Source organism: Candidatus Poribacteria bacterium (genome assembly GCA_021295755.1).
GTDB lineage: Bacteria > Poribacteria > WGA-4E > WGA-4E > PCPOR2b > PCPOR2b.
Window position 1 is genome coordinate 3072 of sequence record JAGWBT010000033.1, and the last position, 50395, is coordinate 53466.

The window sequence follows — 50395 nt, forward strand, 5'->3', positions numbered from 1 at the left end:
CCGTCCAGACCCGTCCCGGAGACGTTGTGTTGTGGGATAATCGACTGTGGCACTCTGCCTTCAAACGCAAGGACGGTCACCCCCGTCGGACGATGTTCATCGGCTATATGCCGGATCCCCAAGATGACCTGCTCGCAATCAAAGACCTTCGGACGACAGTTGAAACTCAAATAAACGAGCAGCAACCGTTCGTCTATAGCAAGGAGATGATGGAAAAGGGCTGTCCTAGGCGCGAGGAGATGGCAGCACGGCTAGAGGAATTGGGCGTGGAAAAGGTGAGAGAATCATAACTCCCCGTCAGGAAAACCTCACGAGAACACCCAAGGAGAGAGGAAAACGATGATCAACAGATCTCGTTCGCTGCGTGTCGGCGTAGTTGGCTGCGGTGGCTTCGGACGCAGCGCTTATATAGACAATGTCGCTGAAAACCCTGATGCCAGTTTGGTCGGACTCTGCGATATCGAGCTGGCACAGGCGGAAACGGCAGCACGTGAAATCTTTGATGAGCGAGGCAAAGAGCCGCGCCCATCACTTTACACAGACTATAAAGCGATGATCGACCAAGAATCCCTCGATGTGGTGATGGTCGGAACAATGGCAGATGTCCGTCCGCGTGTAGCCATTTATGCGTTGAATGCCGGCGCGCATGTCCTTGCTGCCAAGCCGATGGCACCCTCCTTGGCAGAAGCAGAGGAGATGCTTCAAAAGGCAAAGGAAGTGGACAGGATTCTGATGGTTGGCTATAACTTCCGATTCCGCGACGACGCACAAATCGTGCACCGCTTTATCCGTGATGGGGGCATCGGAACACCCCGTTTCGCCCGTGCTTGGTCGTTTGCCGCTAGCGTACCAATCCGCGGATCCCACTATAAAGCGAGATCGGGTGGAGGTTCACTCGCCAGAACGGGGATTCACCCAACGGACTTGGCAATCTGGTTCCTCGGCAACCCACCTCTCATTTCCGTACACGGACGGGCGCTCTCGCGTTTTGCCGACCTTCCCGCGTTGCCTCCTGAATTAGAACCCCTCCGAGGCGACTACGACGACCCAGATCTGGTCAGCGGCTATGTCCACTTCGCCGATGGGGTCACGTTGTCCGTCGAGAGTATGTGGATGGCACCGCCGCAGATCGGCGATCACGGCGTCGAGGTGTGGGGAACGCAAGGCTACGCTTCGGTGACACCGTTACGATTGCTAACTTGGCAGGACGGCGATTACGCCGATGTGACCGAGCAGGTTGCTCCGGGTATTGCTGATTCCTTCCATGACCATTCGAGTAACCGGCTACGCCGCGAGGTTTTTCACTTCATCGACTGCGTTCTTGGCAAATCGACACCCCTTATAACGCCGGAAGAGATGTGGACGGATCAGGCAATCGTCGATGGAATTTACACTACTCACCTGGCAAAATCTAACAAAATCTAACACTTTTCACAAAAATTCTATAAAATTAGGACTTACGCAGTTGGTTCATAAGTCCCCCTGATTTTCCAAAGTCCCCCTGACAAGGGGGATTTAGGGGGTTGGGGGATTTAGGGGGGTAAAAATAAAAAAATCTCGCGCCGCGTGCTGAATTTGCGTAAGTCCTGAAATATCAGGTCTGCGTCAATCAGGACGGGGTTACGCGCCTTCACAGAAACGCCTTCTCTCTCGCTTCCGCCGAGACATCCCACGCCCGGTCATATTCATAGTCGTCCCGACGCTCTAACAGCGCCCGCAAATCGTGCCGCAGCTCCTCCACGGTGGGTCTCCCAACAAACCACCAACCGTTGTAAATCTTGTAAATCTCGCGGTCTCCGTCAAGGACAAAGGTATAGGGGATGGGAATCGGCGAATGGTTGGGATCCGTGTTGTCTACAATGTCTAATTCATTGATCAACGTCCGATCGAGATCGATCAGGAAGGGCCACGTCGCACCGATACGCTCACGAAGTGCCTTCGTTGTTTCCTGATCATCGACTGAGACAGCGATTAACCTACAGTAGTTGACCTCTAATTCGGGCTGTAAGTCCTTTGCATAATTCTCCAACTGGAGAACATCCTTCGGTCAATACGCCCCACGCCAAAAGACCAAGACTGTGGGCCAGCCACGCATTAAATCCTCNNCGTTCAAAGTTTGGGAATTTGTTACCGGATATCATCAAATCTTCACGAATCTTCATCTTACCCTCCAGTCTCATCAAACCACATGAAACCTCATCGGGATTCAAGGATTAACAGGCAGGACTTACGCACTTCGATTGTAGTTGCCCGATTCATCGGGCGTTGGGAACGGTGTCCTGCGACGATGAATCGCCGAACTACAGGGCTTTAACCGTTTAGCTGCGTAAGTCCTAACAGGATTAGAAAAAAAACGCAAGGACGCTATGACGCAGAGAAAAAAAAGAAAAACCTTTGCGCCTTTGCGTTAAAATATTGTTTTCACGTTTCACGCATCACGTTTCACGAGGCTTGCACCTCTTCCCAACGCTCCGTTTCCCATGAGCGTTCAATCACACCCAACACCTTAGCCACAGCCAACGCCTCACGAAAAGCAGGTTCACCTTGGCGTCCATCTCGGATCGACTTCAAGAATTGATAGGATTCGATCATCTTCAAGTCTTCGTAGCCTAAGCCGACACCGGGACCGGGATTGAAATAGGCATGAAACGGGTGTTCAGGACCACTCACGATACGGGTGTAGCCATTAGGCGCATCATCTCTGTCGGAAAGGAACAGATGGAGCTCATTCATGCGCTCAAAGTCCCAACTTAACGCGCCGCGTGTGCCGTGCACCTCAAACGCCATCTGACACTCCGGACCATTTATGACACGACACCCCTCCAACGTACCGTGCGCCCCATTAGAAAATTGTACCAGCGCACCAACATAATCTTCGTTGGTAACTTCTCCCGTCGGACCATCTGTGCGGACAGAAAAATGTGTGCCTTCGCCGGGCGTAGCAAGTGGTCGTTCTGAGAAGAAAGTCTCGCGGTTGCCCACCAAACGGTTGATTGGACCGGCTATCATCTGTGCCATATCAACGACATGCGACATCAGGTCGCCCAAGGTTCCTAACCCCGCCACCTCGCGCTGGAAACGCCATGAAAGCACGGCGTGTGGGTTGCTGGCATAGCCTGCAAAGAAACGTCCGCGATAGTGTGTAAGCCTGCCGAGACGCCCCTCCTCAATCAACTGCCGGGCGTATTGCACGAGCGGGGTCCATCGGTAATTATAGCCCACGCAGGTCAAAACGCCAGCCCGTCGAGCGGCATTTTCGATCGCGGCGGTCTCCTGTGGATTCCGACCGACAGGCTTCTCGCAGAAGATATGCTTCCCCGCTTCGGCAGCCGCTGTCGCAATTTCGAGGTGCATACTGTTTGGTGCGGTGATGTTGACAAGTTGCACCTCCGGATCAGCGATAACCTGTCTCCAATCCGTAGCGTATCGTTCAAAGCCCAAAAACGTCTGCGCTTCACGGGCACGGGCTTCTACCTCATCGGCGCAGATGACTAGGTGCGGCTGAACCCCACAGTCTTGAAAGCGGGTCGGAATCTGTCGGTAGGAGCGGCTGTGCACAGTCCCCATCCACCCCATACCGATGACACCGATACCTATCGTTCGCGTCATAGCTGACCTCAGAATTCAGGGGTTTCTGTTAAGTGCGTTCCAACGCGATTTTGCATATCGTCTTCTCTGCGTCATCGCCGTACCAGAAATGGGCACCATCCCACGTCAAGCCGTGCGGTTCACCGGGACATTCAAAGGAATCGAGAACGTCCCCGGAATTCGGGTCAATTTGGGAGATGATGTGCGTGTCGGTGTCCGCACTCCACAACGATTTACCGTCCCAAGCAATCCCGTGCGGTCGTGTGCCGGGCGATGGAAATTCTGCCAATATTTCCCCCGTCTCAGGAGAGACCTTATAGTGCCGATCTGACTGCACATCGGCACTCCACAGCGATTCGCCATCCCAAGCGAGCCCATGTGGACTCGGTCCCGGCGGTGGAAATGAGGTGACAACTTTCAAATCCGACACGGTTAATTTGTACAGGATTTTTTCTCCGATGTCAGAATACCAGAAATGGCTTCCATCACATTCGAGTCCGCTGGAACCCGATGTAGGTGGATTTACGGTAAGGATAACCTCACCGGTCTGCGGATTAATTTTGTGTAACGTCCCACCACCCTCGACGCTCCAGATGGCACCATCTTGCCAAGCAAGCCCGTTGGTACCTGGTCCCGGACAATTAAAACTGGTTGCGATTGATGCTTTTAACATTGTCAATCTCCTTCCTATGGTTGGGGAACAAAATTTTATCTTCAGCCCCGATTTATGGTAGATTTTAGAATTACTTAGACACTCCCAATACACAGCCAACCCCCTAAATCCCCCAACTCCCCTTGTCTTTCCCCTCTTATCAGAGGGGTTCAGGGGGACTTTGGAAACTTCACGTAGGTCAGAGTTATTGGTACATATCTACCTGTTTTTAGAATTCACTATAGTTGTCAATTACGGTCGTACTACCGATCCATCTGCTTTTCGATCTTCGGCGGCATAATTGGGCACCTTCGCTCGGTCGGCGTCCAGAATTTGCGTCGCCTCCGCCTCGTCAATGTCAATCCCCAGTCCCGGTTGGTCATTGGCGTAGAGGTATCCGCCCTCAAGAATCGCGTGTCCGGGGAAGATATCAAGTTCTTCTTGACTGAAATGGTTTTCCTCCTGAATACCGAAACTCCAACTTGCCAGATCCAAGTGCATTGCCGCCACCTGATTAACAGGATCATTGTCTCCGCCCTCCTGCCAAGCCGTGTTGACACCGAACCATTCACAGAGGGTAGCAATCTTCCGGCACGGGGTGATGCCGCCGCCCTTCGACACTCGCACCCGGACGAAGTCGATCAGCCGCTCGGTGATGAGGGGCGTCCACTCGTGAGGGTTGATGAAAAGTTCACCCATCGCCTGTGGGGTAGTGCACTGCTGCCGAATCAGACGAAACCAATCAATCTGTTCAGGCGAGAGGACATCCTCAAGGAAAAAGAGACGGTAAGGTTCTAGGAGCTTCGACAACGTCACCGCACACTGCGGGCGAAGGTGCTCGTGCACGTCGTGCGTGAGTTTCGGTCCGAACCCCAATTTCGATCGCAGATATTCAAACATCTTCGGGATGCTCTCAATGTATGCCTCATCATCGAAGGCAGGGGCATTAGACCAAGGGTTCTTCGGTTGACCCGCCTTATCGGCGTCAATAAACCCACCACCGCCGTACCCACCAAGCTGACAGCGAATGACCGAATATCCCTCCTCCATATAGCGCCGAATATCATCCTCAAGTTCGGCGAAATCGCCACCGCCAGCATGGGCATAGCACGGCACGGCAGAACGACAAGGACCGCCGAGAAGTTGGTAGACCGGCATCCCAGCCTCTTTCCCCTTGATGTCCCAGAGTGCCATGTCGATGCCGCCCAATGCGGTGTTCGAAATTGCCCCATTCCGCCAGTAACCACTGGTAAGGGTAGACTGCCAGATGTCTTCAATATGCCCAACCTCCCGACCAATCAGACGAGGGGCAATACACTCCTCCACCGCCGTGACGACTGTTTGTGGGTGGTAGTGGTCGCTGGCAGAACCAATACCGTAGAGTCCCGGCTGATCAGTGGTGATCTTCACAATCACCCAAGTCCCATTTACCCGTGTACGAATACATCGTATCTCTTTGATTTTTGCCATAGAAAGTTACCCTTTTTGGTCGTATCTACCACCTTGTTAAAAATAGATTATGATACCTTATGGTTACATGCTACCTACCGACATACAGAACTATAAATTCAACCGTTACAATTATCTCTAACATACCCCACTTGGAGTACCTTGTCAACAAGAAATTGTGCTTATACTTACAAATCCATCCCACATTTTTTCCTTGATTATTTTCTTAGAATCGCCTATCATTTCCTTGTTTTCACCCCTGTTTTCACGAGGGTAAGTTCGGACAGACCTGAAGATCCAACAATCAAAAGTGAAAGGAGACACAAAAGATGGTCTTGACTTTTTTGGATAAACATCGAGACATCGGTTTATTAATCCTTCGGATCGGATTTGGGTGTCTGTTCCTCTTTCATGGGCTTCCGAAATTGTTCGGCGGTCCTGAGAAATGGGAAAGGCTCGGTGGAGCGATGGCAACTCTTGGCATTACATTTCTACCGGCGTTTTGGGGATTCATGGCTGCAATTTCGGAGGCTTTGGGGGGCATCTGTCTCATCCTCGGCTTATTTATTAGACCCGCCTGTATCCTTTTGACAATAACGATGTTAGTCGCTGCTGTAAGTCATCTGGGTCGCGGGGAGGGTTTGGGTGGCGCTGCGCATGCGCTCAAAGCCGCCATCGTTTTTCTGAGCTTGATTCTGATTGGGCCTGGTAAGTACAGCCTCGATGAAAAACTGAGTTCTGATAGCAGCGATGACGCATAATACTGTTTGATACACAGGGAAAATTAGATGGCAGAAAGAGATTACTATGAAGTCCTTGGGGTGAATCGGAACGCTTCTCCAGAGGAGATTAAGCGTGCCTACCGCAAGGTCGCGCTGCAGCATCATCCCGATAAAAACCCGGGAGATAAAACAGCAGAAGAGAAATTTAAAGAAGCCTCAAATGCTTACGACGTGCTATCGGATCCAGAGAAGCGGAAGATCTACGACATACGTGGGCACGCGGGTGTTCATAACGCTGGATTTCAAGGGTACACGAACTTTGAGGACATTTTCACCAATTTTGGAGACATCTTTGGGCGTGAGGTCTTTGGGAATTTCGGTGATGTCTTCGGAGATGTATTCAGCAGGGAAAACCCCACCGGTTTCGGTCCACAACGCCGCGGTAATCTACGAACAAAATTGACAATCCCGTTTGAGGAATCGATACTGGGTGCGGAAAAGCGGATTCAGGTGAACGACCGAACCCTTACTATTAAGATTCCCGCGGGGATAAAAGATGGTCAATCATTGCGCCTTACCGGTCAAGGAGACCTGACTGCGAGTGGACAGCGCGGCTCACTGATTGTGAAAATCGCCGTTCAACCGCACCCGAATTTTAAGCGCGAGAATCTAGATCTCGTGACCCAAGTTACGGTGCCTTTCACACGTGCAACCTTGGGCGGTAAAGTGCGTGTGCCAACCCTGAAGGGAGATATTGATCTGAAGATTCCTGCGGGGACGCAGCCGGACCAACAGTTGAGGGTCCGCGGGGCTGGTGTTGTCGATTCGTCGAAGCGCAAAGGCGATCTACGCGTCCAGATCAAAATCGAAATCCCACGTTCATTGACAAGAAAACAGAAGGAATTATTAAAAGAACTAGAGAAAAACTTATAATTCAGTAATAGGTGAGTGGCAGGGCGGTGAAATGTTTGACTGCGCCACTCACCTATTACACATTACGACAAATAGGCGGTTAAATGAACCCAGAGAAAACCTTAGTCTTAATTAAACCAGATGGCGTTCAACGCGGACTCATCGGCGAAATCATCGCCCGCTTTGAGCGCAAGGGGCTTAGACTCGTAGGACTTAAATTACTCCAACTCCCAAAAGATCGAGCGGATCAACTCTACGCGCCACATCAGGGAAAGTTTTTTTACGACTACCTCATCCAATTTATGACTTCGACGCCGATCGTGGCGATTGCCCTTGAGGGACGAGATGCTATCGAACTCGTGCGTCTAGTAAACGGGGCAACAAGACCCAACGAATCCCAACCCGGCAGTATCCGTGGCGATTTCTCGATCGATATCACTCACAACGTTGTCCACGCTTCAGATTCCCCTGAGAACGCGGAACGTGAGTTAGACATTCTATTTGATCCAAGCGAACTTGTTGACTATCCACGAATTGATGACGCGATTCTTTATAGCCCGGACCTGTAGTCCACTCAGGTTGCGTCAAGTGTAACGAAGCAGCATCGCAGAGGGAAAATCGTGGCTCAAAATAACAATCTACTTTTCAGTACCGACGATTGGGTTGAAATCTACCGCACGACAGACGAGTGGGAATCAAACCTAATTCAGACAATGCTCGGCAATAAACAGATTCGTTGCCGCCCTGAATACATACGGAACGCTGATAGGCAACGTCAGATTATCCTTTTCGTCGATCCTGAGGACCTAGTTGATGCCTTAGAAATCGTTAGTCAAACCGGTCTAGCAATAACGAATAAGGAATACGAAAATCAGCATACAGATGATGAAAGTGATCCCAATCTAGAACGCGACGCAAGGACCTCGGAAAGCGATCTTCCACAACCAACGCCAACAGCGGGAACAGCAACTATAATTGCGGAGCGCGAGGGGATTGGCAAAATCGCCCATTACATCGGACGGGGATATGAACTGCAAGTTGGACCAACGCCGTATTATATGGTCGAAGAAGACCGATGGGAAGAGTTTACCGATTTTAGTGCCCAACGCCAAGAGTTCTCAATTCTCATTAGGCACGAGTATCCGAATCTGTCCCTATGGCTTAAACGAGAGAAGTTATTTGCAGAATTTACCCATTTAGTGGAAGCCACTTACCGTGATGTGCCGCCAGCCCGTTCGGAAAACCGTCAACAAACTGAATCTGCGTCTGACAGCACTGGTGCGACTGAAGTTCAAATTAACCGTCTTGCCAAGTTCGGGCTATGGGTATCGTTGGTTTCCCTCCTAGGCGTAATTGTTCAACTACCGTGGTACGCCAGTATGATTCTCGCCCTACTTGCTGCAGTCACCTGCTGCATCGCAAAATATCAGATCGATCGCAGCAATGGAACACTTAAAGGAAATCTAATCGCTTTTCTAGCAATTATTATCGCTTGCATTGTGATTGCCATAGCTTGGAGACAACGCCAGCCGAGCCTACCAGAATCATCGGATTTGCAATCCGCCTTCCAACCCCATCAAGCAGACACCCGTTACAACACGCAACTGGGGAGCAAAATATGGCTGCTTGTGTCATAGTTTTCGTGAAAAATCCTGTTCCCGGTCAAGTTAAAACCCGTCTTACACCTTATCTTTCGCCAGAGCAGGCTGCGTCACTATATCGGGCGTTCCTCGTCGATTGGTGCAATGCCCTTTCCACAATCTCTACAGCCCACCATGTAATTGCCTATACGCCACCCGAAGGCTTGAGTGCCTTACAAACCCTAATCGGTGAAGATCCGGTTTATATACCTCAAGTAGACGCATCGCTGGGCGAACGCTTAATTGCCGCTGCGCGTTGGGCGTGTAATCAGGGATATACGAAATTTTTATTCGTGGGATCAGATAGCCCAACGCTACCACCCCAGTATGTCGAACACACACTCGATTTACTAGAATCGCGCGACATCGTCATCGGTCCCAGTGTGGACGGTGGCTACTACCTGATTGGCTTTTCAAAGCATGGGGCGTCTTTGTCGATTCCCACCATCTTTGAGGGAATCGCATGGAGCACCGAGGTCGTCTTTCGTCAAACACTTGGGAAAATTCAGGCGGTTAATGCGCGATTGGGGTTGCTGCCGCCATGGTACGATGTAGATACCCCCACAGGACTGCAGCTATTACGGGATCATCTGTTTGGGATGCACCTTGCAGGGGAAAGCAGCCCCGCACCTCAAACATATAGCAAATTAACAGAGTGGTTCTAAGTTACCAAAACAGGAAAGGTTTGATAGTAACTTTATATCCTAACTATCGTTTTACATACTACGATTAGCGTTTTAGTGGTGTGGATTACAGGGATAAGAATTGGTCGCTTACCAAGGCTTAATTCATGTTACACACATCTTGTCTTGCGAGGTTTATTGCATCATTTTTCGGCTTGACGAAGGTTGAGAGATCGGGTATTATTTCATCCTGTTTGCAATAGATTATATAAAAAAATAAAGGATTTGTTATGGGACTCAAAGAACAGTTAAATGAAGATATGAAGCAGGCGATGAAAGCGAAAGACAAAAATCGTCTGTCTGCAATTCGCATGGTGCGCGGTGCTGTCCGGGATAAGGAAATCAATAGTAAGGTTGAGTTGGATGATGACGGCGTTTTAGAGGTAATTGCTAGCCAGATTAAGAAACGGAAGGATGCACTAGAACAGTTGCGTAAATCCAATCGCGATGACCTCGTTGATGCCGAAATGGAACAGATTAAGGCATTGCAAGAATTCCTCCCTGCCCAACTTTCGATGGAAGAAATCGAAGCCGCCGTCATAGGTGCGATTGAGGAGCTAGGAGCGACATCAATGCGAGATATGGGCAAAGTCATGGGCACACTCGTTCCGCAGTTGAGAGGCAAAGCAGACAACTCGGTTATCAGCCAAATTGTCAAGCAGAAATTGAGCTAGCGCGATGAACGACCAAACCACTATCCTCGTTGTTGATCCGGACCAACGACAGCGCGAAATGATTTGTCTCACGCTTGAGCGCGAAAGGTTGCATGTGCTCGCGACTCGCACAATGTATGAGGCGTTAGACCGCATCGAACGATTAGATATTGATATTCTGATCGCCCCACTCATAGGAGAACGATTTGATGGACTCAAACTCTTTGAAGCCGCCTACGAGCGGAATCCCGATGTCGGCGCGATCTTCATCACAGCGTCAAACGTCCTAGAAACCGAAGTTGGCATTAAAGCCACGGTTCACATGGGGGCAAGCTATCTTCTACCTAAACCCTTCAACCCCGCCCAACTGATAGCCCTCCTCCACAGGATACTTGAAAATCAGCGACTCACCCTAGAAAATCGACAATTACAATCCCAGATTGATGAGCGGGTCGGGCTCATCCAATTAACAGGGCATTCACCGAGGATCCAAGAGATTCGAGATCTTATTGCACAGGTCGCCCCAACAAAAGCAACCGTCATGATCCGCGGGGAACGCGGCACTGGGAAAGAACTGGTCGCCCGCGCTATACACCACCGAAGTTTACGGCGGGGTCCCCTCGTTATATTTAACTGTGCAGCCCTGAACGAAGGCCTTGCGGAATCCGAACTCTTTGGACATGAACGAGGCGCGTTTACAGGCGCGTACCAGACACGGCAAGGACGATTTGAAGCAGCGCACGGAGGAACGTTATTTCTCGATGAAGTGGGACAATTAAGTTTATCAAACCAAGCAAGACTCTTACGAGTGCTTGCCGAGAAGGAGTTTCAGCGCGTCGGTGGGAATGAATTAATAGAGATCGATGTTCGCGTTATTTGTGCAACGAATCGCAATCTGGAAAAGGCGGTAGAACAGGAAAAGTTTCTACCGGATCTTTACGATCGCCTGAACGTAATCCGAATCTCTCTACCACCTCTCCGTGAACGAAGCGAGGATATTCCACTCCTAGTCAAAACCTTTACAGAAGAATTTTGCCGGGAAAACCGGATGATGACGAAGGGCATGACTTCCCGCGCAATGCACGTGTTGATGAAATATGACTGGCAGGGAAATGTGCGAGAGTTGAGAAACTGTATAGAGGGTATGGTCATTATGTCGAACCAACTAGAACTCGATATTGATGATATTCCGGAGCACATTCTCAAATCCGCCGGCGTCAGTTCACCTGTTATCCTCTCCGCTCCCACCGTTATAGATACTGGCGTGGCAGCGCTGCCTTCATCAGGATTGCAGGTTGAAGTGGGAATGTCAATGGCAGAAATTGAGAAGGAAGTTATTCGATCGACACTCCAATATGCTGGCAATAACAGAGCAAAAGCTGCAAAAAGATCAAGGAACATAATTTGTGCGACGAATAGTTAATTCAACCTCTGTTTCAATTTGTGTCCAATTTGCTCTGGGCAATGCTCACCTCTTTGCAGCGAGTGACGATTTCAACAGCGATAGTGGAACTCCGGGTATCTTTGGCGCAATTCTTGGTGTTGTGGTCCCGGCGCTGATCGTCATTGCCATCGGAGGCGGTATCTATGTCTGGTTGCGTCGGAAAAAAACCTCGTTGACTGACCTATTTCCACGGCGACGGACACATACAAATTGGGATATATCATCATCAACACACACATCTCCCCCGTTATCTTCGATGCCACCCCGTGGCACCGGGCGCATCGACAGATTCGACCCATTGACCGAACCAGATAACCCATTAGATCAGGAGGAATTTACCCTTGAGTCTATTGCATTCGCAGAACTAGAACGTGCACTAGTCTTGCGCGAGTCGAACCGTATCCAAGAATACTACGAAGCAATTGCGATAATTATCAAACAGTATGTGGGGGAAAAATATCAAACCAAGAGCCTAGATGCTACTACAGGACAAATCCTATCCGCGCTCCCCAACGGCTTGACCGATAGCGTTACGGATCACGTCGGTGAGATTCTCCTATCTTGCGATATGGTTCAATTTTCTAGGCATCGCCCCTCCCGTTCAGAATTGGACCGCATCTATCAGACAGCGCGGGAGTTTCTTGAAAGCCAAATTGTTGGGACCTCCATTGAAGCAGATGAAGTTGAAGTGGAGGAAGAAGTGGATGAAGATAACGAGATGTATAGGCATTACAGGAGACGGCTTCAAGACTGAATCTCGGTGTTCGCCTGAATCAAGGAGCAAGGATGAGAGAATCTGATCTGACCGCGTTGAACGAAAGGATTCAGGAGACGAGTGCCTTCGTTGAAGAGATCTTTGAAGAAATTCGGAAGGCTATCATCGGACAGAAATATATGATCGAGCGGATGATTATCGGATTGCTCTGCAACGGTCATATCCTGTTAGAGGGTGTTCCCGGCCTCGCCAAGACAACCGCTGTCCAAGCGCTTTCCAGCACGATTGCCGTCTCTTTCAAACGCCTTCAATTTACCCCTGACCTTCTGCCCGCCGATCTGATCGGCACCCAAATCTATAACCAACGTTCAGGCGATTTTTATGTCAAAAAGGGTCCCATTTTCGCTAACCTTGTTCTCGCCGACGAGATTAACCGTGCACCCGCCAAAGTGCAAAGCGCACTCCTCGAAGCGATGCAAGAACGTCAGGTCACAATCGGTGATGAAACCTACCCGCTCGACCCACCATTCCTCGTTCTAGCAACCCAAAACCCAATCGAGCAAGAGGGAACGTATCCTCTACCAGAAGCGCAGGTAGACCGGTTCATGCTTAAATTGCAGGTGACCTATCCCTCACGGACGGAAGAACTTTCCATCCTACGGCAACTCACACGCGAAGACCCCCAACCGATTCAACAAGTCATATCGCCCCAAGAAATTCTCCAACTTCGTACAACAGTCCGTGAAATCTACATGGACGAGAAGATCGAAAACTATATTGTCGACCTCGTCTGCGCTACCCGCGAGCCGGCAAGGTATCAACTGGATCAACTGACAGATCTCATCGAATACGGCGCATCGCCACGGGCGACGATCTTCCTCGCAACGGCTGCCAAAGCCCACGCCTTCCTCTGTCATCGCGGGTATGTAACGCCAGAAGATGTCTACGCAGTGGGCATGGATGTCCTTAGACACCGCGTTATCGTCAGCTACGAAGCGGAGGCGGAAGAAATCTCCTCCGAACAGATTATCAAACAGGTTTTTGAAGGGGTCGAAGTGCCTTAACAGAAAGTCGTATGATTTTAGTCGCCTTTATAGTGAATTCAAAAAATAAATAGACATTTTCGCCCCCGGTAGGTGCGGTTGGAAACCGCACCGGTTTGGAGTGTCTCATTAATCCTTAAGGTCCACTATAATTCCTTTGCGTAAGTCCCAATTCTGGAAACATTCTCTCCCAAAAGGAGAGGTCCCCCATGAAAAAAGACGCGTTGACAGCCATTTTTTTCTGTGCTTTGGTTTTGTTTTTAGTTGCCCCTTCTGCCGCACTAGTTTTGGATTTTGAAAATCCAGAACAGTTAAACCAATTGGAAGTCCTACGCGAAACTGATGGTCGCTGGAAATCTATGAATAATGTCGATGATCCGTTCCAATTAGAGATTGTAGATGGTGCGCTGCGATTCACATCAGGTGGAATGTGGAACCTTATTGCGATAAAAGATCTCCAATTTACCCATGGAACGATATACTATAAAATGAAATGGCTAGAAGGAGGGTGGTGTCAGATTGGAGCGTTTTATCGGCTACAAGAGACACCGCATCTTCCACATTATCAAGTAACCCTGTCCGCTGAACTTCAACCAGACAGGAAACCTGAAGGGCTGAAGTGGCTGGATTGTGAAGTAGTTATGTGGAATGGCCTGTCTAGTAGACAAAGTACCACGAAGCCGATACAGGGATGGGACAGGGAACCCGTGAACCAGTGGTTCGAGGTTAAAATCGAAGTCAAAAGCGGTGAACACATTGTATTTGCGGGACCCGAAGACCAACTAGAGAAAGTTGTCGAGATAAAGGTAGAAACGCAAGGCAAAGGAAGGGTTGGTTTGTTAACCTACAGCCCGACACGCGAGGTTGTGCTGATTGATGATTTTGAAATAATACAGTCGGCGTTTGCTGTAGAAATGCACAAGACTTTAGCAAACACGTGGGGACAGATAAAAGCATCTCAATAGTTGGCACGCTGACATTTTGCTGTCGTCAATTCGGAAAACGCTGTAATCGTTGGGCTACCCGTCAAAAACCGAGGTGGGTAATATGAAATTAATCCAAGATGCAAGCAAAAACCTAATTTCTGTTCTCCTCATCCAAAAGTTCCTCCAACTCCTCTAGGAAATCCACCGCGTCATCCTCATCTCCGTCGCTCTCTCCTTGTCCTTCTAGTCCCTCTTCCACCGATTCCAGATCTGACCGAAACTCAATCAGGTTACTCAAATAACGTTCACGGGTGACGTTTTCTGCGTCCCCATAATTCTCACGCAAACACTCACCACAGAATTTTCCGATCTGTTGAATTCCTAAATTGACCTGATCCAATGCACCTGGGCGGTCCTCCTCCATTAGACGCAGTTCAGCGTTCGCCATGCTATTCATCATGAGCATATAGCCCTTATACTGGTAACTTTCCCACGCAATCTCAGAAGGGGCAAATTCCTTTGCCATATTCGTAACGGCAAGGTTTGTGTTGGTGTCGCGTTTGACATCTGCCCACCGTTTAATCCCCGCGAACAACAGATAACGGGTATACCTATCGTACGATTCTCGGAATAAGACACGCCAATCCTCCGGTGTTAAACCAAATCCCTCATCGCTACCGTGCTGCTGTTTATAATCCTCAAGTTGTTCGCAGAAGTATTCATAGTAGGACTCCCGCCCATGGGGTCTCTTGCCATCGGGGCGACCGGAGGTGTAGATACGCGAAATTGTGAACGCATTTGATTGCACTACAACAACCTCTTTCCCTTCCGCCAACTTTAAGACCTTTATTGGGTGAGCGACATCAAACGCTAAACTATCCAAAATCTCATCAAGTGCACGCACCAGACGTGTGTTTCTTTCAACCTGATTCGTTGCCATTTTTATCTCCTTCCTATCAATATGTAGTATGCCATGTTATATTGCTAGAGCTAAGGACATGCTGTAAAATTTCCCAAGAATTATCTTCTTCTATTTCTTCATGCTTTATGCTTTACCCTTCACGTTCAATAATAATCTTGCAGCGGAGTCACAGTAATCTCGCCACGACGGAGCGCCTCAATACCATTGATTGCCGCTGACGCACCTGCGATTGTAGAAAATAGGGTAATCCCGTAATCAATTGCCATTTGCCGAATTAATTCCTCGTTCGGACGATGTGCATAGCCGGTAGGCGTGTTGATAATGAGATCGACAGCGTTGTTTTTAACATAATCGTGGATGGTCGGGCGCCCTTTGCCGATACTATGAACCAGTGTCACTTCCATGCCGTTGCGACGAAGTACCTTCGCTGTGCCGTGCGTAGCAATCAGTTGAAATCCCAGATCAACTAGCTTTTTAGCGATGAAGATGATGGCACGCTTATCCTTATTTTTCACGCTGATGAACGCATGACCGTCGAGAGGTAATCCATAGCCGACCGCCTGTTGCGCTTTGGCAAAAGCAATGCTCAGGTCTGCATCAATCCCCATCACCTCGCCTGTCGATTTCATCTCAGGACCGAGTTGGGAATTTGCCCCCGGAAAACGGTTGAACGGAAACACAGGTGCCTTTACTGAAAAATAATCCGGCTCGATCTCGTTCGTAAATCCAAGTTCTTCAAGAGTCCTTCCCGCCATGATGCGGGCGGCGAGTTTTGCTAACGGCACCCCAATGGTCTTGCTTACAAACGGCACGGTCCGCGACGCACGGGGGTTGACCTCTAACACATAAATCTCATCGTTTTTTATCGCATACTGTATATTCATCAACCCGCGCACGTTGAGTGCCTTTGCAAGCGCGTCAGTATACTCTTTGAGCGTATTGATCTGCTCTTCAACAAGGGTGTAAGGCGGTAACACACAGTCGCTATCTCCAGAGTGGATCCCTGCTTCTTCGATATGTTCCATGATACCGCCGACAACGGTGAGGTTCCCGTCGGAAATCGCATCAACATCAACTTCGATTGCATCTTCCAAATACTTGTCAATTAGCACAGGATGTTCGGGTGAGGCTGCGACCGCCGAATCCATATATGCTTCCAGTGCATCTTGATCATAGACAATCTGCATCGCCCGTCCCCCCAAAACATACGAAGGACGCACCATCACCGGATATCCAAGCGCTGCGGCGATTGGCGTGGCTTCTTTGACTGAAGTTGCCGTACCATTTGGGGGCTGCTTCAAGCCAAGTCCATCAAGCAACTCTGTGAACTGCTTCCGATCTTCAGATCGCGCAATATCCTCTGGGCTTGTCCCGATAATCGGAACACCCGCTTTCTGGAGCCCGAGCGCAAGATTCAAGGGTGTTTGCCCGCCAAGCTGCACGATAACCCCATCCGGCTTTTCCCGATCAACGATGTTTAACACATTTTCGTGCGTGAGCGGTTCAAAGTAGAGTCGATCCGAGGTGTCGTAATCCGTGCTCACGGTTTCGGGATTGCTGTTGACCATAATGGTCTCATAGTTATCCTCTTTAAGTGCGAGCGCCGCGTGAACGCAACAATAATCGAACTCAATCCCTTGACCTATTCGGTTCGGACCACTTCCCAAAATTAAGATCTTCTTTTTCTGGCTGGGTCTGACCTCATCCTCCATGCCATAGGTAGAATAGTAGTAAGGCGTCTCCGCTTCAAACTCCGCAGCACAGGTATCCACCGTCTTAAACGTGGCTTCAATCCCGTGCTCTTTCCGCAGCCCTCGGATGCTTGCTTCAGAGGCGTTCCAAAGTTCCCCTATCTGCCGGTCCGAGAATCCATACTGCTTTGCTTTGCGAAGCAGGAAAACGGACGAATCAGGCAGAGCGTCCAGATTGCTCTCGCTTCCGGCTCTCCGAATTTCTTCCTCGAAATCGATAATCTCCTTTATATTATACAGGAAAAATGGATCGATGTGTGTATATCCGTGAATCTGATCGATACTCATTCCGCCTTGGAAAGCCTGTTTGATATAAAGGATGCGCTCCATATTGGGGATGGTCAACTTCTGTGGAAGTTCTGAGACCGGCAATTTCTGCAGGGGTTGGCTGTCAAGTCCCGCCCAACCGTTTTCCAACGATCTCAACCCTTTCTGCAATGATTCCTTGAACGTCCGTCCGATTGCCATCGCTTCACCCACGGACTTCATCATCGTCGTCAATGTCTCATCGGTGCCAGCGAATTTCTCAAACGCCCAACGCGGAATCTTTGTCACGACGTAATCAATGGTCGGCTCAAACGACGCAGGGGTTTTGCGCGTAATATCGTTGGGTAACTCGTCAAGCGTATAACCGACAGCTAACTTGGCTGCGATCTTCGCTATCGGAAATCCAGTTGCTTTCGAGGCGAGCGCAGAACTCCGAGAAACCCGCGGGTTCATTTCAATCACAACCTGTTTCCCTGTATCTGGATCGACCGCAAACTGGATATTTGAGCCACCGGTGTCCACCCCAATTTCACGAATGATCTTAATCGCCGCATTCCGCATCTGTTGATACTCTTTGTCCGTTAAGGTTTGGGCAGGTGCAACCGTAATGCTATCGCCTGTGTGAACTCCCATCGCATCGAAATTCTCAATAGAACAGATAATCACGACGTTATCCGTTCCATCCCGCATGACCTCAAGTTCGAATTCTTTCCAACCGATTACCGACTCTTCGATTAACACCTCGTTGACTGGACTCAACCCCAATCCGTACTCGACCATATCCCGAAACTCTTCGATATTGTAAGCAATACCGCCGCCTGTACCGCCGAGCGTAAACGCAGGTCGAATAATTGCTGGGTAACCGATCTCCTCAACGACGGTAATCGCCTCGTCATACGTATGAGCTATGCCACTTTTTGGCACCGCCAAGCCGATGTGCTGCATTGCCCTTTTGAATAGATCACGATCCTCCGCTTTCTGGATGGCGGGAAGTTTCGCACCAATCAACTCGACCCCGTACTTATCCAACACACCCGATTCAGCAAGTTCAACAGAGACATTCAGTCCTGTCTGTCCACCCAAAGTTGGGAGTAAGGCTTGGGGGCGCTCTTGAGCAATAATTCGTTCGGCGATATCTGCGCTAATCGGTTCAACATAGGTTCGGTCTGCAAGCTCCGTGTCCGTCATAATCGTTGCCGGATTACTGTTGACAAGGACAACCTCATACCCTTCCTCCTTCAAGGATTTACACGCCTGAGTGCCCGAATAGTCAAACTCACAGGCTTGACCGATAATAATCGGGCCGGAGCCGATAATTAGGATCTTTTTGATGTCAGTTCGCTTTGGCATGGTGATCTACCTCATCGTATCCTTACTTTTTATGTTCCTGCATCAGATCTGTAAACCTCTTAAAAAGATAATTTGCGTCATGGGGACCGGGAGACGCTTCCGGATGGTACTGCACAGAGAAGATTGGATATTCACTGTGTTCCATCCCTTCAAGGGTTTGATCGTTCAGATTAATATGCGTCACCTTTACATTGTTTGGTAGTGAGTCAATGTCCACACAAAAACCGTGATTTTGTGAAGTAATTTCGACCTGATCTGTGTCAAATCGTTTTACTGGTTGATTTGCACCGCGATGTCCGAATTTGAGTTTGAAGCTCTTTCCGCCGAATGCAAGTCCCAGCAATTGATGCCCCAAACAGATACCAAAGGTCGGCTTCGTTCCAATCAATTGTTGAATTGTCTTGATACCGTATTCAATCGGCTCCGGATCGCCGGGACCGTTGGATAAGAAGATACCATCTGGATCTGCGTCGAGAATCTCTTCTGCGGAAGTGTGTGCCGGAACTACTTGCACCTGACAACCGTGTTGAGTAAGTTGGCGTAAGATATTATATTTGACCCCGAAGTCCACCGCAATGACGCGGAATTGGGGGGTTGACGGTGCCTCAATCTCTGTTGTGTCAAAGTCAATTGTGAGTTGGGAATTTTTATCATTGGCAGTAGAAGTCAAATCAGGGAGGGTGCTTGATTCGGGATCGTGCGTCTCCCATAAGTACGGATTGGGACATGTCACGTACTGAACCATATCCATCCCGACGAGTCCGTGCCACGCCTGTGCTTTGGCAACTAAACTTTGAAGATTAAGGTCTTCCGTCGAGAGTACGCCATCCATGACACCATGTACTCTGAGTCGCTTGGTCAATGCGCGTGTATCGATACCGTGGATGCCGATAATCTCATTTTCTTCAAGGTAGCTACCGAGGTTGGACTGTGAACGCCAATTGCTTTCGTATGCACTATATTCACGCACAACAAATCCTTCGGCTTGCGGTCGAATTGATTCGACATCAATTTCGTTGCAGCCATAATTGCCGATCAACGGGTAGGTCATCGTGACGATCTGCCCCTTGTAGGATGGATCGGTGAGAATCTCTTGGTAGCCGGTCATGCTGGTGTTAAAAACCACCTCACCGGAAGTTTCCCCGGTTGCGCCGAAATGTTCGCCTTCAAAAGTTGTTCCATCCGCCAATGCGAGAATTGCTTTCATTGGTTAGCCGTCCTTACTCTCAACAGGTTTGAAAATTATTCGTCTCTCACTCTGCCTAAACTCAATATGAAAAGCATCAAACACATCTTGTCTGCCTACAATCATGTCCTCAATGTCCTCGTCTTGACACCAAGCAACCATCGCACTGACAGGATGCCCGTCAATCACTATATCAATTCTCCGTAGCAAATAGCTAACTCCCCCACCTATACCTTGCGCAAACGATAATATTTCCTCATCACTACGAGATAGACCAAGCGATCTACCTGTATGGAACGGAATTAGACTGATGTCTGCTCCAGAGTCAATCAACATTTCACAGTTTTGAATCTCTCCGTGATTCGTTTGCAAATTCACAAGATATACAGGTTCCCACAGATCTTCTCTTAAACTTCGTAGGCGCAACGTGCGAATCCGCACCTGCTTGACCCCCCGAGGAACGAGAAAAAGCGTCATCTTTCCGTCATGGATTGGTGGAGAGGAAGCAGCTAACTGTTCTCGTTTGCGCTTTGCCTCTGTAAAGTCTTCGGCTACGCCTACAATCTGGGTGTCGTTCAGAATGATAACTACCTTGCCTTCATATCGCTTTGGGTGCCTATAGATCTCTTGGAGCCATTGCTGTGTTCGTCGTTTTTCCATGAGTCCCATCACCCCTTCAGAGAATAAACGGTGTTGCTATCTAGGATATACCTCTCATCTGCCATGAGTGCTTAAATTTCCTCCCTCAAAATCGAGTACAATTTCATATCGTGAAACTGCCCTCTAACGCAGACATATTTGCGCATGATACCCTCAAGGGTCATGCCAACCTTCTCCATCACGCGAGCGGAGGCACAGTTCTCAACCATGCAAGTCCCCTCAATCCGATTGAGCTGCCAACGTTCAAAACCGAATTGGATGATCGCCTGAGCGGTCTCAGTTGCATAACCCTTCCCCCAATACTGCCGACCAATATTGAAGGCGATTTCTGCCCTTTTGTGCTCAAAGTTCACGTTGTGCAAAAAGCAGTTTCCGATGACCTTACCATTTTCGGGCAGGACAACTCCCCAACACGCAAAATCATCGGTTGTTACCCATGCAATAAAGTCTCTACTGTCTTCTATCGATTGGTGCGCCCGCCAGAAGAGGTACGTTGTCACCTGCGGATCTGAAACCCATTCAAATATATCTTCGGCATCCTCCATTTTCAACGTTCTTAAAAGCAATCTTTCGGTCTCTATCGCAGGTAAATCCTTGAAGCGCTCATCCTGAGCCATACCCCACCCCGTTTAGAAATGACTTAATCAGGACTTACGCAAATTCAGCACGCGGCGCGAGATTTTTTTTAACCCCCTAAATCCCCCTTATCAGGGGGACCTATGAACCAACTGCGTAGGTCCTATTAATTTTGTTTTTCTTACGCATTACGTTTCACGTTTCACGCTTCAGGTTACAACACCGTCCCGGATCGTCATCACAGCCCATCCTTTCAATTCCCAACCGTCAAAGGGTGTATTGCGGCTTTTGGAGGGAGACTGTGTTACATCTACTGTTGCAACCTTCTCCGGATCTATTAACGTCACGTCAGCCGCTGCACCGATGGAGAGTGTCCCACGATCAATCTGCAGAATCTTCGCCGGAACACAGGTCATCTTCGCTATTGCGTCCGATAGCGTGAGTTGCCCAGTGTGGATAAGCCGGTCAAACACAAGCGGCACGCAGGTCTCTGATCCGATGATACCCGGCGGGGCTTCAAGCATACCCTGCGCCTTTTCAAACGGGGTATGTGGCGCGTGGTCTGTCGCAATCGCATCGAGCGTCCCATCCTTGATCCCTTCAATGACAGCATCAACGTCAGTCTGCGTGCGCAAGGGTGGGTGCATCTTGGCATCCGTACCATGTTCTTCCACTGCTGCGTCAGTAAGCGTAAAGTGATGCGGCATCGCTTCGGCAGTGACATTGACCCCTCTGCGTTTACCCCAACGGACAAGGTCAACGGATCCTGCTGTGCTGACATGGAGGACATGGAGGTGCCCGCCGGTCAGTTCAGCAAGCATGATGTCGCGGGCAACGATTATATCTTCCGCAGCGTTGGGGCTTCCGATTAGGTTCAACCGACGCGACGTTTCACCGAGATTCATAACCGCCCCTACGTCGAGGTTATGCTCTTGACAGTGAACCATCACGGGGAAGTTGTGTTTTGCACTTAACGCCAACACATCGCCCATCAACCCAGCGTCCATGACTGTTTTGCCATCGTCCGATAGCCCAATGGCACCGGCTCCTAACAGTGCCGATGCATCGGTTAACACCTTGCCATCAAGATTTTTTGTGATACTACCGATTGGAAAAACATTCGTCGCACCAACCTTCTTCGCTTGCGACCGTATCAATTCGATAACGTCAGGCGAGTCCGCCACTGGATCGGTATTCGCCATACACGCAACGGAAGTAAATCCACCAGCCGCCGCCGCGCGGGTGCCTGATGCGATTGTCTCCTTATGCTCAAAGCCGGGTTCCCGGAGGTGAACGTGCATATCAATCAAGCCCGGCGCAACAATTAGTCCCGTTGCATCAACAGTTTGAGAAGCTTCAACTTCAATACGGTCAGCGATTCGATCGATTTTCCCATCACGAATCAGGAGATCGCCAGTGGTGTCAATCCGGTTGGCAGGGTCAATAATTCGACCGTTACGGATGAGTATCCGACTCATGAGTCGTCCTCCTCGTAGATTACCGCCCGGTCAACCCCATCCTCTTCGACCAACTGAACCCGAACAATCTCTTTACGTGAAGTCGGGATATTCTTGCCGATGTAGTCCGCTGCAATCGGGAGTTCACGATGACCCCGGTCAATGAGGACCGCCAACTGAATTGCTGCGGGTCGTCCAAAATCCATAACTGCGTCCATGGCAGCGCGGACGGTGCGTCCGGTGTAAAGCACCTCATCAACCAAGATAACACGCTTCCCTGTCGGATCAAACGGGATCTCTGTGCGATTCACTTTAATCGTTTCATCATATAGGTTCACATCATCTCGATAAAGCCGCACATCAACGACACCAACCGGAACCTGAACCCCCTCGGTTCGCTCCAGATGTTCAGCGATTCGACGTGCCAAGTGATCCCCTCGACTTTTAACGCCAATGACCGCTAGATCCGCAATTTCTTGGTGACTCCGCTCCAAAATCTCATGCGATATTCGGACTACCGCTCGCCGAATGTCCTCCGCCGTCATCACTTGTGTCTTTTCACGCATTTGCATAATCTTCCCTCACACCAACCCTTCTCAAGTCAGATCTTCCCGCCGCTGATACAAGAGGTCAATAATCTCCCGTATCAAGGGAGAATCGTCAAAACTCCGAAAATTCCAAGGATTTGTCCAAAATTTGTCCAGCGATCGATAGCCAACCTTTTCGTATTCCAAAACCTGAATCATCAACTCAAGTTTATCCGCAGCTCGCACCAACTTCCCTTCAATAGATGTTCCGTTTTCAAACTCATCCCAAAGTTGTATATATTTTTTTTGAAGGGGACCAAAGTGTTCAAACATTGATTCAACGGCGGTCCGTTCGCCTGCTTTCTTGACTTCTTCGGGAATATATTTAAGTGCCGGAAACGGCAAATCCCCAATTCGCGCTTCAGCGACCTCGTGCAATAACGCAAGACGCATCACCTTTTCCACGTCCAACGGAACCTTCTGCTCAGTCAACACATCCGCTAGAATCATCGACAAAAGCGACACCCGATAGCAGTGATCCGCGATACTCTCAGCATCTTTGATACCGCGAAAACGCCAGCCGGTGCGTGGCAGGTTCTTGAGAACGCCAATCTCCTCAATAAAGTCTAATACAGCTTGTGCATTCATCAGCAACCAAATCCGGGCATAAAAAAAGCCTCCCCTACACGAAGAGGGAGGCACTTAACAATTCAATAGTTTTTGAGATATGAGGATAGCCGTCAATCATGTTGATGCCCTTTCCTAACCTCACGGGATCAGATTAAAAGGGAAAATTTTTCATGCACGCCAATGTCGTTAAACTTATTTAAGTGTAGCACAATTAATCTGCTTTTGCAAGGGAAATGTTGAGCCTTTACTTCTCTCATTGACATCGCACGAAAATTCTGCTAAACTTACCTCATCAATAAAATTTTTGGTCAGCCAAAAAGTATCATTCCGAATTTAGATTAACGGGAGAACATCTATGTCCATTGATACACCAACCCTTTTAGATGCTTTAGATTCTGTGACTGCCATTCCAATCATCCCCTTCAAAGATGGCGAAATTGATTACGCAGGACACGCAAAAAATATCAGCTACCTGATGCAGAACAACTACCTAGAAGGCGATCGGAAGCGCGTGATTGCAATCGCTGGAACGAGCCTCATCCATCACGTCAGCTTGGAGGACCAAACACGTATAATGGATGCCACAGGCCGCGAGATGGCGGGTGATGGGGTTCTGATGTCAGGTATTGTGCCGAACCCAATCGGGGACGCAGGGAAACTCATCGAAGCGCAGTCTAACCTGCAGCGTCCACCCGATGTATACCTGATAATGCCTTTAACAGGAATCTCAAATCCCAAAGGTGTATATGAACAGTACATGAAGTTTGGTGAACAGTACGGCGAATCCTGCGATGCACGATTCCTCTACTACTTCCGCCAGAAAAAAGAACTTGATGCAATGATCCGTCTAGTCAATGATTCACCACATTTTATCGGTGTGAAGATTGGCACAGGTGTAGAAGACGTAGAATCAATCATTGATGGTGTGGGAGACAGTGGACTTGTAGTTTGGGGTATCGGCGATCGATGCACACGCCCGGCGGAACTCGGCACGAAAGGACATACATCCGGAATCGCTGTCCTATGCGCACGTGCCTCCGATGAGATCAACAATGCCCAACGTCGCGGTGATTACGAAACCTCCCATCAAATTGAGGCGGACGTCTTTGGTCTTGAAGAGATCCGTTTTATGAATGAGCGCCTCTATAACTATTCTGCTGTGATAGAAGCGATGAATCTCAGCGGCTTTAGTGATATTGTAGGCGGCACCGGCGGCCCATTTAACCCGCGTGTTCCATCGGAAATTTCAGCACAGGTACAGGAAGCGATTCAACCGCTCAAGAAGTACCATTGATACAGTGGACAATCAAGGAGAATAAAGACTATGAAGGGAAGATTTGAAGGCATTCTGACACCAACGATAACGCCTTTGGACGAAAAAGAGCGGATTGATGAGTTGGGATTTGTAAGACATCTCAACCGTTTAATCGATAACGGTGTGCACGGCATCTATCTGCTTGGCACTTCAGGAGAATTCACAACGCTGACAAACGCGGAACGTCAACGCGCAATCGAAATCGCTGCCAATACGGTCGGTGGGCGCGTCCCGATTATCTGCGGTGTGATGGATTCAAGCACCCAGCGGGTCGTCCAAAATATTGAAATCGCACAGGAATTTAAGATTGATGCTGTTGCGGCGACGCCACCCTACTACTACCCATCAATCAGCAACGCTGACATCGTCGATTTCTACAAGACCATCGCTCAAAGCACGGATCTGCCGGTGGTTATCTACAATATCCCGGTGATGGTGAAGACAGCAATCCCGCCGGAAGTTGTCCGTGATTTAGCGGAGAGTGTGGAAAACATCGTCGGAATTAAGGATAGCTCAGGGGATTGGACTAACTTCCTCAAAATGCTTGCCTACCTTGAAGACAATGAGGATTTCTCAATCATGCTCGGTTCTTATACCTTAGCGGGTGGAGCAATCTTGTTCGGGGCAGCAGGAGCCGTTATTTCAATCTCCAATGTCAATCCGAAAACTTCTGTTCAGCTGTATGATGCCGCGAAGGCACAGCAGATTGATGAAGTGCATCGCCTGCAGAAACAGATCCTTGAACTGAGCAAACTCTACGGCTACGGCGCAGCAATCAGTTGTCTGAAAGCCTGCATGGAACTGCTCGGCGTTTGCAGCCACTATACCACCAGTCCCCTCCTGCCGGTGGCTGACGCAGCGAGAGGTGAGCTACGGGATCTGCTGACTAAACATGGACTAATTTAACGCAAGCCCTATTGTAGGTCGATTTTCCAAAATCGAAAATACCTAGCACATAGCGTGATAGTCTAGTGTTTTGTTGAGATATGAATCTCGACCTACGGGCTACCTAGCAACTTAGATTTATTTAATCCCAAAATAGAGAAAATCCCTCGATGATCGAGATCCAACCCCTCCAGAAACCAATCAACACAACAGTCACAGTGCCCGGTTCAAAGAGCTACACGAATCGGGCATTGCTTGTCGCTGCGCTCGCTGAAGGACGTTCCCGACTGACAGGTGCTCTTTTCAGCGATGACACCCACTATATGTGTCAGGCGTTGCGGCGACTCGGCGTTCAGATTGAGGCAAACGAGAAGGGATGTACATTTGAAGTAGTTGGAAACGGCGGAAAGATCCCCGTCGATCACGCCGAACTTTATATCGGCAATGCAGGCACGGCAGCACGCTCGCTTGTCAGCTACCTTGCGCTCGGTAAGGGCGAATTTACCATCGACGGCGATGCGCCGATGCGTCGGAGTCGTCCCATTTCAGATCTGCTTGATGCGCTCAAGCAACTCGACGTTGATGTTCGTTCAAAATTCGATAACGACTTTCTACCGTTGATTGTTCGTGCAAACGGACTCAAGGGTGGGAAAACTTGCCTTGATGCCAGCAAGAGCAGTCAGTTCTTGACTTCGCTGATGCTCGTTGCCCCCTACGGCGAAAAAGGGATGGGGATTGAGGTCGTGGGAGAGATGAAAACACCCTACATCGATATTACCACCTCAGTAATGAAGGGGTTCGGCGTGGACGTGGCTCACGATAATTACAAATTCTTTTATATTGAAGGCGGGCAGCGCTATCAACCCCGTGAATACGCCATCGAGCCAGATGCTTCCAACGCCTCCTATTTCTTCGCTGCGGCTGCGATCACCGGTGGTCGCGTCCGAGTGACCAACCTTAGTATGGACTCCGCACAAGGCGATGTCCAGTTTGTCAATGTCCTAGAACAGATGGGCTGCCAAGTGAAACGTTTCGGTGCTGATATAGAAGTTATTGGACCAGATCGGCTCAAAGGAATCGATCTGGATATGAAAGCGATCTCCGATACATCGTTGACTCTCGCCGCGATTGCTCCCTTTGCGGAGAGCCCGGTGACCATTCGGAATATCGAACATACACGCCATCAAGAAACAGATCGCATACATGCCATGGTCACGGAACTCCGAAAACTTGGTGTCCCTGTCGTTGAGCGTCAAGATGGCGTTGAGATATCACCCGCCCAAATTACGCCCGCGGAGATTGAAACATATAAAGACCACCGGGTTGCAATGAGTTTTTCGTTGATTGGCTTGAAAGTGCCGGGGATTTGGATTAAAGATCCGGCGTGCGTAAACAAGACTTTCCCGACCTTTTTTGACGTGTTGACAAGGTTGAAGTAGAGGGCGATGAACACCCTAAGCGAAGAAGGTGAGCTATAAATGAAAGGTGTCATTTTTTTAGGAGATCGACGAGCGACCGTCAAGGATTTTCCCGATCCTGAGCCGGGTTTTGGGGAAGTCCTTGTTCGTATGATGGCAACCGGCATCTGTGGGAGCGACTTGCACATCTACCGCCTTAGTCCCGATCTGCTCCAAGGACGTGAAAATCGCATTCCCGGTCATGAACCGAGCGGTATTGTTGAGGCAGTTGGTGAAGGCGTAAATCGTATCAAAGTTGGCGATAGTGTTTGTATCAACCACTACCGCAGTTGTGGGCATTGTAAACAGTGTGCGGCGGGGTATTTTCAGTGGTGCTCCGAGAGCAGAGGGTACGGCGGTCCCATTGACGGTTCACACGCCGATTTTGTCCTCACCGATGAACGCAACTGTGTGGTCATGCCTCAATCCGTCAGTTTCACCGATGGCGCATTTATCGCCTGTGCCGGTGGAACTGCCTATTCTGCCATGTGTAAACTCGATGTGTCGGGAAATACGACGCTTGCAGTTTTTGGGCTGGGTCCCGTCGGATTGAGCGGTGTCCTGCTCGCGAAAGCGATGGGCGGCTATGTAATTGGCGTGGATGTCATCGATGAACGTATCAGATTGGCAGAACGGATTGGCGCAGACATCGCGATTAATGCCCAAAAGGAAGAGCCACTTGATGTGATTCGTGAAATTGCTGGAGCGGATGGATGCGACCTTGCGTTTGAAGCATCGGGCAGTCCATCGGGGCGCATGAACGCAGTGAAGTGTCTGCGGCGCGGTGGGAAAGCCGCTTTTGTCGGCATCGGCAACAACGAACGTGTGATTAATCCAACAGAGATTATCAATCGAGAATTGACGTTGATGGGATCTTATGTCTTACCGCTTCAGCAGTCCTATGACCTGATTAGCTTCCTAGATCGGCGGAACCTTTCATTTGCACCAATCGTGACGCATCAGTTTACGATCGCGGATGGTGTAGAAGCCTATCAAATTGCTGACCACTCTCGAAGTGGCAAAGTCGTGTTCACATGGACAGCGGACTGATGGTCTAAGGCATAAATATGTGGATAGTTGACTCGCGGGCAAAACGTGAAAGCGAATATGTGTAGTTGGCAAATCCACCGATCTACTTTAGAGGAGGGGCACAATGTCACGCATTCGTAATTATCAGCGCAATAAGTGCGAAGGAGAAACAGATGGAAACATTCAAAGATCTGAAAGTTGGTATGGCAGCACCGGATTTCACACTCAATGACGGAAACGGAGCCGTCCATAACCTACGCGATTATCTAGGGAAAAAGAATGTCGTCTTGGCATTTTATCCCAAGGACTTCACCGGCGGCTGAACGACAGAACTCCGCTCGCTCCGGGACGAGTTGAGCCAAATTCAGGGGACGGATACGGTCCTTTTAGGGGTTAGCGTCGATGATGAAGCCTCTCATAAAAAATTCCAAGAAGAGGAGAAGTTTGGGTTTCCTCTGCTCGCCGATACGAAATTCGAGGTCAGCAAGGTCTATAGCGGCATTATGGAAAGGTTTCAGGCTTCTAATCGATCGACCTTCGTTATTGACAAAGCAGGATATATTCGTGCAATAGATCGAAACGTGAACACGCAAACGCATGGAGAAGATCTCGTCAAACTAATCAATGAAAGCATTCCGGGGCCAATTCAGGTCGGGCAGCCTGCACCAGACCTTATCGCTTCTGATCAGGACGGCAATACCCATCAACTCAGCAGCTTCGAGGGGAAAAAGAACGTTGTGTTAGCGTTCTATCCCAAAGACTTCACCGGCGGCTGAACGGCAGAGGTATGCTCGCTCCGGGATGAGTCGAGTACATTTGCCGAACACGATACCCAAGTCTTCGCAATTAGCGTACAAGATGCAGCGTCTCACAAGAAGTTTGCTGAAGAAAACAATCTTAACTTTCCATTGCTGGTGGACACAGGACGCCATATCAGTTTGCTCTTTGGTGCGACAGACAAATCGGACGGTTTGAGCAGTCGCATAACGGTTGTCATCGACAAAGAGGGCAAGATTATCAAACTCGATAAACAGGTCAACGCGAGGACACACGGCAAAGACCTAGCGGATTTCTTCGAGTCGATGTAATACGCCCGAAAAATGGCTCCTCTAAAGCTAAATTGCCAATCTAAGTAACGTCCATTTAGCTTGCCATACCGGGCAAAGAATTGCTTTACAATTGTCCGCAACAGGTGTATACTAATACCCTTACGGGGTGGGGGAAATTTGTGAGAAATATTGTCTTGGTTGGTTTCATGGGAACAGGCAAGACCTCAGTGGGGAAAAGACTCGCCGATCGGCTAGAGATGCCGATGATTGATACAGACGATATAATCACAGAAGACAGCGGAATGGACATCCCTGACATCTTCGCCCGGTATGGCGAAGCACACTTTAGGGATTTAGAGAGCGCAGCGGTTTGTAAGGCAGCGAATTTAGAGGGCCATGTGATCTCAACAGGCGGTGGGATTGTCCTGCGAGAATCAAATTTGGATATGCTCAAGCGTACAGGTGTTGTCTTCTGTTTGACAGCAACCTCAAAGGAGATTTGGCGACGTGTTGGGAGTGAAACGCACCGACCGTTGCTGCAAGACCCCAATCCATTGAGCAAGATTGAGCAAATGCTTATAGAACGTCGCCCTTTTTACGCCCGTGCCGATCACCAGATCTCAACCACAGGGTTATCAATTAAAGCGGTCACAGATAAAATCGTAGAGATATTTCAGCAGAGTCTTCATTCGGGGCGAGCGGTTGTAAAAAAGAATTAATGATATGAACATCTTACTGATTCACGGACCCAATCTCCAACTCTTGGGAAGACGACAGCCCGAAATTTATGGCAGTCAGACGCTGGACGACATCAATTCGCATCTGTGCGAAATTGCTTCAAAACGGAGCGTTGATCTCAAGGTCTTTCAGGCTAATTCCGAAGGTGCAATCGTCTCCTTCATTGGGGACAATATCGACTGGGCGGATGGCGTTATCATCAATCCTGCGGCTTATACGCATACGAGTGTTGCGATCCGGGATGCTTTGTCCGCTATTAATCTCCCAGTAATTGAGATCCATCTCTCCAACGTGCACACCCGTGAGTCTTTTCGCCAGCATTCCTACATTTCCCCCATTGCTGTCGGGGTGATTTGTGGATTTGGGGCGCATGGCTATGATTTGGCGTTGGACGCGATGATTCAGGTTTTGCAGCAGGCAGATTGATAGGATCGAGGAAAAGCAGATGAGAGAAACTTTAGAAACTCATTCTTTTGAAAGACCGAAAAGGAGAATTTTATGGCAGCACTCAATGACTTACGAAATGGTTTAGTTATCCGACTCGATAACATTATGTATACTATCGCCGATTGTCAACACGTTAAGCCCGGCAAAGGGGGTGCGTTTGCTCGCACAAAACTCAAGCGGGTCACCGACGGAGCAGTTATCGATCGGACATTCCGCTCAAAAGACACAATCGAAACCGTTCGCCTTGAAGAACGTGATATGCAATATATGTATAATGATGGCACACTGTTGTACTTCATGGATAACGAAACCTTTGAACAACACCAACTACCGGAAAACCTTCTGAACGATGGAATGAAGTTTCTCAAAGAAGGAGAGACGATCCGGGTCAAAGTCGATCAAGATATCCCAGTAGCAATCGAATTACCAACATTTGTGGAACTTAAAATTGTTGATACAGATCCCGGCTTACGCGGCGATACCGCCAGTGGCGGGTCAAAGCCAGCAACGCTCGAAACAGGTGGGGTAGTCCAAGTGCCCCTATTTGTTGAAAATGGTACGACAATCAAGGTTGATACCCGTACAGGAACATATGTAGAGAGGGTTTAATCTATGCCGAGAGAAAAATCACCATCCGCTACAGAACTCCTGCAACAAGTCTGCGACATCATGGAAGAGCGAGATTTGACAGAGGTCCTTCTGCGCGAGGATGGTATTACTTTGAAGGTCCGGCGAGGCAGTGAACCTGTACCTGTCGCGTTTTCGCAGCCGAACGACACGTTGCCCTTACCAAGCGCGGAACAAGTCGAGTCTCCTGCGGCACAACTGTCACCAGAAGTGGGAGAACTCGTACGGTCACCGATGGTGGGACTGTTTTATGCCTCTCAATCGCCGGAAGCTGCGCCTTATGTGGAAGTTGGAAGCGTTGTATCAGAAGACGATACTTTGTGCTTGATTGAAGCGATGAAAATTTTCAACGATGTCAAGCCAGATTTTCCCTGCGAGATTCTTGAAATCCTCGTTGAAGATACAACGACTGTTGAGTTTGATCAGCCCCTATTTCGCGTGAGGCGGATGTGAAGGGAATTTGGCGCGTCGGTTAGGTTGAACGGGAATCGATAAAAAAATGGGTTGAAATGCCTCCCTCAACCTCCCCCTGAGATCCAACACCTCATAACTGACCCACGCAAACCTGCAGAGGTCATTGAAAACTATGGCAATGTCCGTTTACGCAGGCACAACTTTAACCGAAGCGCAAAAAATTGTCGAAGGTGACTACTCGGCTTTTGATTGGCGGGAGCGCATCATCTATCCCAAGGTTTATCTTGATATGAATCCAGCGATTCGGGATGCGGAGAATGCCCTTGACAACGATAAGGACAAACCGGTCGTTGTCACATTGCTGCTCAAATCAGAGAAAATGCTTGTCAAAAATCGTGTCAGACGTCTCAGTGCCATCAAAGCTGCGCGAATTATATCGGACGAAGAACTTCTAAAACGGACAGGCTACCTCTTCGACAACGAAAAATTGGTCGGACTTCCCGAAGGTGTCGTGATGCGTGCAAGCAATGGTGTTTACATTGTGCAGTGCGATGTGAATCGATATCAATGTTCACTGCGGGGAAAACGAGATGCGTTTAGTAAAAATCAGCAGGTCTATGTGGGCGACCGAGTCAAAGTTCAGATGATTGATGAAAAGCATGGCGTCATTGCAGCCATCATGCGTCGCAACAGTCAATACAAACGAAGGGGAACGCAGTCTAAAGGGGTTGTTCTCATTCCAAATCTTGATAGGCTCGTCATCGTTTCTTCCGTAAAAGAGCCACCAATCTGGCAGCAAATGCTGGACAGGTTCCTCGTTATCGCCGAAGCATCAGGGGTTGAGCCACTTATCTGTTTCAATAAAATTGACACGCTCGAAGACCGCTCAGAAGTGGATTCGATGACCGCGCTTTACGAGAAAATTGGTTATCGGACAATCATCACGAGTGCAACGACTGGCGAGGGAATCGAGGATTTGAAAGTGCGGTTGAAAGGTAAGATCTCGGCACTCTCTGGATTGTCGGGCGTCGGGAAATCCTCGCTCCTGAATGCCATTCAACCCGGCTTGAAATTGAAAACAAACGAAGTGAACCCGCGACGGGGCGGCAGACATACGACCGTTGCAACCCAACTTTATAGCTTGGACCTGGGCGGTTTTATCGCCGATACGCCGGGGCTTCGCGAGCTGCACTTTTGGGACATTGAGTCTCGCTTGATGGACCGCTATTTTCCAGAGATGAATTCGCTCCGAGAGCAGTGTACGAAAGATTCTTGTACACATATTCGTGAGGAAGGTTGTGCGGTGCAAGCGGACCTAAAAACAGGGGGCATCTCGAAGTTTCGGTATCAGAGCTATTGTGAATTTCAAAAATCGAGCAATTAGTTGTGATGTAGACAAAATCGTGGGAATTTTGTTGAGCATAATTGATTAGAACAGCAAAGAATGGGAGACGCAGGAAGCATGCAAAACGAACTTAAACGTCAAAGCTATGTGATTACTGATGGTCCAGATCGAGCAGCAGCACGCGCCATGTTGATGTTCGGCGACGATGGACTAAAGCCTGAAGATCTGGATAAGCCGATCGTGGGGGTCGCCAATACATGGATTGAGATTGGACCTTGCAACTACCACCTCCGCCGCCTTGCTGCAAAAGTGAAGGAAGGTATCCGGGCAGCAGGTGGTACACCTCTCGAATTTAATACAGTCAGCATTTCAGATGGAATTAGCATGGGCACCGAGGGAATGAAGGCATCGCTCATCAGCCGAGAGGTGATCGCGGATTCCATCGAACTGGTTTGTCGCGGCAATATGTTTGACGCGGTTATTACGCTTTGCGGATGCGACAAAACTGTGCCCGGCACAGTGATGGCACTGGCCCGTCTAGACATACCCTCTCTGACGCTTTACGGCGGATCAATTATGCCCGGTCGTTTTCAGGACGAAGATGTGACAATTATGGAGGTTTTTGAAGCGGTGGGGGTGCACGCTGCAGGTAAAATCACTATCGAAGAACTTGATGACCTTATCAGCAAAGGCTGCCCCGGTCCAGGCGCTTGTGGTGGTCAATACACCGCCAACACAATGGCAACCGCTGTCGAGATTCTTGGGATGGCACCAATGGGTAGTGGCAGCGTCCCTGCAGTGGATAAAAATAAAGATGATGTTGCATTCCAAGCAGGTCAGTTGGTTATGGAAATGCTAGCTGCTGACCGACGCCCTAGCCAAATCATCACCCGACGTTCGCTCGAAAACGCAATATCCTCGGTGGCGACAACCGCCGGTTCAACGAATGGCGTCCTTCATCTGCTCGCAATTGCACACGAAGCCAATATTCCATTGACAATCGACGACTTTGAAGAAATCCGATCAAAGACACCAATCTATGTAAACCTCAGGCCCGGCGGACGTTTTGTCGCCGCAGATCTGCATGACGCTGGCGGCATTCAGCTTGTTGCCAAACGTCTGATGGAAGCTGGACGCCTCCACGCCGACGAACTCACCGTAACGGGACAGACTATCGGTGAAGCAGCTGCCAGTGCTGTCGAAACAGAGGGGCAGGAAGTTGTCTTCCCTGTGTCGAAACCGATTAAACCAACCGGTGGGTTCGCAATACTCAAAGGCAATCTCGCTCCCGATGGCTGTGTCATTAAATTAGCCGGCCATGATAGAACCGTCCATAGAGGTCCAGCGCGTGTCTTTGAACGCGAGGAAGACACCTTTGCAGCGATTAAGGACGGCACTATCCAGCCGGGCGATGTGGTTGTTATCCGCTACGAAGGTCCCGCTGGGGGTCCCGGTATGCGAGAAATGCTCGGTGTTACTGCCGCAATCGTCGGGGCCGGACTGGGTGAAGATGTCGCCCTCATGACAGATGGCAGGTTCTCCGGTGCCACGCACGGCTTCATGATTTGTCATATTGCGCCGGAAGCGGCACACGGCGGACCGATTGCGATACTACGTGACGGCGACATTGTCGTGATAGACGCCGAAGCACTTCGGATTGACGTTGAGCTTTCGGACGAGGAAATCCAAGCGCGACTCGACGAATGGACACCTCCAGCACCGCGTTACACCCGTGGGGTGATGGCGAAATATGCTCGTCTCGTGTCATCAGCGTCCGAAGGCGCTGTGACCGGATAACAATAGGACGTAGGAGAACAGTGTGCAAGATAAAATTGTCGGTCGAAATTCAGTGCTGGAACTCCTACGCCGCGGCAACCGTGAAATTGAACGGATTCTTATCGCACAAGGAAACAACCACCCGCGCCTCCGGCAAATTCGTGTCATCGCTGAGAAAAGCGGCATCCGCTGCGATTTTACACCACGTCGGGAATTAGATCCGATGGAAACCGATGTTCCACATCAAGGGGTTATCGCCCTTGTCAGTCCTGCCAGTTATATCGATCTTCCAAGTCTCATCACAAACGCACAAGGCTCGAATCATCCACCGCTATTCATTATGCTCGATCAAGTGCAGGATCCCCGGAATCTCGGCGCAATTATTCGCACAGCGGATGCCGTCAATGCTGACGGACTCATCCTTCCGAAGGATCGAGCCGCCGGCATTACAACTGCTGCACACAAAGCCTCGGCGGGCAGCTCTGAGTATGTGTCAATCGCTCAAGTGACCAACCTTGCCCGAACGATTGAGATCCTCAAGGACGCTGGCATCTGGGTGATTGGCGCGGATCAGACAGCCCCCACGTCTTACACGCAGGCAGATTTGACAGCGCCGACTTGCCTTGTCCTCGGTAATGAGGCAGAGGGACTTCGTCGTCTCGTTAAGGAGAAATGCGACCTACTGATCCACCTCCCCATGTTTGGGCATGTCCCATCGCTCAACGTTTCGGTCGCCGCGGGCGTTCTGCTGTACGAAGTCATCCGTCAGAGAGGGAATACCGATTCAGTATCAGAACGTGTGAAAACGGGTTAAGATTTTCATCGGACTTCTCACACGCTCTTATAGGACACAAAATCACTATGCAGATCAACGACTCAATCACCGTCGAACAACTCAAACCGAAACTTGAGCATCTGTTTGAACTTTCGGGAAAGAAGATTCTGGCAATCGAAGATACATGGCCCCCTGAAAAAGGAACGCCGGTGTTCACTGTTGCCGGTCAGTATACCACGCGAGGGTGGACGGAGTGGACGCAGGGATTCCAATTCGGTTCCGCACTTTTGCAATTCGATGCAACAGATGACGAGCAGTTCCTCGAAATCGGGCGGAAGAATACGGTCGAAAAGATGGCACCCCATCTGACGCATATCGGCGTACACGACCACGGGTTCAACAACGTCTCGACCTATGGTAATTTAAGGCGTATGATCCTTGAGGGACGTATCCCGCATAACGATTGGGAACTCCATTTCTACGAGCTTGCGTTGAAAGCGTCGGCAGCGGTGCAGGCGAGTCGCTGGTCAAAGACAAAGGATGGGAAAGGCTATATCCCCTCTTTCAATGGTCCCCATTCACTTTTTGCGGACACTATCCGCTCGTTGCGAGCGTTGGCGTTGGGACATAGCTTAGGGCATGTACTGATGGGCGAGAACGACCAACCAATCCCTTTGCTAGAACGACTGTTGCACCACTCCGAGACAACCGCAACCTATAACGTCTACTACGGCGACGGCCGCGATGCGTTTGACATACGTGGGCGTGTCGCGCACGAATCGATCTTTAACATGAACGACGGCAATTACCGCTGTGCAAGTAGCCAGCAGGGATATTCACCATTTACAACATGGACGCGAGGACTCGCTTGGATTATCACCGGCTATGCCGAGCAACTGGAGTTCTTTGAGACGCTGGCAGACGATGATCTTACCCCCTATGGTGGGAAGGCAAGGGCAATCGATCATATACTGAAAGCCGCCAGAGCAACCTCCGATTTTTATATTGAGAACACAGCCTTAGACGGCATCCCATATTGGGACACCGGGGCACCACGGCTAGCTCAACTTGGATTCTATCTCGAACAACCTGCAGACCCGTTCAACGATGTTGAACCTGTGGATAGCTCCGCAGCCGCCATCACCGCGCAGGGGTTGATTCGACTAGGAAATTACCTCAAGAAACAGGGAGAACAGGCAGCAGGAAAACGCTACTATCAGGCGGGATTAACGGTTGCTGCTACGCTCTTTGCCGAACCGTATCTTTCGGAATCTGACGAGCATCAGGGCTTAATCCTGCATTCAATCTACCATCGTCCAAACGGTTGGGATCATATTCCTGAAGGTAGCGCGATTCCCTGTGGCGAATCGTCGATGTGGGGCGACTATCACGCACGAGAACTTGGATTGCTTCTGCTACGGGAATTGGAGAATCAACCTTATCCGACTTTTTGGGGGAAATAGTAGGGGACACAGATCTTCATACCACTTGGGATGAGCAGATATAAACCGAAGACTTTCGTAGGGTTCAACGATCGTTGAACCGCGCAAGAATAACAATCTTCAGGAAATCTTGATCTTGCGTCAGAACAAACATCACAAAAAAATAGGGGAATCTATCAATGCAATTAACAGACAAACAGGTGCAGCAATTTCATGAAGAAGGCTATTTGATTTTTGAAAGTTTAATCCACGGTGAAAAACTCAAGGCTTATCAGGATCTCTTCGATGATCTAGTTGAGCGCAGCCTCGCCCTCCCAGTTGACGGTCCACACTGGACCTTTGAATTCGGCGAAGATCACAAGCCGATTCCAGGATTCTTACACAAAATTCAGGGTGTATGCGTCGTTGAGCCGAAGGTCCTAGATCTCGCCCAAGAAACGGCAATCCTTGACCGAGTCCAAACACTCGTCGGTCCCGACATCGACGTATTCGGCACCAAATTCTTTCCCAAACTGCCGAATGGCGGCACCTCGGTGCACTGGCATCAGGATAACTACTACTTCGGCACAAACACAGACCGAATTGTTAGTTGCGGTATTTACCTTCAGGACGCTGACCGTGAGAATGGTTGTTTGAGAGTGGTTCCGAAAAGCCACCTGTCCCAAGAGATTGTGGAGCATCACCGAAGGCAGGGGGCACACGGAAGTTGGACCGAAGTAGATGAATCGAAAGCCCTCGATGTAGAGGTGCCCGGTGGCACGGTGGTCTTCTTCTCATCGAATCTTCTCCACGGAACCTACGAGAATCGCAGTAACCGCCCTCGCTACAGCACCGCTTGGCACTATATCCCCGCTGATCTGCCTCTAGACCGGTTCCCACGCGGCGGTTACGAAGATCGGCACATTGTTCGCGGAAATTAACATACTATGGTGAATTAGAAAAATAAGTAGACATTAAAAGTAGATAGTTTTTTGTAACACGATCTGTTAGATTGTGATCCCAAGCCGCAAACGCTACCTATGGCAAATTGCCCTTTACATCGGAGGCGTGCAGCGTATACCGTAACCCTGCCAACAGGTTTCTGACGTGCTCATTCACAGTGTCTAAGTGATTCTAAAATCTACCATAAAAGAGGGGGATATGCTCAGTCACTCTGAAATAGAATCATTCCTTCAAGACGGCTATGTTATCCGCAGAGACGTATTATCTCAAACGGATATCGAAACATATCGCGCCGCTGTCGATTCCATCCTGCACAAATGCCGCGTCGAAAAGGCACATCAATACTTGCGCTACGTCAACGGCGAACAAGATGACATCTGGGGCGTAAACCACATCTTTCATCCAAGCATCAGAGAAGCAGCCCTCGTCGAATCGCTTGCACATCCCCAGATTTTGGACGTAATCGAAAGCCTAATTGGGACGCGGTTGCGCTATCATCTGTGCACACTGTTGGTCAGTCCGGAACGCAAGCCATATCATATCAACTGGCATCGGGATTCAACAAGAGATGGCGAGGTGCCTCGCGAACAACTGATAGCAAAACTCAAGGGCGGCGTCCAACTGAATGGCGCGTTATACGATGATGAAACCCTCACCATCGTCCCGGGCAGCCACCGACGGGAATTCACCGACACCGAACGACATATCCTACGGAATTCGCCCAAAACTGACATGCCCAACCAAATGGCTGTCCAACTAAAGGCGGGTGATATTGTTTTCTACAACTCCAGCCTGATCCACAAAGGATATAACCGGTCAGGGGCAATCCGCCAGACACTACATTACGCACTTGTGGCTGCACCGCCCGAAGGCGAACCGCCCAACCCGGATAGCCCTACGAGTCAGGAGTGGTTAAACGATCCAGCGTTCCTTGAAAGTCTCAACCCGCGAATCAAACCGCTTTTTGATAACTGGTTAAAATACGGATAACAGAGGAGGGGTTTATGGCAACACATAATTTTGAACCAACTGTTTACCACGTTGCAATCGGGGCACACGAACCGGTGCTCCATATCGACAGCGGCGATACTGTCATCACAACAACCGTTGACGCCGGTGGCGTTGATGCCGCCGGAGAGACGGTCACTGAAGGTGGTAATCCGCAGACGGGACCGTTTTATATTAATGGTGCAGCACCGGGGGATACGCTTGCTGTCCACTTTGATCGCTTAGTTCCCAATCGGAAGATGGGTAGAACCTCAACGGTAATTGCCCCGCACGTTCTAGACGCACAGTATGTAGCGTCCGATCTGCCGGAGAATGGTCGCGGAGACTGGGAGATCGATCTGGACAAATGGACAGCGACCCTCGTCTCACCGGAAACAAGCCTCGGTAGGCTTACGTTGCCGTTAGAGCCGATGGCGGGATGTTTTGGTGTTGCCCCACCGCGCAAACAGGCAATCTCCACAGCGACCTCTTCAACACACGGTGGGAACATGGACTACCGCGGTTTTTGTGAAGGTGTTACCGTCTATCTTCCTGTCTTTGTGGATGGTGCGCTGTTTCACATCGGGGATGGACATGCTGTACAAGGTGACGGTGAGATTGTCGGAACCGGGATTGAGATCTCGTTTGACGTGCAGTTTACAGTCAACGTAATTAAAGGCAAAGAGATCGGTTGGCCCCGCGCGGAAAACGACGACTACATCCTAACGGCTGGAAATGCACGCCCCTTGGATCAGTGTGTGCAGCACGCCACGACGGAAATGGTTCGTTGGCTTAACGAACTCGGCTTGGAGGGCAACGCACCCCATATCCTACTCGGTCAGTGTGTGGAGTACGATATGGGCAACGTCTATGACCCAGCGTATACGATGGTCTGCAAGGTGAAAAAGAGCATCTTGCGGGATATTGGTTTAACCCTGAACCCGCTGATCTGAAGATAGAAGCTGTGAAACGGAGTTGCAATTGCTTTCACGGTACGGGAATACCCAGTTGCCGACAGATTCGTCTTGCTGTGTAATCAGGAATCTCCCTATGACGAGGCACCGAGGTCCGACGATTCATAGTCGGGTTTTCCCCAAATCGAATGGTCACCACCCTCACGCACAAACTGGCATCCATGCCAACGCAGATGTTTGAGAAGGTCTCTTCGTTTCATGGAACAGCGTCCTGCGGAACCAAGGTCACACGAGATGTAGACTGAAGCAAGAGGTAAATTGGTTCTTCTAAATCCGCCTCCGGATCTGTACAAGTTGGATCAGGTTGTGGAAGGGACTCGCCATGTAATAAGTTTGTCTCTGCCATATCAACCAAGGCACTTGCTAACAGTCGTCGTGCTTCTTCTATATCTTTACCACAAGTGATGACACCCGGAAAATCAAGCACTTCCGCATGAACACCTTCATCTAGTAACTTGTACATCGCTTTGTAAGTCAACATAATCTATCTCTATTCATTAAATGGGATTGTTGAATTATTAGTCGAATCTAGAATAGCGTCAGCTTGGGGGACTCAGGGGCTTCTGATAGTTTACGCTTCGCCTCAGCAATATCATCAATCAGAACTTGTCGGGCACGCGTATACGTTTCACCTTCTTGCCTCAATACGAATGCAGGATTATAGGTCGCCAATACAAATGGGGCATAAAGTGTATCTGTGAACCATTGACCTCGTTCCTCGGTCATGCGAAAACCTTTGTGGATGAGGGTATTGGCGGCAGGGCTTCCCATACATAAAATAACCGACGGGCTAATCAACGTCAGTTCCCCGTCGAGCCATTTTGAGCACGCCTTAATCTCCCCGGCTTTCGGCGGACGGTTTCTTGTGGTGCCTCCCTCTCGGACAGCAGCGCGACATCTGAGGACATTCGTTATCCAGATTTCATCACGGTCTAAGTCGTTCGCATGAAGCACCTCGTCGAGCAGAACTCCTGACGGGCCCGAAAATGGAACTAGCGTGTGTTCATCCGTCGCCGATGGACCTTCAGCGACAATAACAAGTTTGGAGGTAGGATCGCCGTTACCGAAGACAACGTTCAACCGGGTTTCCGCCAATCCGCAATCGGTGCAGACGACCGCTTGTGCTTTCAGCGCTTCCATTTTTTCAAAAACTTCGGTCATTTCCATCCCTCCTCAAACAGATGTAGGACGCATGATAACACAGGGAATCAAAAGTTGTCAATTTCTATACCCGGAGGCACTTGTGTAAGGAGGTTGCCAGTCTGGCTGCCCCTGTGGGAAAATAACTCAAACCACCAATCCGGCGAAACTTCCTATTGACAAAAACACTCCAGATGTGTATCCTATAAAGGACGCTACAACTGTTTAAGGAGAAAACTGTGGAGACGTGGGATACAAAACCGAGTTTTATTCGGTCAGATCTTCCATTGATTGACTGTGACATTCATAATCGTGTACCATCGTTGGGAACCCTTTACCCATACCTACCGGACTTTTGGGTTGAGTACTGCAGCACCTCCGGATTTGGAGGACCTGAAATGGGGGACTACCCAGGGGGCGCACCGACATCAGCACTTCCAGATACGAAGCCTGAAGATGGACCGCCGGGATCAGACTTAGAGTTGCTGCGAGAGCAGACGCTCGACTTCTGGGAAGCGGACTACGGCATCCTGAACTGCGCGTATTGGGTGCAAACCGTTCATAATGAATATCTGGCAGCGGCACTCGCTACCGCGGCCAACGACTGGCAGGTCGAACATTGGCTTGACCCGGAGCCGCGTTTGCGCGCCTCGTTGGTTGTTTCGAGTCAGAATCCACTAACAGCAGTGCAAGAGATTGAACGCATGGGCGATCATCCCGGATTTGTGCAGGTACTGTTGCCGGTGCGCTCACTGATGCCTTATGGTAAGCGACACTATGATCCAATTTTCGAGGCTGCTGTCCGCCATAACCTTGTCGTTGGTATCCATTACGGTGGGGCGGCGGGCATCCCTCCAAGTCCGAGTGGTTGGTTTTCGACCTACTTGGAGGAATACGCTGGCGCGGGCCAGATTTTCCAAGCCCAAGTCATCAGTTTGGTCACGGAAGGCACGTTCGATCGATTTCCAGATCTGCGAGTGACCTTAATCGAAGGCGGCTTTACGTGGCTACCGTCGGTCATGTGGCGGATTGATAAGGAATGGAGAGGACTGCGCCACATTACACCGTGGATTAAACGACTGCCGTCGGACTATATGCGAGAACACCTCCGTTTTACGCTTCAACCAATGGACGCACCGCCGGATCCCAAGCAGTTTCTTCGGATGATTGGTCAGCTTGATTCGGACGATATGCTCATGTTTTCAACCGACTACCCACACTGGCAATTTGATTCCCCGGAGGAGGCTTTGCCGATGGGATTGCCGGAATCACTGATGAAGAAGATTCTAGCGGAAAATGCACGAGAGTTTTATCAACTGTAAAATGTATCAGGATTACCTTGTAAATCCTGTTCCAGCCCATTTGGGGTGAGCGCATCTAAACTTGTTTAGCTAGCGAACCCCCAACTTGATCCTGAAAATCCAGAAATTCACGTTCAATAAGGAGGAAACGTAGATGAAAAGCACACGGGAAAAAGTTCCTGTCATTGACACCGATATTCACAACAACCTCGCATCGCCGGAATCGCTGCATCCATACCTCTCTGAACGCTGGCGCAAGCATCAGGGGATGATAGGTGGACGCGGTCACGCAGGGTCCAACTATCCGCGCGGGATGCCCCATGCAGCTCGGCACGACGCTTGGCCCCCATCCGGGCTTTCACCGGGCGCAGATCTTGCTTTTATGCAGGAGCAATTGCTCGACGCCTGGGACTTTGAATACGGGGTTCTGAATCCATTGATGGGCGGCAGCGGACTCAATCTGGAGTACGTCGCAGCGATCGCACGGGCGATTAACGATTGGCAGGTCGAAGAGTGGACTACACCCGAACCACGCCTGAAGGCATCAATTGTCGTTCCCTATGAAGATGGAGAATTGGCAGCGGAGGAAATCCATCGGCGCGGTGAAGATCCGAACTTTGTCCAAGTGCTATTGATTGCGCGCACGGACGAACCGTTGGGACGGCGGAAGTATTGGAAGATATATGAAGCCGCAACGCAGTATGATCTCCCGATCGGCATCCACTTCGGTGGTGTCGGCGCGGGTCCAATCACCGGCGCAGGTGCGCCCTCCTACTACATTGAGGACCACGGCGGTATGCCACAGGCGTTCCAGACACAGGTGATTAGCCTTGTTTGTGAAGGTGTTTTTGAACGGTTTCCCACACTCAAGTTTGTCTTGATTGAAGGGGGCTTTGCTTGGTTCCCGCCGTTGATGTGGCGGCTCGATCAGAATTGGAAGAAACTGAAAGAGGAAGTTCCCGATCTGAAAAAGTTGCCGTCAGAGTATATGAAGGAGCATTTCTGGCTCAGTTCGCAGCCGGTGGAAGAACCTCCCAAACGGGAGTATTTCGACCTGTTGCTTGAGCAGCTCAACGCACGCGAAAAATTGATGTTCGCAACCGATTATCCGCATTGGGACTTCGATGCGCCCGATCGTGCCTTCCCGACGAGTCTTGCGCCGGACGTAAGGCGGCGGATCATGGCGGATAATGCACGCGAGTTGTATAAATTGTAGAAGTCTACAAATCAACAAATCGTTCAGGGGTTCGGTTCATGGGGGTTTCATTCATGATGCCTGAACCCCTGATCTTTATTACTACATTTCATACAATACAATAGAATCCTATGGCAAAACATGTAGTTGCAACCGTAGACGAAATTCCGCCGGGTGAACGCAAAATCGTCGAACTTGAAGGACGATCACTCGGCGTTTTTAATATTAATGGCGAGTTTTATGCCGTGCGGAATATCTGTCCCCATCAGGGCGCACCCCTATGCGAGGGACGTCTGACAGGGCTTCTTCAGTCCGATGTACCCGGTGAATACACATACACCCGCAAAGGCGAAATTTTGCGATGCGTCTGGCACGGTTGGGAGTTTGATATCAAAACGGGACAGTCGTGGTGGAACCCAGCGCAGAAGCGTGTCAGAAAGTACCCGGTGGAGGTAGAGGACGGGGCGACGGTGGCGTCAGGGCTGCAAAAGGGACCGTACACCGCCGAGACCTATTCCGTAACCGTCGATCAGCAGTATGTGGTCATTGACATACCCGAATAACGGACGTGAATCCAACCTTTCCCGCTGTAAAATATCAGTGACTCCCCGAAGCAAATCTGTTATACACCCTTTAGAACACGATGGCTATTTTTCGGTTGAACATAGAAAATGACAATCTACACAGCGCTGAACCCATCGTCGCGAAAGAAACTAACATCGAGCTTGAAAAGCATATCGAGAGTTGGCTAGAAAACAGCCCGTGGGCACTTGTCGAAGGAGAATCCATCCTCTGGATTGGTAGACAAACGAGCGTCAATGTCGAAGAAAGTACTATCTTCCTTGACCTACTTGGTATTGATTTTGAAAGAAACCTTGTTATTGTCAAACTGAAAAGGGGCAAGGCTCCAAGGAACGTTGTCGCACAATTGCTTGAATACGCGGAATGGGCAGAAAAACTTTCAGATGAGCAGATCTGTGAGATAGCAGAAACTTACTTCCAGACCGCGAAAAAAGAGACAACCCTTCAAAAAGTTTTCAGTGAAGTATTTGAAAACGAAATGCTAGCCTTGAATAGGAGGCTACGTTTATTCATTGTAGCAGAAGAGATACCAGCCTCGGTATCGCGCGTTTGTAGATTCCTCCGAACCTCCCATGGCATGGACATCAACTGTCTAGTTGTTTCAACATTCCAAACGGAATCGGGAGAAGTGCTTGTCAACACGGAAGCAAAGATTGGACAGGAAGACGTCGTCGTACCCAAATCTGCAAGGCAGCTTGCGCGATGGTCGGGCGACAAGCCGGTTAAGGAAGTAGTGTTGGACGCAGTGCGGGAAATAACGAAAGGAAATACAGACACTAATTTTTCACCCAAACAAGTTTCCACACACCTCTTGGAAAAGTATCCCAACTTCAAGGTAAGTAATGTCGGAGTTGAACTTGCTGCGGGATGCCCCAATCTTCTGTCACATCATCATCATTTTGTCAAGCATAAATACTATTGGCGGGTAAGACCTGGAATTTATCGTCTATATGACCCTGAAAGAGATAAGGTAGAAACGTGATAAGTAGGCTAACTAATCGTCTCAGTTGACAGCGAGAACTGTGGTTTTGATAATGGCGGCTGCTGAACTAAAGCATTAGATGAAAACCCAATCAAAAAGAGATAAACCTGCATGGCAAAGGTTGATAAACTAAAGGAAGAAATTGGCTGGTTAAAAATTATATTCGCCATTCTGATTGCCACGGACATTTCACTGGTCGCTTGGGGAATTCAGAACTACGGAAAAACTAGGGTACTTCTGCTTATAATTGGTGCAGTAGGGGTATTTCTGTTTACATCTGTAATCATTTGGATCAATAGAGTTGCATATCGAAAGATTAATGAATTGGAGGAATTGTGATGGAATGGCTTGCAGTTGTTATGTTTATAGTGTTTATCCTCGGTATGTGTATAGTAGCACGAGATGCCATAAAAAACGCCAACAAACGTTAACACAGGGCCTACGGAGTTGATATAAAATATCGTCTCCGTTCCGGGAATCGAGGACCTGTAAGGGCGAAACCAGGAAACTCAGGAGGCTAAAAATGGGGGTAATTAAATCACATATTGAAATCACACCGGGTGTTTGCGGTGGCAAACCTCGCATTGCTGGACACCGCATTCGGGTGCAAGACATCGTGATAATGCACGATAGAATGGGCAAGGACCCATACGAGATTGCTAATCACTACCCTTTAATTACATTAGCCGATGTTTATGCCGCACTGGTCTATTATATGGACAACATGGAAGAAATTCGCAGGGACATTACGGAGGCAGAGAAATTAGAGGATGAGATGCGTACCAAGACCCCTTCTCTACTGATGCAGAAGCTCAAGGAACGCACTCAAAAAGATGCCTCAAGCGATTAAATTCCACCTTGATGAGAATGTGAATCCGGCCATTGCAAAGGGGCTCCGGATTCGCGGCGTCAATGTAACAACCACACAAGAGGTTGGACTCATAGAGGCAGACGATTAGGAACAAATCGAATTTGCGAAAGCTGAGGGACGGGTCGTTTTTACGCACGACGATGATTTTCTTCGTATTCAGATTGATCACACCGGGATTGTCTATTGTGGACAAGGCAGACGCACTATTGGAGAGATTATCCAGTGGCTCATCTTGATATGGGAAACTCTTGACCCGGAAGACATGGAAAATCAGATGGAATTTATCTAAACCGCACACATCAAACTTAAAGATTTACTGTAGTTGCCTGATTCATCGGGCGTTGGGAGTTGTGTTGTGAGGCAATGAATCGCCGAACTACAAGGCTTTGAGCGTTCAAGTCCAAAGGAACCCAGGTATGTCAAAACTAAATATCGCGCTGGTCGGTGCAGGCAGACGCGGTGGGGGTGCACACCTCCCTGTCATTGCCAAACTGAAAGATGTCTACAACCTCGTCGCAATTTGTGATATAGACCAAGCGGTCGCTCAACAATACGCCGAGCAATATGGTGCGAACCCCTATACCAGCGTCCGAGATCTGGTGGCACATGAAAAACTAGATGCAGTGGATATCACCGTGCCCGGAATCGCACATCACGCCATCGCCTGTTTTATGGCAGATGCCGGCGTGAACATCATCGTCGAGACACCAATCGCCGTGACATTGCCGATGACAGATCTCATGATCGAAACGGCGCAGAGAAACAACGTCAAACTAGAAGTGGCAGAAAACTACTACCGTGCACCACGAGAACGTTTTCTATCCGCTGTGATTGATTCGGGCGTGATAGGCGAGGTGGGGCGAATCTACCGAATCTTCTACGAAGGCGGCTACCACGGCATGAGTATGCTTCGGCTGCGTGCGAACGGAGAGCCGAAGTCTATCCTCGGTATCGCCCAATCCACGCCAGTCATCCCAATCATCGATCGCATGAAACGTCACCACACAAGTGATAACTGGACATTCGGCTTCCTAGAGTTTGACAATAACGCAACTGCTCTGATGGTCTATTCCAACGTCATTCATGCCCGTTCACTGGGACGTGGGCAGGGCGGTATTTCGCAGATTGACGGTAGCAAAGGAACTATTGTCGGCGAGGAGATCCACGTTGTACCGCCCGAAGATTTGGAGAACGGCGCGAAAAGTATCGGTTATCAGCCGAAGCGTACGACAATTGATGTAGATGGAACTGAGGTGATAGAGAAGATTGAACTAGAACTTCCAGACCAACTGATTACATGGGAAAACCCACTAAGGGACTACCCACTCACCGAAGGACAGGTCCCGGTCGCCGATGAATTGTTGAGCCTCGCGAATGCAATTATCCATGACACCGAGCCGGAGTACGGCGCACAACTCGGACGGCAAGATCAGGAGATGAATATCGCCATGAGTGAATCCGCCAAACAGAGTCGAGCTACTTTGACCTTCCCGTTGACCGATCTCACCGAAACCGAGCGCGACATACACGACAACTATGAAGGACAGCATGGTCATCCGATCGATGATGTCGAAGCTGGCATTGACCTCTTCTTCCCGCGTCAATGATACTCCGCTGCTACTAAAGAGTTGAAACGCGCTTCATCCCACTCAGCCCCCCACCCCGGCACATCTGGCGGAGATATGCGCCCATCCGAGACCAACGGCGCATTCAGCAGCCCCCACTCCTGCCCCTGCTGACGATTGCCATCGGAAGCAGCAGAAAAGGACTCGTAGAAATCCGTGTTATCGATACAGCAGCCTAAGTGTGCATGGAGGAGTCCAAACAACCCACCCTGACCGTTGAGTTCTACATTCGTCCCATACAGTTCCGCAAAGTGAGCTAACTTCAGAACCTGAGTTGTACCGTGCCGGGCATTGACACGGAGTCGATCTGTTGCGCCGTGGATAAGCCACTGCGAGGACAATCCGATGTCGTGCATCAACATCTCCGTCGCCATCACCGGAATCGTTAGCTCTCGACACAGTTCTTGGTAGAGATTCATCTTCTGCTCGTGGAACGGCTCCTCCAACCAGACAAAGTCCAATTCCTCCATGACATGCCCCACCTCAATCGCTTCGCGCAAGGTATAAGAACAGACTGGATCGTGAAGCAGCACATAGTCAGGTCCGACAGCCTCCCGCACCTCACGTAAAATTGGGATATCCGCTTTGCCGCCCTTGTAGGAATGGAATTTGTAGGCGTTAATCCCTATTTCCCGTCCTGTCTCAATGGCTTGCAGATAGTCCGCCACCGTGCCATCCCCACCCGTCAGGTAGACAGGAAATTGCTCCCGCACCCGACCTACCAAGGCATAGACCGGGAGATCTGCGACCTTGCCAGCAATGTCCCAGAGGCAGTTGTCAAAGTCCCCAAACCAACCGGGAGGCTGGTAAACCCAGCGCGTTCCCTTGTGCAGCATCTGGTATAGTTTTTCCCGATCTAGTGGGTCCTCCCCTAACACCTGCGCCCGCAAAATCGCTGCCTGTGCAGGAGACATCGTGGTGGTACACCTGCCTGTGATACCGGCATCGGTTTCCACCTGAATAAAGGTCTGTTGTGCCGGCTGATCGCTCGGTAGCCCTTTGTGGGTGTACTGAATGCGGCGCAAATTCGGAACTTGCACCAATTTATGTCCACTGCCCTTGCGTTCCGGATGCTCAAGGATGTAGAGTTTTACAGCTGTGATTTTCATAGCATTTCTCCGTCAAATCATCTCATGGAGGCTTCATTACAAAGAATGGTGTAAAACAGAGTAAGACGTCCGGATAGTGTAGCCGATTGCCCAATTCGGATCAAGATCAAAAACCGAGACTTGAGCACAAATAGGCTATTTTCCACTTGACGTGCTCATCAATTTCTGCGAAGATAGAATAATATTCAAAATCCCTGTTGATAAAATATAACGAGACTTGCCTGAAAGGATTAGAGATACGCCTATTTGGGGCGAAATTCCGTCTACTGTATCATCACCATTTAGGAGGAGTAGTTATGAAAACTGAATTTCACGGTATATTTCCTGCGATCATTACGCCGATGACGCCGGAGGGAAAGTTAAATGAAGTGGCTTTTCGCAAAGTCATCGAATTCAACATCCAAGCGGGCGTCCACGGCTTCTGGGTAGCCGGAGGTACTGGAGAAAGCGTTCTGTTAGACGATGAAGAGAACAATCGGATCGCGGAGGTTATTGCAGACCAATCCAACGGCAGAATAAAGAACATCATGCACGTCGGCGCGCCAACAACCGCACGGGCTGCCAAGATGGCAGAACATGCCGCCAAGGCTGGTGTTGAATCAATCTGCTGTGTGCCACCCTTCTTCTATGGGCGCGACGATGCGGAGATTGTCGAGCACTACCGCATTGTCGCAGCTGCGGCTGATCTACCCCTGTTTGTTTATAACTTACCCGGTGCCACCGGCGTTGAAATCACCCCTGCCTTGATGCGGAAAATTCAGGAAGGAGTACCACAGTTGGCTGGACTGAAGCATTCTGCGGTGACATTCGGTAATGTCCGCGCTTTCGCCAAGATGGGACTCTTCTGCTTAATCGGAAACAGCCGATTAATGCTACCTGCCCTGACGATTGGTGCCACAGGCTGCGTAGATGGTCCACCAAACATGGCGCCCGAACTTTGGGTAGAGATTTGGAACGCCTACCAAGCTGGAGATTTGGATCGAGCGGAAGCTGCCCAAGACAGGGCTTGTGATGCGGCAGACAGAGTCATGGCGTGCGGTGGTGGGTTTCATGCTCTCCTCAAGGCAACCCTCAGTGAACGGCTTGGGATCGATTGTGGTCATCCCAGACCTCCCGGATCTCCCCTGACCGTCGAACAACAGACAGCATTGAGGAAATGTGTCGCCGAACTTGGGTTGACCAACGTCACCGTTTCTTAACGAGATTTGTCCCTGCATATGGAATAGTAGAACCCGCGGCCACTTGGTTCTTTGTTCTGCGATTCCCGACAGTATCAAGGACAGGTTGCCGCGGACGAAGTATTGAGATTTGGCAGCACGGCTCTATCCTCCCCATTAAGACCTACTTAACAGGAGAGAAACGATGAAGGTCAATCCACAACAATTGCAAGATGATGGTTATATCATCCTGCGGGAGGTTATGACGATGTACGCGCCAGTTTTGAAGTGCTTGTTGAACGTCAAAAGGAGATATGGGCACAGGAAGGCAATCCAAGTGGGTGGGAAACCGGTGCGCAACCGCGACTGGTACACTTCGAGAACCTCATCGACGAAGAAACCGCCAACACTGTTGAGAGTTGGATGCACGAAAACACCCTAGGCGTGGGCAGCCAACTGTTGAGCGTCCCCGAACAAA

General features: G+C 49.7%; 53 protein-coding genes and 3 pseudogenes. 40 read left to right on the plus strand and 16 right to left on the minus strand.

What is annotated here, in order from left to right; translation table 11 throughout:
- Both J4G02_06400 and J4G02_06405 read left to right on the plus strand, forming a co-directional pair.
- Nucleotides 1-290 (plus strand): hypothetical protein (locus tag J4G02_06400; GenBank protein MCE2394209.1); only part of this gene is annotated, 290 nt, incomplete at its 5' end.
- A 49-nt stretch (nucleotides 291-339) separates the two neighbouring features.
- Complete coding sequence (locus J4G02_06405) at nucleotides 340-1425, plus strand: Gfo/Idh/MocA family oxidoreductase (GenBank protein ID MCE2394210.1); 1086 nt, start codon at nucleotides 340-342, stop codon at nucleotides 1423-1425.
- Between the two features lie 205 nt (nucleotides 1426-1630).
- Here J4G02_06405 and J4G02_06410 read toward each other — a convergent pair whose 3' ends face one another.
- The 4 genes from J4G02_06410 to J4G02_06425 form a co-directional block, all read right to left on the minus strand.
- Nucleotides 1631-2029 (minus strand): redoxin domain-containing protein, encoded by a 399-nt coding sequence (locus J4G02_06410; GenBank protein MCE2394211.1) that lies wholly within the window; start codon nucleotides 2027-2029, stop codon nucleotides 1631-1633.
- Between the two features lie 413 nt (nucleotides 2030-2442).
- Nucleotides 2443-3609, minus strand: coding sequence for a Gfo/Idh/MocA family oxidoreductase (locus J4G02_06415; protein ID MCE2394212.1), 1167 nt, complete (start codon nucleotides 3607-3609; stop codon nucleotides 2443-2445).
- A 28-nt stretch (nucleotides 3610-3637) separates the two neighbouring features.
- On the minus strand, nucleotides 3638-4261 hold the full coding sequence (locus tag J4G02_06420; GenBank protein ID MCE2394213.1) for a hypothetical protein: 624 nt from the start codon (nucleotides 4259-4261) through the stop codon (nucleotides 3638-3640).
- Between the two features lie 231 nt (nucleotides 4262-4492).
- Nucleotides 4493-5710: a mandelate racemase gene (locus J4G02_06425; protein ID MCE2394214.1), complete on the minus strand. Its 1218-nt coding sequence runs from the start codon at nucleotides 5708-5710 to the stop codon at nucleotides 4493-4495.
- A gap of 308 nt (nucleotides 5711-6018) precedes the next feature.
- On the opposite strand from J4G02_06425, the gene J4G02_06430 reads away from it, so the two are divergent.
- The 10 genes from J4G02_06430 (at nucleotide 6019) to J4G02_06475 (ending at nucleotide 14466) form a co-directional block, all read left to right on the plus strand.
- The gene (locus tag J4G02_06430) at nucleotides 6019-6450 is read left to right on the plus strand and encodes a DoxX family protein (GenBank protein MCE2394215.1); all 432 of its coding nucleotides are present in this window, start codon (nucleotides 6019-6021) and stop codon (nucleotides 6448-6450) included.
- A gap of 27 nt (nucleotides 6451-6477) precedes the next feature.
- Complete coding sequence (locus J4G02_06435; protein ID MCE2394216.1) at nucleotides 6478-7344, plus strand: DnaJ domain-containing protein; 867 nt, start codon at nucleotides 6478-6480, stop codon at nucleotides 7342-7344.
- Nucleotides 7345-7427: 83 nt separating this feature from the next.
- The gene (ndk, locus tag J4G02_06440; protein MCE2394217.1) at nucleotides 7428-7892 is read left to right on the plus strand and encodes a nucleoside-diphosphate kinase; all 465 of its coding nucleotides are present in this window, start codon (nucleotides 7428-7430) and stop codon (nucleotides 7890-7892) included.
- A 51-nt stretch (nucleotides 7893-7943) separates the two neighbouring features.
- The gene (locus J4G02_06445; GenBank protein ID MCE2394218.1) at nucleotides 7944-8960 is read left to right on the plus strand and encodes a hypothetical protein; all 1017 of its coding nucleotides are present in this window, start codon (nucleotides 7944-7946) and stop codon (nucleotides 8958-8960) included.
- Nucleotides 8942-9628, plus strand: a complete 687-nt coding sequence (locus tag J4G02_06450) for a TIGR04282 family arsenosugar biosynthesis glycosyltransferase (protein ID MCE2394219.1) — start codon at nucleotides 8942-8944, stop codon at nucleotides 9626-9628. The genes J4G02_06445 and J4G02_06450 overlap by 19 nt, the downstream gene beginning before the upstream one ends.
- 248 nt (nucleotides 9629-9876) lie before the next feature.
- Nucleotides 9877-10320, plus strand: a complete 444-nt coding sequence (locus J4G02_06455; protein MCE2394220.1) for a GatB/YqeY domain-containing protein — start codon at nucleotides 9877-9879, stop codon at nucleotides 10318-10320.
- 4 nt (nucleotides 10321-10324) lie between these two features.
- Complete coding sequence (locus J4G02_06460; protein MCE2394221.1) at nucleotides 10325-11722, plus strand: sigma-54-dependent Fis family transcriptional regulator; 1398 nt, start codon at nucleotides 10325-10327, stop codon at nucleotides 11720-11722.
- Entirely contained in the window at nucleotides 11706-12497 is a 792-nt protein-coding gene (locus J4G02_06465; protein ID MCE2394222.1) for a hypothetical protein, read from the plus strand. Before J4G02_06460 ends, J4G02_06465 begins: the two co-directional genes overlap by 17 nt.
- A 32-nt stretch (nucleotides 12498-12529) precedes the next feature.
- Nucleotides 12530-13522 carry an AAA family ATPase gene (locus J4G02_06470; protein MCE2394223.1) on the plus strand — a complete coding sequence of 331 codons (993 nt, stop codon included), beginning with the start codon at nucleotides 12530-12532 and terminating at the stop codon, nucleotides 13520-13522.
- A gap of 188 nt (nucleotides 13523-13710) precedes the next feature.
- Nucleotides 13711-14466: a hypothetical protein gene (locus J4G02_06475; protein ID MCE2394224.1), complete on the plus strand. Its 756-nt coding sequence runs from the start codon at nucleotides 13711-13713 to the stop codon at nucleotides 14464-14466.
- A gap of 112 nt (nucleotides 14467-14578) precedes the next feature.
- On the opposite strand, the gene J4G02_06480 is transcribed toward J4G02_06475, so the two are convergent.
- The 8 genes from J4G02_06480 to J4G02_06515 all read right to left on the minus strand — a co-directional run bounded on the left by J4G02_06480 (nucleotide 14579) and on the right by J4G02_06515 (nucleotide 23771).
- Nucleotides 14579-15367: a DNA helicase UvrBC gene (locus tag J4G02_06480; protein ID MCE2394225.1), complete on the minus strand. Its 789-nt coding sequence runs from the start codon at nucleotides 15365-15367 to the stop codon at nucleotides 14579-14581.
- A 125-nt stretch (nucleotides 15368-15492) separates the two neighbouring features.
- On the minus strand, nucleotides 15493-18717 hold the full coding sequence (gene carB, locus J4G02_06485) for a carbamoyl-phosphate synthase large subunit (protein ID MCE2394226.1): 3225 nt from the start codon (nucleotides 18715-18717) through the stop codon (nucleotides 15493-15495).
- Between the two features lie 22 nt (nucleotides 18718-18739).
- Entirely contained in the window at nucleotides 18740-19924 is a 1185-nt protein-coding gene (gene carA, locus J4G02_06490; protein MCE2394227.1) for a glutamine-hydrolyzing carbamoyl-phosphate synthase small subunit, read from the minus strand.
- A 3-nt stretch (nucleotides 19925-19927) separates the two neighbouring features.
- The gene (locus tag J4G02_06495) at nucleotides 19928-20563 is read right to left on the minus strand and encodes a retropepsin-like domain-containing protein (GenBank protein ID MCE2394228.1); all 636 of its coding nucleotides are present in this window, start codon (nucleotides 20561-20563) and stop codon (nucleotides 19928-19930) included.
- Between the two features lie 71 nt (nucleotides 20564-20634).
- Complete coding sequence (locus J4G02_06500; protein ID MCE2394229.1) at nucleotides 20635-21180, minus strand: GNAT family N-acetyltransferase; 546 nt, start codon at nucleotides 21178-21180, stop codon at nucleotides 20635-20637.
- A 168-nt stretch (nucleotides 21181-21348) separates the two neighbouring features.
- Complete coding sequence (locus tag J4G02_06505; GenBank protein ID MCE2394230.1) at nucleotides 21349-22617, minus strand: dihydroorotase; 1269 nt, start codon at nucleotides 22615-22617, stop codon at nucleotides 21349-21351.
- Entirely contained in the window at nucleotides 22614-23162 is a 549-nt protein-coding gene (gene pyrR, locus J4G02_06510; protein ID MCE2394231.1) for a bifunctional pyr operon transcriptional regulator/uracil phosphoribosyltransferase PyrR, read from the minus strand. The genes J4G02_06505 and pyrR overlap by 4 nt, the downstream gene beginning before the upstream one ends.
- A gap of 30 nt (nucleotides 23163-23192) precedes the next feature.
- Complete coding sequence (locus J4G02_06515; protein MCE2394232.1) at nucleotides 23193-23771, minus strand: HD family hydrolase; 579 nt, start codon at nucleotides 23769-23771, stop codon at nucleotides 23193-23195.
- Nucleotides 23772-24108: 337 nt separating this feature from the next.
- Here J4G02_06515 and J4G02_06520 point away from each other — a divergent pair, with 337 nt between their 5' ends.
- The 18 genes and pseudogenes from J4G02_06520 (at nucleotide 24109) to J4G02_06605 (ending at nucleotide 39934) form a co-directional block, all read left to right on the plus strand.
- Complete coding sequence (locus J4G02_06520; protein MCE2394233.1) at nucleotides 24109-25047, plus strand: dihydrodipicolinate synthase family protein; 939 nt, start codon at nucleotides 24109-24111, stop codon at nucleotides 25045-25047.
- Nucleotides 25048-25077: 30 nt separating this feature from the next.
- On the plus strand, nucleotides 25078-25974 hold the full coding sequence (locus J4G02_06525; GenBank protein MCE2394234.1) for a dihydrodipicolinate synthase family protein: 897 nt from the start codon (nucleotides 25078-25080) through the stop codon (nucleotides 25972-25974).
- A 149-nt stretch (nucleotides 25975-26123) separates the two neighbouring features.
- On the plus strand, nucleotides 26124-27392 hold the full coding sequence (gene aroA, locus J4G02_06530; GenBank protein MCE2394235.1) for a 3-phosphoshikimate 1-carboxyvinyltransferase: 1269 nt from the start codon (nucleotides 26124-26126) through the stop codon (nucleotides 27390-27392).
- A gap of 39 nt (nucleotides 27393-27431) precedes the next feature.
- A complete protein-coding gene (locus J4G02_06535) occupies nucleotides 27432-28460 on the plus strand; it encodes an alcohol dehydrogenase catalytic domain-containing protein (protein MCE2394236.1) in 1029 nt (342 codons plus the stop codon).
- A 152-nt stretch (nucleotides 28461-28612) separates the two neighbouring features.
- Nucleotides 28613-28762, plus strand: coding sequence for a redoxin domain-containing protein (locus tag J4G02_06540; protein ID MCE2394237.1), 150 nt, complete (start codon nucleotides 28613-28615; stop codon nucleotides 28760-28762).
- 30 nt (nucleotides 28763-28792) lie between these two features.
- Nucleotides 28793-29215 carry a redoxin domain-containing protein gene (locus tag J4G02_06545; protein ID MCE2394238.1) on the plus strand — a complete coding sequence of 141 codons (423 nt, stop codon included), beginning with the start codon at nucleotides 28793-28795 and terminating at the stop codon, nucleotides 29213-29215.
- Nucleotides 29216-29221: 6 nt separating this feature from the next.
- Nucleotides 29222-29527, plus strand: a pseudogene (locus tag J4G02_06550) (redoxin domain-containing protein).
- Between the two features lie 140 nt (nucleotides 29528-29667).
- Entirely contained in the window at nucleotides 29668-30207 is a 540-nt protein-coding gene (locus tag J4G02_06555; protein MCE2394239.1) for a shikimate kinase, read from the plus strand.
- A 4-nt stretch (nucleotides 30208-30211) separates the two neighbouring features.
- The gene (aroQ, locus tag J4G02_06560; protein ID MCE2394240.1) at nucleotides 30212-30652 is read left to right on the plus strand and encodes a type II 3-dehydroquinate dehydratase; all 441 of its coding nucleotides are present in this window, start codon (nucleotides 30212-30214) and stop codon (nucleotides 30650-30652) included.
- Between the two features lie 72 nt (nucleotides 30653-30724).
- The gene (efp, locus tag J4G02_06565; protein MCE2394241.1) at nucleotides 30725-31282 is read left to right on the plus strand and encodes an elongation factor P; all 558 of its coding nucleotides are present in this window, start codon (nucleotides 30725-30727) and stop codon (nucleotides 31280-31282) included.
- A 3-nt stretch (nucleotides 31283-31285) separates the two neighbouring features.
- Nucleotides 31286-31753, plus strand: coding sequence for an acetyl-CoA carboxylase biotin carboxyl carrier protein (accB, locus tag J4G02_06570; protein MCE2394242.1), 468 nt, complete (start codon nucleotides 31286-31288; stop codon nucleotides 31751-31753).
- Between the two features lie 133 nt (nucleotides 31754-31886).
- Complete coding sequence (gene rsgA / locus J4G02_06575) at nucleotides 31887-33098, plus strand: ribosome small subunit-dependent GTPase A (GenBank protein ID MCE2394243.1); 1212 nt, start codon at nucleotides 31887-31889, stop codon at nucleotides 33096-33098.
- Nucleotides 33099-33176: 78 nt separating this feature from the next.
- A complete protein-coding gene (gene ilvD / locus J4G02_06580) occupies nucleotides 33177-34856 on the plus strand; it encodes a dihydroxy-acid dehydratase (GenBank protein MCE2394244.1) in 1680 nt (559 codons plus the stop codon).
- Nucleotides 34857-34878: 22 nt separating this feature from the next.
- Nucleotides 34879-35649, plus strand: a complete 771-nt coding sequence (gene rlmB, locus J4G02_06585; protein ID MCE2394245.1) for a 23S rRNA (guanosine(2251)-2'-O)-methyltransferase RlmB — start codon at nucleotides 34879-34881, stop codon at nucleotides 35647-35649.
- A gap of 47 nt (nucleotides 35650-35696) precedes the next feature.
- Nucleotides 35697-37073, plus strand: coding sequence for a glycosyl hydrolase (locus J4G02_06590; GenBank protein ID MCE2394246.1), 1377 nt, complete (start codon nucleotides 35697-35699; stop codon nucleotides 37071-37073).
- 158 nt (nucleotides 37074-37231) lie between these two features.
- Nucleotides 37232-37972, plus strand: a complete 741-nt coding sequence (locus J4G02_06595) for a phytanoyl-CoA dioxygenase family protein (GenBank protein ID MCE2394247.1) — start codon at nucleotides 37232-37234, stop codon at nucleotides 37970-37972.
- A gap of 220 nt (nucleotides 37973-38192) precedes the next feature.
- Nucleotides 38193-38984 (plus strand): phytanoyl-CoA dioxygenase family protein, encoded by a 792-nt coding sequence (locus J4G02_06600; GenBank protein ID MCE2394248.1) that lies wholly within the window; start codon nucleotides 38193-38195, stop codon nucleotides 38982-38984.
- Between the two features lie 14 nt (nucleotides 38985-38998).
- Nucleotides 38999-39934, plus strand: a complete 936-nt coding sequence (locus J4G02_06605) for an acetamidase/formamidase family protein (protein MCE2394249.1) — start codon at nucleotides 38999-39001, stop codon at nucleotides 39932-39934.
- A 34-nt stretch (nucleotides 39935-39968) separates the two neighbouring features.
- Here J4G02_06605 and J4G02_06610 read toward each other — a convergent pair.
- The 3 genes and pseudogenes from J4G02_06610 to J4G02_06620 form a co-directional block, all read right to left on the minus strand.
- Nucleotides 39969-40155, minus strand: a pseudogene (locus tag J4G02_06610) (type II toxin-antitoxin system HicA family toxin).
- A complete protein-coding gene (locus J4G02_06615) occupies nucleotides 40152-40436 on the minus strand; it encodes a type II toxin-antitoxin system HicB family antitoxin (protein MCE2394250.1) in 285 nt (94 codons plus the stop codon). Before J4G02_06615 ends, J4G02_06610 begins: the two are co-directional and overlap by 4 nt.
- 47 nt (nucleotides 40437-40483) lie before the next feature.
- Nucleotides 40484-41116, minus strand: a complete 633-nt coding sequence (locus J4G02_06620) for a uracil-DNA glycosylase (protein ID MCE2394251.1) — start codon at nucleotides 41114-41116, stop codon at nucleotides 40484-40486.
- A gap of 218 nt (nucleotides 41117-41334) precedes the next feature.
- On the opposite strand from J4G02_06620, the gene J4G02_06625 reads away from it, so the two are divergent.
- The 8 genes and pseudogenes from J4G02_06625 to J4G02_06660 all read left to right on the plus strand — a co-directional run bounded on the left by J4G02_06625 (nucleotide 41335) and on the right by J4G02_06660 (nucleotide 47633).
- Nucleotides 41335-42417, plus strand: coding sequence for an amidohydrolase (locus J4G02_06625; protein MCE2394252.1), 1083 nt, complete (start codon nucleotides 41335-41337; stop codon nucleotides 42415-42417).
- A gap of 133 nt (nucleotides 42418-42550) precedes the next feature.
- Nucleotides 42551-43612 (plus strand): amidohydrolase, encoded by a 1062-nt coding sequence (locus J4G02_06630; GenBank protein ID MCE2394253.1) that lies wholly within the window; start codon nucleotides 42551-42553, stop codon nucleotides 43610-43612.
- Between the two features lie 110 nt (nucleotides 43613-43722).
- The gene (locus J4G02_06635; GenBank protein MCE2394254.1) at nucleotides 43723-44154 is read left to right on the plus strand and encodes a Rieske 2Fe-2S domain-containing protein; all 432 of its coding nucleotides are present in this window, start codon (nucleotides 43723-43725) and stop codon (nucleotides 44152-44154) included.
- A gap of 95 nt (nucleotides 44155-44249) precedes the next feature.
- On the plus strand, nucleotides 44250-45155 hold the full coding sequence (locus tag J4G02_06640; GenBank protein ID MCE2394255.1) for a hypothetical protein: 906 nt from the start codon (nucleotides 44250-44252) through the stop codon (nucleotides 45153-45155).
- Nucleotides 45156-45266: 111 nt separating this feature from the next.
- Entirely contained in the window at nucleotides 45267-45494 is a 228-nt protein-coding gene (locus J4G02_06645; GenBank protein ID MCE2394256.1) for a hypothetical protein, read from the plus strand.
- A 184-nt stretch (nucleotides 45495-45678) separates the two neighbouring features.
- On the plus strand, nucleotides 45679-46005 hold the full coding sequence (locus J4G02_06650; protein MCE2394257.1) for a DUF433 domain-containing protein: 327 nt from the start codon (nucleotides 45679-45681) through the stop codon (nucleotides 46003-46005).
- Nucleotides 45989-46315 (plus strand): annotated as a pseudogene (locus J4G02_06655) (DUF5615 family PIN-like protein). The gene J4G02_06650 and the pseudogene J4G02_06655 overlap by 17 nt, the downstream one beginning before the upstream one ends.
- 127 nt (nucleotides 46316-46442) lie before the next feature.
- Nucleotides 46443-47633, plus strand: a complete 1191-nt coding sequence (locus tag J4G02_06660; protein ID MCE2394258.1) for a Gfo/Idh/MocA family oxidoreductase — start codon at nucleotides 46443-46445, stop codon at nucleotides 47631-47633.
- On the opposite strand, the gene J4G02_06665 is transcribed toward J4G02_06660, so the two are convergent.
- The gene (locus tag J4G02_06665) at nucleotides 47627-48760 is read right to left on the minus strand and encodes a hypothetical protein (GenBank protein MCE2394259.1); all 1134 of its coding nucleotides are present in this window, start codon (nucleotides 48758-48760) and stop codon (nucleotides 47627-47629) included. The two genes, J4G02_06660 and J4G02_06665, sit on opposite strands and share 7 nt — an antisense overlap.
- A 296-nt stretch (nucleotides 48761-49056) precedes the next feature.
- Between J4G02_06665 and J4G02_06670 the strand changes: the two genes are divergently transcribed.
- The gene (locus J4G02_06670) at nucleotides 49057-49959 is read left to right on the plus strand and encodes a dihydrodipicolinate synthase family protein (protein MCE2394260.1); all 903 of its coding nucleotides are present in this window, start codon (nucleotides 49057-49059) and stop codon (nucleotides 49957-49959) included.
- Nucleotides 49960-50205: 246 nt separating this feature from the next.
- On the plus strand, nucleotides 50206-50395 hold a 190-nt coding region (locus J4G02_06675; protein MCE2394261.1), incomplete at its 3' end, for a hypothetical protein.

What these genes read in the sequence shown, in the direction of transcription:
- aroA (MCE2394235.1), top strand. Translation starts at nt 26,124, where the DNA reads ATGATCGAGATCCAACCCCTCCAGAAACCAATCAACACAACAGTCACA.
- J4G02_06650 (MCE2394257.1), top strand. Translation starts at nt 45,679, where the DNA reads ATGGGGGTAATTAAATCACATATTGAAATCACACCGGGTGTTTGCGGT.
- J4G02_06450 (MCE2394219.1), top strand. Translation starts at nt 8,942, where the DNA reads ATGGCTGCTTGTGTCATAGTTTTCGTGAAAAATCCTGTTCCCGGTCAA.
- ilvD (MCE2394244.1), top strand. Translation starts at nt 33,177, where the DNA reads ATGCAAAACGAACTTAAACGTCAAAGCTATGTGATTACTGATGGTCCA.
- J4G02_06600 (MCE2394248.1), top strand. Translation starts at nt 38,193, where the DNA reads ATGCTCAGTCACTCTGAAATAGAATCATTCCTTCAAGACGGCTATGTT.
- J4G02_06505 (MCE2394230.1), bottom strand. Translation starts at nt 22,617, where the DNA reads ATGAGTCGGATACTCATCCGTAACGGTCGAATTATTGACCCTGCCAAC.
- J4G02_06535 (MCE2394236.1), top strand. Translation starts at nt 27,432, where the DNA reads ATGAAAGGTGTCATTTTTTTAGGAGATCGACGAGCGACCGTCAAGGAT.
- J4G02_06670 (MCE2394260.1), top strand. Translation starts at nt 49,057, where the DNA reads ATGAAAACTGAATTTCACGGTATATTTCCTGCGATCATTACGCCGATG.
- J4G02_06595 (MCE2394247.1), top strand. Translation starts at nt 37,232, where the DNA reads ATGCAATTAACAGACAAACAGGTGCAGCAATTTCATGAAGAAGGCTAT.
- J4G02_06470 (MCE2394223.1), top strand. Translation starts at nt 12,530, where the DNA reads ATGAGAGAATCTGATCTGACCGCGTTGAACGAAAGGATTCAGGAGACG.
- J4G02_06495 (MCE2394228.1), bottom strand. Translation starts at nt 20,563, where the DNA reads ATGGAAAAACGACGAACACAGCAATGGCTCCAAGAGATCTATAGGCAC.
- carB (MCE2394226.1), bottom strand. Translation starts at nt 18,717, where the DNA reads ATGCCAAAGCGAACTGACATCAAAAAGATCCTAATTATCGGCTCCGGC.
- J4G02_06620 (MCE2394251.1), bottom strand. Translation starts at nt 41,116, where the DNA reads ATGACCGAAGTTTTTGAAAAAATGGAAGCGCTGAAAGCACAAGCGGTC.
- J4G02_06615 (MCE2394250.1), bottom strand. Translation starts at nt 40,436, where the DNA reads ATGTTGACTTACAAAGCGATGTACAAGTTACTAGATGAAGGTGTTCAT.
- J4G02_06430 (MCE2394215.1), top strand. Translation starts at nt 6,019, where the DNA reads ATGGTCTTGACTTTTTTGGATAAACATCGAGACATCGGTTTATTAATC.
- aroQ (MCE2394240.1), top strand. Translation starts at nt 30,212, where the DNA reads ATGAACATCTTACTGATTCACGGACCCAATCTCCAACTCTTGGGAAGA.
- J4G02_06405 (MCE2394210.1), top strand. Translation starts at nt 340, where the DNA reads ATGATCAACAGATCTCGTTCGCTGCGTGTCGGCGTAGTTGGCTGCGGT.
- J4G02_06665 (MCE2394259.1), bottom strand. Translation starts at nt 48,760, where the DNA reads ATGAAAATCACAGCTGTAAAACTCTACATCCTTGAGCATCCGGAACGC.
- accB (MCE2394242.1), top strand. Translation starts at nt 31,286, where the DNA reads ATGCCGAGAGAAAAATCACCATCCGCTACAGAACTCCTGCAACAAGTC.
- pyrR (MCE2394231.1), bottom strand. Translation starts at nt 23,162, where the DNA reads ATGCGTGAAAAGACACAAGTGATGACGGCGGAGGACATTCGGCGAGCG.
- J4G02_06455 (MCE2394220.1), top strand. Translation starts at nt 9,877, where the DNA reads ATGGGACTCAAAGAACAGTTAAATGAAGATATGAAGCAGGCGATGAAA.
- J4G02_06435 (MCE2394216.1), top strand. Translation starts at nt 6,478, where the DNA reads ATGGCAGAAAGAGATTACTATGAAGTCCTTGGGGTGAATCGGAACGCT.
- J4G02_06460 (MCE2394221.1), top strand. Translation starts at nt 10,325, where the DNA reads ATGAACGACCAAACCACTATCCTCGTTGTTGATCCGGACCAACGACAG.
- J4G02_06480 (MCE2394225.1), bottom strand. Translation starts at nt 15,367, where the DNA reads ATGGCAACGAATCAGGTTGAAAGAAACACACGTCTGGTGCGTGCACTT.
- ndk (MCE2394217.1), top strand. Translation starts at nt 7,428, where the DNA reads ATGAACCCAGAGAAAACCTTAGTCTTAATTAAACCAGATGGCGTTCAA.
- J4G02_06415 (MCE2394212.1), bottom strand. Translation starts at nt 3,609, where the DNA reads ATGACGCGAACGATAGGTATCGGTGTCATCGGTATGGGGTGGATGGGG.
- J4G02_06500 (MCE2394229.1), bottom strand. Translation starts at nt 21,180, where the DNA reads ATGGCTCAGGATGAGCGCTTCAAGGATTTACCTGCGATAGAGACCGAA.
- carA (MCE2394227.1), bottom strand. Translation starts at nt 19,924, where the DNA reads ATGAAAGCAATTCTCGCATTGGCGGATGGAACAACTTTTGAAGGCGAA.
- J4G02_06645 (MCE2394256.1), top strand. Translation starts at nt 45,267, where the DNA reads ATGGCAAAGGTTGATAAACTAAAGGAAGAAATTGGCTGGTTAAAAATT.
- J4G02_06635 (MCE2394254.1), top strand. Translation starts at nt 43,723, where the DNA reads ATGGCAAAACATGTAGTTGCAACCGTAGACGAAATTCCGCCGGGTGAA.
- J4G02_06630 (MCE2394253.1), top strand. Translation starts at nt 42,551, where the DNA reads ATGAAAAGCACACGGGAAAAAGTTCCTGTCATTGACACCGATATTCAC.
- J4G02_06525 (MCE2394234.1), top strand. Translation starts at nt 25,078, where the DNA reads ATGAAGGGAAGATTTGAAGGCATTCTGACACCAACGATAACGCCTTTG.
- J4G02_06420 (MCE2394213.1), bottom strand. Translation starts at nt 4,261, where the DNA reads ATGTTAAAAGCATCAATCGCAACCAGTTTTAATTGTCCGGGACCAGGT.
- J4G02_06540 (MCE2394237.1), top strand. Translation starts at nt 28,613, where the DNA reads ATGGAAACATTCAAAGATCTGAAAGTTGGTATGGCAGCACCGGATTTC.
- J4G02_06425 (MCE2394214.1), bottom strand. Translation starts at nt 5,710, where the DNA reads ATGGCAAAAATCAAAGAGATACGATGTATTCGTACACGGGTAAATGGG.
- J4G02_06515 (MCE2394232.1), bottom strand. Translation starts at nt 23,771, where the DNA reads ATGAATGCACAAGCTGTATTAGACTTTATTGAGGAGATTGGCGTTCTC.
- J4G02_06590 (MCE2394246.1), top strand. Translation starts at nt 35,697, where the DNA reads ATGCAGATCAACGACTCAATCACCGTCGAACAACTCAAACCGAAACTT.
- J4G02_06605 (MCE2394249.1), top strand. Translation starts at nt 38,999, where the DNA reads ATGGCAACACATAATTTTGAACCAACTGTTTACCACGTTGCAATCGGG.
- rsgA (MCE2394243.1), top strand. Translation starts at nt 31,887, where the DNA reads ATGGCAATGTCCGTTTACGCAGGCACAACTTTAACCGAAGCGCAAAAA.
- J4G02_06475 (MCE2394224.1), top strand. Translation starts at nt 13,711, where the DNA reads ATGAAAAAAGACGCGTTGACAGCCATTTTTTTCTGTGCTTTGGTTTTG.
- J4G02_06520 (MCE2394233.1), top strand. Translation starts at nt 24,109, where the DNA reads ATGTCCATTGATACACCAACCCTTTTAGATGCTTTAGATTCTGTGACT.
- efp (MCE2394241.1), top strand. Translation starts at nt 30,725, where the DNA reads ATGGCAGCACTCAATGACTTACGAAATGGTTTAGTTATCCGACTCGAT.
- J4G02_06660 (MCE2394258.1), top strand. Translation starts at nt 46,443, where the DNA reads ATGTCAAAACTAAATATCGCGCTGGTCGGTGCAGGCAGACGCGGTGGG.